This window comes from Streptomyces sp. LN549, assembly GCF_043203805.1.
Taxonomy (GTDB): Bacteria; Actinomycetota; Actinomycetes; order Streptomycetales; family Streptomycetaceae; genus Streptomyces.
Map to the genome: position 1 here is coordinate 8,987,553 of NZ_JAZHRI010000002.1, position 56,397 is coordinate 9,043,949.

A 56,397-nucleotide genomic window follows, 5' to 3' on the forward strand; every position below is an offset into this window, starting at 1 on the left:
TGAAGACAGCGCCGGCAGTCCAGCCAGGCAGTCCCAGCACACTCACGGCGTAGACCGGTATCGCGATGTTGAGCGCGAACAAGGAGATCGCGAAGCACAGTTGATGCGCGACCAGTGACAGGTACCGCCGATCCCGGAGCACGCGCCCCCAGCCTCCAGCAGCGTCCTGGCCCGCCTCGGGACGGATATTCGGCACGGCCCGCATCAGAACGAAGGCGATGACATAGGACAAGGCGTTGACGACCACGATCGCGGTGTAGACGCCGTGCGTACCGAAACTGACGGCGACGGCGCAGAGGAGGCCGCCGAGTGCGTAGCCGAGGTTGCGTACCGACCCCAGAAGACCGAACCAGCGCTCGCGTTGGCCGGGCGCGGCCAACGCCGTCACGGTCACGCCGTAGCAGCTGAAGAACACCGCCCGCCCTGCACTGTTCAACCAGGCGCAGACGGCGATCTGCCAAGTCTGGCCGGCGACGAGATACCCGGCGAAGCCGAGCGCCTGGACCAGGTTTGCCGCCTGCAATACCGGCTTGGCGCCGTACCGGTCCACCAGTCCTCCGACCAGAGGACCCGCCGGGAGCGCCAGCAGCCCGGCCGTCGTCAGTGCCGCGCCCACCTGCACCAGCGTCAGCGACGTCGTGGCCAGAAAATACAGCATCGAAACGGGGACGAAAACACCAGTGCCGATCGATTCGATGACGATCGCTGCAACGAAACGGCCGTGCCGAGCTATCGAGGGACGGACCGCGTAATCGGGAATAGTCACAACCCGGGACGGTATAGATTCTATACCAGTATCTACAACGCTACCGGGAGTCGTGCATGAGTAACGCCTACAACGTCATGGCCGCGACCTGCCCCAGTCGCACCGTTCTGCACCGGATCGGGGCGCGCTGGACGGTGTTCATCGTCAACGCGCTGGACAACAGGCCGAAGCGATTCACCGAGCTCAAGGCGCACATCCGGGGGATCACACCGAAGGCGCTCACCGAGACGCTTCGCGCGATGGAGTACGACGGTCTGATCTCTCGCACGGAGATTCCCGCAAATCCCCCGCATGTCGAGTACGCCCTCACCGACCTCGGGCGGTCACTGCTGACACCCCTACGTGCCGTCCGGGAATGGGCCGAGAGTCACGTCCCCGAAATTGAGCGCGCCCGCGCACAAGCCGATGCGCAACGGTAACCCCGTTCGCCGATGGGGGCGGTTGGCCGTACCTTACGGATCACGTCGAGTTGACGGCCTTCGCAAGCCTGCGGTAGCAGATCAGGGGGGCAACGAGGCGGGAACGGGCCTGGTGGGGGTCGGCCGCGTGCCTTCCGCTCGCGGACCGGGTGTTGCTGGTGGCCGTCTGCTACCGGACGAACCTCACGATGCGGCAGCTCGCGCCATTGTTCGGCTGCTCGCCGGCCACCGTGTGCCGGGTTATCCACCGGCTGCGGCCGCTCCTGGCGATCGAGCCGGCCACCCGCCCCATTGACGCCGTGGAACGGCTCAAGGGCACAGGACCCGGCTCCACCTGTCCAGTCACAGCCTTCTGCAACACGCTTCAGCTTGTTACTAAACCTCCGGCCCGGTCTTGCTGGCGGAGTGGGTGTGATCACTCCGGTCCGGTTCGGTCGCGTTCGATCAGGGTGGCTGGTCGTTTGGCAGTTTTGCCCACGTCGCAGCGGGTGGCCTTCGTTCGGTTCGGGATGCCGGGCGGCCGTCCCGGTCCTGGCCTGGAGGGTTTGGGTGCACGGGCCGGACTTGCCAAGTGGGGTCGGATGTTCCGAAACCCGCGGCGGACCCGGGCCGGGGCCAGCGGCCGGCCGGGGCGGCTGGTCTTCTCCCATGGGCGGCGCTGGTCGGTGGTGTGCGGGGCAGCGAGGCGGAGCTGGGTGTGGGCTGCGACCACGAGCCAGGTCCACCGGTCCGCGGCTTCGGGTGAGCGCAGGCGCGGGCGGCCCCAGCCCAGGGTCTGTTTCAGGAAGCGAAAAGTATGTTCAAGATCAAATCGGCGAAGGTAGCTGGACCAGGCGAAGTCGACGTCCTCGGCGGTGGCACCTGTCTGCGATGACCACAGCCACACCGGCGGCGCTTGCCGGTCGCCGGGCAGGTGGTCGACCTTCAGCCTGATCAGGGTGCCCTCGATCAGCGGGAGTTCGCCGTCGTCGCCGATCCAGGCGGAGCGGTGGGTCAGGAACGGGTGGATCCGGTCCCAGGCCCGGGCTTCGGCCTTGCCGTAGCGGGCGGTGTCGTTGCTGGTGGTCAGCGCGGGTTCGGGCCAGGTGTCGGGGTCGGCCAGTTTGAACCGGGCCCCGTGCTTGGGTGGCCGGCCTCCGGCCGGATACGCCGCGGCGTACTGGGCCCAGGTCTGCGCCGGGCCGCGCAGGACGCGGTCCGACCGCAGCCGCCCGACGACCTCGACCGGCAGGTCCGCCAGGACGTGCGCCAGGCGCATCGGGTCGTAGCCCGCGTCCATCACGACCATGATGTCCGCGTCACCGTCCTTCCACTGGCCCGCGGCGACCAGGCGCTCGACCACCTGCCGCAGCTGGGCGGCGGTCACCAGCGCCGCGTCATCCGCAGGTCCGAGCCGGACAGCGTCGAGGATCTGCGTCCAGGAGGTGCGGTCCGCGGTCAGGGCTGCGACGAACGAGTACGGCCAGCCCGGCATCACGTGGTCAGACGCCCGGCCCGCCCTGCCGTGCACTAGACAGAACAACCGCCCCGGCGAACACGCGGCATCCGAGCGCAGCCACGGCGAGACATCCACCGTCAGCACGATCCGCCCGCCGAACCTCGGCAACGGCAGCGAGACCAGCAGGTCACGGAGCCGCTCGACGTCCAGGCGGCCCTGGTTCAACGCCGCATACAGAGAGCCGTGCCCGCGCCGGTGCTCAGCGGTCAACGACAACTCCACCGGCGTCCGCGCGGGCGCATCCGAGCACAGCAGCGCGTCGGTGAGCTCGAAGAACGCGTCCGCCCGGCGCGACAGACACCCGTACAAGCCCGTCCGGAAGCGTGACAGTTCCGCGAACACCTCACGTCCGCCCACCGGCTGCATCACACTGACCACCGCGGCCTTCCTCGTGAACTTCCCGAACTCATCGCTGACTTCAGGATCACGAGAAGGCCGCACCCATACCCGGCGATCACCCGAACGAGTGCCCATGGGCAAAGATGACCGATTCATGGAAGGCGTTGACGGGTTCCATTCGGGGCGTGACAGGATCACAACTCGCGGGAACCTGAACCAATCCGGATCGGCAGGCTGAATCTGCGGTCGGAACCTAGCTGAGGAGTAGCGGGCCGGTGCGTGTGGTCGTCTTCGAAGCGCCAGGGGGTGGGCGAGATGCCACGGTCAGTTTGCTGGCGCAGGCGCTGGCAGTGCCGCAGACCTCACTCGGCGATTTCATGCGCGCCAACATCTCGCAGGGCACTGACCTGGGGATCCGGGTCTCCGAGCTCACGAAATCCGGCAACAACCTGGTCGACGAAAACCTCATCACCGAGGTCGTCCGCGACGGCCTTGAGCGGCTGACCCACACAGGCTTCCTCCTCCTTGGACACCCCGGCACCCTCTCTCGGGCGCTCGCCCTCGACGACCTGCTCCGTGAGTTCGACGCTCCTCTCGACGGCGTGGTGAACCTGCGTCTGCCCGATTCGGGCGTGGAACGTCGCATCCACCGCCTTGCGGCTTGGCGCCGCTGCCGAAACGACCGCGCCCACCGCTTCATCCCGGATATACACCGCCTCAGCGTCGAAGGCCTCTGCCACTGCGGAGGGAAGCTCTACCAGCACGAAGACGAGACCGAGACCCGGTACCGCAACATGTACCTGTCCTACGAAGCAATGCTGGAACCCATCACCCAGCACTACGCCGAGCAGGGCCTCCTCGTCACAGTCGACGCTGCCGGCACGTTTGACGAGATATCCGGACGCGCACTCGCCGCGCTCCAGAACCGCAGCCGCTGATTTTGCTCCTCACCGATCACCAGGCCGTCCAAGGGCCCCCTCAGCATCAGCAGCATCCCTCAACTCCTGGTGCTGCTGACCTTCGGAGCGAGGCGCGGCCACGGCCGCCCGGCACTCTCCGCGGCAGCAGGTCGAAGTAGGTCAAGGACAGTGCGGACAGTTCTTGGACTGCACCTGTCGAACATATGTACAAGTTGGCGGGCGAGATGATCACCGCGATGTTAAGGAACAAGTTCAGGGCCTGTTGCGAAAGTGCTGGTCACAGCCACTCGTCTCCGGAATCGCAGCGAATCCCGCGTCTGCGCAGGTAGGCGCGGTTCCTCCGGGATCCGTAAGCCTTGTCGGCGCGGACCTTGTCCGGGTGCTTGGGCGGGCGTCCCAGGCCGAGTCGGAGCACCCGGATGTTCTCCAGGGCCGGTTCGAACTGCGGTGAGTCCCCACGCTGACCGGCAGTGATCACGATGGACATGGGCCTCTGGCCCTGCTCGACCGCGCGGTGGAGCTTGGTGGTCAGGCCGCCGCGCGAGCGTCCGAGTTCATGGTCGGCCGTGTCGGTGTCGATGCCGCCAGGCGGTTCCTTTGGAGATCCCCTTTTCTTGCCGCTCCGGCGGCATGCTGGTGGGCACGTCAGACAGTGGAGTCAACGCTCACATCCCAGGTGATCAGGCCTTTTGCGTCCGTCTGGGCCTTCGGTTCGGTGAAGATGTGCTTCCGGTTGCCGTCCCGCTGCCAGCGCCTGAACAGGTCGTAGACTCGGTCCCACGGTCCGTACCATTCGGGCACATCGAGCCACGGCGTCCCGGCCCGGGTTCGCCACCGTATCCCGTTGACCAGCTGCCGCTGCGTCCATATCGGCGGTCGCCCAGGCTTCACCCCTCTGGCAAGAGTGCCTCCAGCCGGTCCCACTGTTCGTCCGTCAGGTCTCCGCGTGCCACGGTCCGAAATCATTTCGCACGATCCATATACGCGACGGGCTCGACGTACATCACAGATCGATGGCCAAGTGTGTGAGAGAGGGTCAGGATTTCCGCCCATGGAACTCATCTCGCTGACGACACAGCGTCTGCACTTATGCCCCCATGATCCCAGCGACGAGGACGCGGTCTTCGCCGTGTGCCAAGACGCCGACATACAGCGGTGGACGGAATTTCCCGAACCGTATGAACGTCAGCACGCGGCTTTCTACCTAATACTCCAGTTGCACTTCTCCATATGACCTGGTCACGGGGCCCTTTTGGAGTCTAGTCGGCTGACGCTGCATCAGGTCGGTGGTGGTTCGTGACTCACCCGATCGGGGCGCGTTGTACCGGTTGTGGATATGGAGAGCGATACCGAAGTCGGTTCGTGGGATGCCGAGTTGGAGTCATTGCTGCTGCGGGTGGGCGAGCGGTTCGGCAGGGTCGAGCCGCGGCGGCGGATGCGGGACTACGTGCGCGGCCTGCTGGGCCCAGTGGGCCGGAAGAACAGCTGGCAGATAGCCGAGCACGCAGGCAATGACACCCCGTATGGGCTGCAGCGACTGCTGTCGTGGTGCCAGTGGGACCCGGACGAGATCCGCGACGATCTGCGGGACTACGTGGCCGACCAGCTCGGGCAGCCGGACGGTGTTCTGATCGTGGACGACACCGGCTTCCTCAAGAAGGGCACCGTCTCCGCCGGGGTGCAAAGGCAGTATTCCGGCACCGCTGGCCGCACGGAGAACTGCCAGATCGGAGTGTTCGCCGCTTATGCCTCCGCCAGGGGCCGGATCCTGGTGGACCGCGAGCTTTACCTACCCAAGTCCTGGACGGAGGATTCCGACCGGTGTCGCACCGCCCGGATTCCGGAGAGCAAGTCCTTCGCGACCAAGCCAGAACTTGCCCGTGCCATGGTCTGGCGGGCCCTGGACTCTGCACTGCCGATCGCCTGGGTAACCGCCGATGCGGCCTACGGGCAGGAGTGGCACTTCCGGCGGATGCTGGAGGAGGCCGGCGTGGGCTACGTCCTGGCGGTGCCCAAGTCGCAGCAGGTCAAGTCTCCAGCGGGAAGCTGGCGCATCGACCATGTCCTGACCGGTGCCCCGGCCGAGGCGTGGGAGCGGATCTCCTGCGGTGACGGTGCGAAGGGGCCGCGGGTCTACGACTGGGCCGCGGTCAGGCTGCCCACCATCGAGGGTTCGGATCCCGCCCACTACCGCTGGGTGCTGGCCCGCCGCAGCTTGGCACGTCCCGAGGAGATCGCGTATTACCTGGCCTTCGCGCCGGCGGACGCTACCGTCTCCGAACTGGTTCGGGTGGCTGGCGCCCGGTGGGCCATCGAGGAGTGCTTCCAGGCCGCGAAGAACGAGTGCGGTCTGGACCAGTACGAAGTCCGCCGCTACGTCGGCTGGTACCGCCACATCACCCTGGCCATGCTCGCGCACGCCTTCCTGGCGGCAATGACAGCCCAGGCCCTCGAAAAGGGGGCCGCAGAAACGGTTCGAGCAGCCTCGTTCCCCTCACCGTGGCAGAAGTCCGGCGGCTCCTGGACCTTGCCCATCCCCCCTCAGCCCGGCACCGGTCACCCGCGCAGCGGCTCTACTGGTCCCGCTGGCGCCGACGCCACCAGGCCATCGCCCGCCGCTGCCACTACCAGCGCCGCACGCGCCCCGATCGGGTGAGTCACGAACCACCACCGACCTGATGCAGCGTCAGCCGACTAGACTCCAAAAGGGCCCCGTGACCAGGTCATATGGAGAAGTGCAACTGGAGCTAATACTCCAGCCGTAGATCGTGATCTCGATGGTGAGGGGCGTCGAGGCCAGCGTGGATCGTCTCGCCCGAGATCGCCCACGCCGTCACGGGCGTCGGCTCCTTCTTCGTCTACCCGAGTTCGCCGAGACGGAGGGCGTCCCGTATCTCGCTGAGCTTCGCAGTCGTTGCCGGGGTACGCTCGTGCGCTTGTGCAGCGAGTCGGAGGGCGTCGTCAATCTCGCTGAGCTTCAGGGAGGAAAGGACGGCCTCCCGCTCTATCAGGTCGTCCCGGGACACAGTGGTCAGCCACGTGCACGGGGTGAAGCCTGGACGCGGGAACGCGAGCCGCAGCACGCCTTCGAACGGCAGTCCTTCACCGGCGCCCACCATCACTTCGATGCCCAGACCGCTGATGTCGACGCCCGCCGGAGCAACGACCTGCATCACCCGGATCCCGGAGGTGTCCTCTCCAGACAGCAGTACGACCAACCTCCGCTCGTCGAACTGAACCCACCAGACTTCGCCACGTTGCACAAGTCCTCCAAGTACAGGACGGCAGGCAGACGCTGCGCGACCCTGACGCGCTGTGGAGACGGGCGCGGCCACCGTTGATCATAGGCGTGTGAAGGCAAACGATCATGCGGTGGCCGCAGGTCACAGCGTAGACCCTGCCCGCTGGCAGGAAAGGTTCGAGGGCCTGATGAACCGGTTAGCGGGACGTTTCACGCGGGTGGAATCCCGGCGCCGGGACCGGAAGTTGGTACTCGGCCTGCTGTCCGACCTGCCGCGCAAGAACTACTGGACCATCGCTGAGCGGGCCGGGGACAGAACCCCGGACGGCATGCAGCATCTGCTCGGGCGGGCCAAGTGGGACGCCGACCAGGTCCGCGACGACGTGCGCGCCTACGTGGTCGAGCATTTGCACGACGACGAGGCAGTCCTGGTTGTCGACGAGACCGGCGACGTGAAGAAGAGCACCGACACTGTCGGTGCTCAGCGGCAGTACACCAGCACCGCGGGCAGGATCGAGAACGCCCAGGTCGCCGTCTATCTGGTCTACGTCGGCCGCCGCGGGCACGCCGCGGCGGTCCGGGAACTGTACGTTCCGCGTTCCTGGACCTCCGACCCCGACCGCTGCCGGCCTTGGCGACAAGACGGAGTTCGCGACCAAGCCGGAGCTGGCCGCTCGCATGGTCACCCGATTCCTCGACGCCGGCCACCAGGCCGCCTGGGTCGCGGGAGACGAGGTCTACGGCGGCAACCCGAGGCTGCGCGCCGCGCTGGAGGAACGTGGCACCGGCTACGTCCTCGCGGTGGCCTGCTCGAACGTTTCCACCCACAATGCCTCAGCCCGCAGCACCCCACCCACACAGGAGAAATACCCACCCCACAGCGTTCCGCAACAGGCTTTCGGCGGTCGCTGAACTGCATCCGGTTCGGAGCCGGAGCCGGATGACCAGGGCTGCCGCTATCGCGGTGCCGAGGAAGACATGGCCGCGTTGTCATAGCGAGTTGTCACCGCCTGGGACTGCTTGCGGGTGCGTTCGGAAACGCACCGGACGCCGGAAGTCGAAAGGCGACTGCGCAAAGAGGTTGTCCGGCTGGAAGTTCTCAAGGACTCCCGGGCTGCCGAGGCCGAGTCCCGGCGGTGAGCGGAGCAGATGGCCCTCGCGGTAGCCGTCCTCATCCTCCGGCAACCCGACGGCCAGGACCAGCCTGCCCCCAGGCCTGTCATCCGCTCCGCCCGTCCGGCGATTAACGGAGAGAGCAGGCCATTACGCGGCGACACCGAGCTCCTTGCGGGTCCGGTGGACGAACTCGCGCACGGCCGGTTCGCGCCGCCACGGGGCAAGGGCGGCGTTGAACTCGCGGACGTAGTCCTTCGCCCGGCCCGACTGGACGCGAGCGAGGATGTCGACGCTGCGGTTGCCGAGCTCGAGGCCGTGGTCGAGGTCGCGGGCCTGGAGGTGGGCGGTTCCGACGATGGCGAGCCGCATGCCGACAGAGCGGGTGAACACCCCGGTCGGCATGGCGGCGGCTTGCTGGTTCCAGGTCAGGGCCATCTTGGGATTCTTCAGGTCGCGGAAGATCTCGGCGGCGTCCGCGGAGAGTCGGGCGTGGTGATAGAAGTCGATCCACGCGGGCTCGTCGCCGCTGTCGTCCCTCGCCTGCCCAAGCAGGTCCTCGGAGGCTTTCAGGGCCTTCGAGGCGGCCCGGGGGGCGCTTTCCCGAGCATGGGCTCGGGCCTCGATGAGCTTGGTGAACGCCAGCACCCGGGGGACGGCCCGGTCCTTGGCCCGCTCGAAGGCCCCTTGGGCCATGTCCACGGCCTCGGATGCGAAGCCCCGCATGAGCGTCTGCATCGCCATCGTGGTCAGGACGTAGCAGCCCAGCTGTACATCCCCGCCGGCGCGGGCGAGGCGGAGGGCCTGGATGAAGTGCCGCTGGGCGGCATCGTGCTGGCCGACATCGAAGGCCGTCCACCCGGCGAGTCGGGACAACTCGGCGGTCACGCTGAAGAGTTCACGGCCGAGCTCGTCCGAGAAGGAGCCCTGCAGCAGCGGGCCCGCGCGGTAGTCGAGGCAGTCGGTGACGGAGTTGGCCTTCCAGTTTCCACCGCCGTATTTCGAGTCCCACCGCCTCGCGTCGTCGGCGGCTTCGCGCAGTTCGTCGAGGTCGGCCCGGCCGACCTGCCCGCTGCCCTTGTGGCCGGCGGTCTCGTCGGCGGGGGTGACGAGCCATCGGGTGACGGGGGCGGTGAAGGCGGAGGCGGTGAAGCCGGATCCGGCCAGAAAGTCACGGCGGTTCACGGAGCTCCAGAACGAAGTGGCGACGCGGATGGCGTCGGCGGGGTCTCGCGGGAAATCCAACCCCACCGAGGCGTCGATTGTCTCCGCCTCGCACATTCCGATCTCGTTCAGATTGACGGGCCGGCCGAGCCGTTCGCCGATGGCCTGCGCCAACAGCTTCGGGACCGGCCATTTCGGCGTCATACCCCGCTTGCACCAGTTCGCCACGGACGTGTGTGAATAGTCCCTCTCCATCCCGGCGGCATGGGCGAGCTGGTTGACGCGCAGAGCCAGAGACTTGTGGCTCGCGCCGCTGGCTTCGATGAGCCGGGACAGGTCCGCGTTGGGCGGACGAGTCCGGCGGGTGGTCGATGCCACGACCTTCTCCCTTTGCCTGCGAGGGACCATGCGCGACTCGCACAAGCAGTTGAGTACGTATGCCTGTACTTGGTGGAGCACGAGATCCGTACTCGACTGGGGACGAAGAGTCTTACATGTTCCGTGTGTTGGGTCACTGACGATATTCCTCCCCGGCGGGCCGCGAGCCGCGAGCCGCGTTTGCGAGTTGTGAGCCCCCCTGCGAGCCCTCCCCCCGATCTTCCTGGGCGGCTGTGATGAGAGCCCAGGCCGCCGCCGGGACCGGAACGGGTCTCCTTCCGGCGGCGGCTGCCACCAAGGCACCACCACACTCGGGGGTGAACCAGATTTGTGCGGAATCGCAGGACTGGCCGGAGCCGACGCTGCCGGCACGAGCGCACGGTCGGCGCCATGGGCGCCTCGCAGGCCCACCGCGGCCCGGACGGCACCCACCACGCCGCCAGAACGGACGGCCGGGCGGTGCCGGCCATGAACATGCTGCTGATCGTCGACCCGCAGGCCATGCCCGGCCCCTACCTCGACTGCGAGACTGGCGTGCTGCTGGCCTTCGACGGCGAGATCTGCAACTACCGCCAGCAGGACGCCGCCTGGGGCATCCCGCTGGGCCCGAGGGACACGGACGCGCACTTCGTGCTGCGGGCCTGGGCCAAGCTCGGCCCGTCCTGTCTCGACGGGCTGGACGGCATGTTCGCCCTGTCCGTCTATGACCCGCAGGCCGAGAAGTTGTTCTTGGCCGGCGACCGGCTCGGGGAGAAGCCGCTCCACTGGCGCCTGGACGGCGGCCGGCTCGCGTTCGCCTCCGAGGCCACCACTCTGACCGGCTACGGCCCGGCGCCGCTGGCGCTGCGGCCCGAGGTGCTGTCGATCGAGACGCCGGTCGGCGTCGACACCCCGTGCCAGGGAATCCAGCTGCTGGCCCCCGCGCCCCTGCTGACCTTCGACATCGCCACCGGGTCCCTCGATCAGAAGGCGTGGTGGTCGCTGACCGGCCGGCAGCCTGTCGAGGGCACCTACTCCGCCGACCGCACCCGCATGCAGGCCCTCATGACGGCCGGCTGGTTTTGCGACCAGAGCGTGAGGGCTCCCGCATGACGATCTCTCACCTCACCACGGTGTCCGGATGTACCAGGACACCACTGCCGAGAGCCCGGCCACCGCCCGCGGAGCGGTCGCAATCATCGCCGACTGCCGCGGCGAGCTCCTCCTCTCCCTGCGCGACAACCTGCCCGGCGTGATCGCCTGGCCGGATCACTGGAGCGTTCTGGGAGGCGGCTGCGACCCCGGCGAGGACCCGGCCACCGCGATTGTCCGAGAGCTCGACGAAGAAGCCGGCCTCGCCGTCGACGACCTCACCGAGCTGTTCGAGATCCGCGACGAGCGCGGCTCCGGCCGGCTGATCACGTTCTTTGCCGCCTCCTGGGACGGCGACGAGACCACGCTGCCCCTCGCCGAGGGCGTCAAGCTCCAGTTCTTCGCCCCCGAACGCCTCAGCATCCTCATGATCCCGCCGTTCATCCGAGACGGGATCAACCGCTACCTGGCCACCCGGCCCGCCTGAGCACCCCGTCCTTTCCGGGCGGGGTAGAGGTGGGGCCGTCGGCGGCCCCACCTCGCGAAGGAACCCCGCTCATGAAGCTCACCGTCGTCGGCTGCGGCTACCTCGGCGCCACTCACGCGGCCTGCATGGCCGAACTCGGCCACGAGGTCCTCGGCATGGACTGCGACATGGACAAGGTCGCGATCCTCAACTCCGGCAAGGCCCCCTTCCACGAACGCGACCTCGACGAGATGGTCGCCCGCCACACCGCGACGGGACGCCTGAAGTTCACCGCCTCCTACGCGGAGGCCGCTGCCTTCGCCGACCTGCACTTCATCGGTGTCGGCACCCCGCAGCAGCCCGGCGAGCACGCCTACGACCTCACCCACCTGTTCACCGCCGTCCGCCAGCTCGCACCACGAATCAAGGGTCCGGCCGTCGTCGCGGTGAAGTCGACCGTTCCGGTCGGCACCGCACCCCGCCTCCGCGACCTCGTCCACGAGTTCGCACCCGCCGGCGACCGTGTTGAGGTCGCCTGGAACCCGGAGTTCCTGCGCGAGTCGTTCGCCATCGAGGACACCCTCCGCCCCGACCGGCTCGTCCTCGGCTTCGAGACCGAGGACTCCTGGGCCGAAGCCGTTCTGCGGCAGTGCTTCGACAAGATCATCGAATTGGGGACGCCGACGATCGTCACCGACTGGGCCACCGCCGAGCTCGCCAAGGCGTCCGCGAACGCTTTCCTCGCCACGAAAATCTCCTTCATCAACGCGATCGCCGAGGTCTGCGAAGCCTCCGGCGCCGACGTCGGCCAGCTCGCCGACATCCTCGGCCACGACGCACGCATCGGCCGCCGCGGCATGCGACCCGGCCTCGGCTTCGGCGGCGGCTGCCTGCCCAAGGACATCCGCGGCTTCATGGCCCGCGCCGGTGAGCTCGGCGTCGACCAAGCCCTGACGATCCTTCGCGAGGTCGACGCGATCAACAACCGGCGCCGCGAGCGCATGGTCGACCTCGCCCGCGAACAGCTCGACGGCAACCTCCTGGGCAAGCAGATCACCGTCTGGGGCGCCGCCTTCAAGCCCAACACCGACGACATCCGCGACTCACCCGCCCTCGCCGTCACGCAAAAGCTCCACGAACTCGGCGCCGAGGTCACCGTCACCGATCCCCAGGCCCTGGACAACGCCCGCAAGGCACACCCCGACCTCGACTACGTCGACGATCCCATCGCCGCGGTCCAGGACGCCGACCTGCTACTGCACCTCACCGAGTGGCCGCAGTTCTCCCACATCGACCCGCACCGCCTCGCCGCCCGCACCGCTACCCGGCGGGTCATCGACGGCCGCGGCACCCTGAACGCTGACACCTGGCGCGACGCCGGATGGACCGTCCGCGTTCTCGGACGCCCCTGAGCCGCGGTTTCGTCGCCCGGCCCGTGACGCCTCCGAATTCGGCGTACGCGGCCGGGGCCACGCCAGATCCGCCAACAGGGTCCTGGCGATCATGGAAGCGATGGCACACTGATGCGCCCAACTTGCCCACCGCGCCCGGAGATCACCTGATGAACGCCACCTCCGCCGCCGACGCCCAGGGAGCCGAAGAAGCCGAGGTACGTACCGGCGGCTGCCTGTGCGGCCGCATCCGCTTCACCACCCGAGGCCCGGCCGTCTTTCCCCACACCTGTGTGTGCCGCCACTGTCAAAAGCTCGGCGGCACACCAGTGATGTGGTGGGTGGGATTCGAGACGGTCACCTGGACCGGCGAGGGCGGCGAGCCGACCTGGTACGAGACCTTCGAAGGTGAGACGAAACGCGGCTTCTGCCCGACCTGCGGCAGCCGCCTCGCGGCGATCGACAGCGATATCCCAGAGATTGGCATCAACGTCACCGCCCTTGACGACACCAGCGGCCCAGACCTCGTGCCGATCCACGCGTCCTTCCGCGACAACGCCGTGCACTGGCTGACCTCGGTGCCGGAGACCGAGCACAGCACGGCCGGTTGACCGCCCGTCCACTGGTCGGCAGCGTCACCTGCTCCGTCGATGGCCCCGGCCGACAACCCGTTCTTGCCCGCGAGCAGGCGCGAACTCCCGGGCCGGGGCCCGCCGCGGTCATGCTCAGCGAGGACGACGGAGGACTCTGCGAGCGCCGCGCGGCAGTCCAAGACCGACTTGCCTGTGCCGGAGTCGCCGATGAGGCAGAGCGGCTGGCTCTTCTTGATCCATTCGCAGCTGGCGAGGGTATGGACGGTGGCCGCGTCGATGCTCGGGTTGGCGTCGAAGTCGAAGGCCCGCAAGGACTTCTCCCGCGGGGAGCCGACCGCCCTGATCCGCCGCTCCGAGCGGCGGCGGGACCGGTCGTCGCGTTCGGTCATCAGCAGTTCGGTGAGGAAGCCTCGGTAGCGTGGCCTTTGAGCACAGCGGATCGTGAGGGTCACATGGCTGGTGTGCGGGGCGTGAGTGCGTGTGCCGGGCGGCCGGATGACTTCGCTGAGGGTCGTCGGTCAATTGCAATCCGACCGAGGGGTCAGGTGGCGGGTGGGGTTGCCGGGTGGCGCGTCTGTTGGATCAGGACGGTCGTGGCGCGTTCCAGGAGTTCGCACAGTGAGGCGTGTTCGGAGGGCGTGAATGCGTCCGTGAGCGCGCGTTCAAGGATGATGACCTCCTGGTAGGCGCGGTCCAACAGTGCCTGGCCCTCATCGGTGAGGGTGGCGATCTGCACCTTGGCGTGCACCGGGGACTTCTCGCGGCGGATGAGTTCCTTGGTGTCCATATTGGTCAGCACGCTGCTCATCGTCTGCTGTGTCACCCCGCAGGAGCGGGCCAGTTGGGCGCCGGACATGCCGCCTTCACGCCCGAGGACCAAGAGCACGGTGTACTGCGTCATGGTCAGCCCGTAGGCGCGCAGCACTGCCTCGTGGTGCGCCATCAGCGCCTGCTCCGACCGCCTGATCCGCGTGCAGAGGTCATCCTCGGTCGGGGCTTCCATCGCACACTCCCATTCCATTGACAGGTTCATGGATTGACTAAGGAACCTTACATAGCTACCGTTCTCGACTGTAAGGATACTGAGTCAACGCAGGGGGTTGTAATCATGAAGGGCGTTGTTTTCGACTCCGCCGACCACTACCGGGTCGCCGAACTGGATGAGCCCGCCCCTGGCCCCGGCCAAGTGGCGATCCGCGTTGCCCACGCCGGGATCCAGTGGGGCGACACCATGGTCCGGGACGGCCATTTCCCGCTACCGCACCCCTTCGTCCCCGGCTTCGAGGCGTCCGGGCACATCGTCGCGGCAGGCGAGGGCGTCGACGCAAGCCGCGTCGGCCAGCCCGTCACTGCGCTGACCACGGCAGGCGCCTACGCCGAGGTGGTCCTGGCACCCTCCGTGCTCGCATTCAGCATCGGCGACATGTCGCTGCGGACGGCTGCAGGTCTCGGATGGGGCGCACCGACCGCCTACGACCTGATCAACACGGCCGCGCAGGTGCGGCCCGGGGAGAGCGTACTGATCCACGCGGCCGCCGGCTCGGTCGGCACACTCGCCGTTCAGTTCGCCAGGGTGGCAGGGGCAGGCCGGATCGTTGGCGTGGTCGGCAACGGCGACAGGGCCGACTACGCCGCCCGGTTCGGCTATGACCAGCTCCTGCTGCGCGAGGATTACCCGACCGAACTCCGCGACGAGAAGTTCGACGTGATTCTCGATCCGGTCGGCGGCTCGACCCGCCACGCCGGCCTCGAGCAACTTGCAGCGCACGGCCGACTGGTGGCATACGGCAACCTCAGCACACACGAACCGGTCCTGGCCGACGCCAACGACCTGCTCATGCACGGCAAATCGCTCGTGACCTACAACAGCAACCTGCTCAGCCGGACCCATCCCGAGCGGCTGGCTGTCAGCGCCCGCCGGGCACTGAGCCTCGTCGCAGACGGCCAGGTGCGCGTGGACATCACCGCAGAGTACGGCCTGGCCGACCTGGCCATCGCAGTGCAGCACCTCGCCGAGGGCGCAACCTACGGCAAGAGCATCCTCCGCATCGCCTGACATGCTGCGGAGATGCGGACCAGCGAGGTCCCCTCACCCAATAGGCCCCGCCTGCGCGGGCAGCCACTCGTCAGTGAGCGGTGGGGGAATGCTGAAGACCTTGCCGCTCCACCACAACTGGCTTCAGAGCCGGCGCTGCATATAGCAGGTGCTGCGTCGCGCGCATGTGGAGCATGCGGCGTGGATTGGGGCGGAAGGGGCTACGCGGACGTGTGAATCCATCACTCGTTCGAACTGCTGCGGCTGAACTCGTGGTGTCGTAGGGGCTGACGGTCCTCGATCCCTGCCGTACCACCCTGTGTATGCGGATTCAAAGGGTGACGGTCTGACTGCCGAACGTCAGGAGTTTCGGTCACAGTTGAGGCTCGAAGCAGCCGAGCGGTTCAAGCGGGGTGACTCGAGCACGGTGATCGCGAAGGACCTGCGTGTCAGTGTGTCAGTGTGTCGGTGCAAGGTGGTGCCGTGTCTGGGGCTGGGGCGGTTCGCTGGCCTTGAACTCGAGTGGCCCCGCGTCGTTGCCACGGCTGAGCGACGAGCAGTTCGCGCGGTTGGAGCGTGGGCTTGCCAAGGGAGCCGGGACCGGCTGACCATCTACTACCTGCCGCCCTACCTACGTACCCGACCTGAATCCGAGCAATGCTCATGACCTGTGGATCGGCCTCGGGTTGGACGCGAAGGGCGTACCTTCCCGAGTGATCGACTTCTGGTCATCGAGTAGGCCGACGTTGCACCGTCGGTCGGGAAGGCACGCCCGTGCTGAGCGTAGTGAATGCCGATGGAACGACCGAGACCGGCTCCCTGATCGACGACATCGTCCGCGAGGGCGCGAGGCGGATGCTGGCCGCCGCCCTGGAGGCTGAAGTCAACTCCTACATAGCCGAGTTGACCGACCAGCGAGACGATATCGGGCGCCGCCTGGTGGTCCGCAACGGCTACCACCAGCCCAGGAAGGTCACCACCGCGGCCGGGGTGATCGAGGTGAAGGCTCCACGCATCAACGACAAGCGCATCAACGAGGCAACCGGCGAGCGCAAACGGTTCTCCTCTGCAATCCTGCCGCCGTGGTGCCGCAAGTCCCCGAAGATCAGCGAGGTGCTGCCGCTCCTCTACCTCCACGGCCTGTCCAGCGGGGACTTCGTGCCCGCGCTGGAGCAGTTCCTTGGCTCCTCGGCTGGCCTGTCCCCGGCCACCGTCACCCGGCTGACCACCCAGTGGCAGGCCGACCATCAGGCGTTCAGCGAGCGCGACCTGTCGGCCACGGACTACGTCTACGTCTGGGCCGACGGTATCCACCTGCGCATCCGGCTAGAGGAGGCGAAGGCCGCGGTCCTGGTCGTCATGGGCGTGCGCGCGGACGGAACCAAGGAGCTGATCGCGATGACCGACGGCTACCGCGAATCCGCGGAGTCCTGGGCGGGCCTGCTGCGGGACTGTCAGCGGCGCGGCATGCGCGCTCCCGTCGCCGTCGGCGACGGCGCCCTCGGCTTCTGGAACGCGCTGAACGAAGTCTTCCCCGAAACCCGCCACCAAAGGTGCTGGGTTCACAAAACGGCCAACTGCCTCGACAGCCTCCCGAAGTCAGCTCATCCCGCGGCGAAGAAGGCCATCCAGGACATCTACAACGCCGAGGACCGCGAGCACGCGGCCGCCGCGGTCAAGACGTTCGCCAAGCAGTACAGCGCGAAGTTCCCCAAGGCCGTCAAGAAGATCGTCGATGACGAGGACGAACTGTTGGCGTTCTACGACTTCCCCGCCGAGCACTGGATCCACCTGCGGACAACCAACCCCATCGAGTCGACCTTCGCGACCGTCCGTCTGCGGACCAAGGTCACCAAGGGTGCCGGGTCCCGGGCCGCCGCCCTGGCGATGGTCTTCAAGCTCGTCGAGGCCGCCCAGGCCCGCTGGCGAGCCGTGAATGCACCCCACCTCGTTGCCCTCGTCCGCGCCGGGGCCCGTTTCGAACGCGGCCTGCTCGTTGAACGGCCGCAGACGACCGCGGCGTGAATAGGGTGGCGGGCCTGCCTCGAAGTTCGAGATCATCCGGTCATGTTGGATGGCACGGCAGGACAGGACCTTCCGGTCGGCTTCGGGTTCCGGCCGTATCGCGGCGACGAAGACCACGGTGCCATGGCCGCGGTGCGGCGGGGGTGTGCTGAACGGGACCGGGTCGATGCCCATTCGGTTGTGGAAGGGCTCCCGACAGCGGCCGAGATCGCGGAAGCTTCTGCCAAGTTGGAGGAGCCGTCCAAGAACCAGATCCTGGTGGTGTGCGACGGGAGCGTCGTCGGCTACTCGACGATCCGGTGGTGGCAGGAGCGGGACGATACGTGGCTATACCTGCACCGCGGCTACCTCTTGCCCGAGCATCGCGGCCAGGGCATCGGGTCAGCCATGCTGAGCTGGGCCGAAGAGCGGATCCGCCAGCTCGTCAAACAGCATGGAACGGCGCGGACGGCAGTGATCGGCGCGAACGCCACGACCTCCGAGCAGGATGCCACGGCACTTCTGCGTGCAGCCGGCTACCGACGTGTCTTCAGTCTGGTCGAGCTGGAGCTGGGCGATCTGCAGCAGATGCCCGAGCCGGGCGACGAACTGCCGGCCGGGATACGGACGGGGCCGATCGGGACAAGCCACTACGGTGCAGCCTGGAGGACGGTCGTCGATTCGTACGCGGACAGCGGCTTCACTCAGAGATGGCCGTTCCAGGACTTCGTCGACACCGCCGACCCGGCATGCTGGAGGGCTGCCTGGAACGGGCAGGACATGGTCGGCGTCGCCCTCTGCTCCATCCGCCGTCACGACCACACCGTGGGCGAGGTAGAAGAGCTGAGTATTCGGACGGACCAGCGACGCCTCGGAATCGGCCGGGCCCTGCTGCTGGACGGGCTGCAAAGCCTTCGCGAACAGGGTGCAACGACCGCCCGGCTGTTCACGGGCACGGCAAATCCACATCGGTCCTACGACCTCTACGAGAGCGTGGGGTTCCGGCGGCAGAACGAATACGTCCGCTACCGCAAGCCGTTTGCTTGATCGACCGGCCATCGGGCTGTCCGGTCATCCACAGGATTTGACAATAGCTCCCTGAATCCCGTCGAAGACATCTGATCTCTCCTGCGACGCGGCTGGCTCTCCGATGTCGGCTTCAGCACCCCCGAACACGTCGACCAACGCATACGACGGCGGCTTCGGCACATTCAGTACCGCAGTCACCTCATAGGCGGCTGTCTCACCGAGACCGGCCTGACCGTCCGACCTGCCTGATCAACAGCACGACATCCCGAGTTCAACCTCAGACCGCGTTTGAGAACTGCCGTGTCCTGCGGCTGGAGTGGTCGGTGGGAGCCACGTGAATGGTTCTGGGGGTGGGTATCCGTCGGACCTGACGGACGAGCAATGGGCGCTGGTGGAGCCGTTGCTCCCGCCTCCGCGAGTGGGGCCGAAGGGCGGGCGGCGAGAGAAGCACCCGCGGCGGCGGTCGTGGACGCGATCTTCTACGTGGTGCGGACTGGGTGTGCCTGGCGACAGTTACCGAAGGACTTTGCGCCTTGGCCAACTGAGCTTGTTCCGCTTTGACGGACATTCGAGATCTGGGGTTCTGCCCCGGGAGGATGTCCATCATGGAGAGCATGGGGAAGAAGAAGCCTCGCCGCCCTCGTCGTTCGTTCACGCCGGTGTTCAAGGCTGAGATCGTAGGTCTGTGCCGACGAGGTGACCGCTCGGTCGGGCAGGTCGCCAGAGACTTCGAACTGACCGAGACCGCGGTGCGGGACTGGGTGAAGCAGGCCGAGGTCGACGCGGGCGAGCGCAACGGGCTGACCAGCAGTGAGCGCGAGGAACTGGCCGCGTTGCGGCGGGAGAACCGCCGACTGCGTGAGGATGTCGACGTCCTCAAGCGGGCCACAGCTTTCTTCGCGAAGGAGACCCGGTGACCGTGCACCCGTTCATCGAGGCGGAGAAGCGCGCAGGTCACAGCGTCAAACGGGCGTGTGAGCTGATGAAGGTCTCCCGGACCGCCTTCTATACCCGTCGCTCCAGCCTGCCCGGTCCTCGTGCTGTGCGGGATGCCGAGCTGACCGAGCAGATCACCGAGGTTCATGCGAAATCACGCGGAACCTACGGGGCCCCACGCGTGCATGCCGTGCTCAAGCGCGAGGGTGCCGGGTGCGGCCGGCGTCGTGTCGCAGGACTGATGCGGGCCGCCGGGCTGCAAGGCCGGCACCGCAGGCGACGGCATGTGACCACGGTCGCCGATCCCGGGGCTGCTTTCCGTCCTGACCTCATCGTCCGGGACTTCCACCCCGACCGCACGGGGCTCGATGCCCGCTGGTGCGGTGACATCACGTATGTCCCGACCGGGGAGGGCTGGCTCTGTCTGGCCACGGTCATCGACATCGCCTCCCGGCGCGTGGTCGGCTGGGCAACCGCCGATCACCTTCGGACCGAGCTGGTGGCCGAGGCGCTGACAGTCGCCTGCCGGCAGCGTCGCCCGACCCATCCCGTGATCTTCCATTCGGATCGCGGGTGCCAGTACACCAGTCAGCAATTCGCCTTCCTGGCAGTCGAGTTCGGGGTCCGGCTTTCGGTCGGCCGCACCGGTCAGTGCTGGGACAACGCGCTCGCCGAGTCGTTCTTCTCGACCATCAAACGCGAACTGCTCGGCACCTCCGCCTGGCCCAGCCGGGCCGCCGCCCGCACCGCGATCTTCGATTTCGTCGAGGGCTGGTACAACTTGCACCGACTGCACAGCAGCCTCGGCTACCTCAGCCCCGCCGAGTACGAGACCGCACTCGCAGCCTGACCACCACACCAATGGTGTCCGTCAAAGCGGAACAAGCTCACATTCGTACCTGGTCGGGCTGTAGGACACGCAGCCCCGCACGACGGGCGCTGCAACTCTCCGTGCCGCAGCTGCTGTTCCACCTGAACGACCCATGGCCGCCCGTCCGTGGCCCATAGGTGATCGTCCGGAACGGACCCGGCGATGCGTATGGTTGGACCATGGACGTGTTCGACGAGCTGTTGCGGGGCGTACGAGGCAAGGGCGCGGTGTTCGGCCGTTCGGTGCTGTATCCGCCGTGGTCCCTGCGGTTCACGGACGGGGCGTATCTGACCCTGTGCGTGCCGCTGAGGGGGGCCGGGTGGATCGTCCCGGAGGGCGGTGCGCCGCAACGGGTGAGGCTCGGCGAGGTCGCGATCGTACGAGGTCCGGCACCGTTCGTCTTCACCGACGAACCGGCCTTGGGGACGACCACGGGGACGACCACGGGGCCGCCCTCAGGGACGGAGGCGACGGCGGGCGCTCCGGTTCGGGAGGTGCGCTGTGCCGACCGGTCGGCCGCCGACGACGAACTCACCGGCCCCACCGTGCTGCTGGCCGCCACCTACGACGTACGGGCGGAAGTTCCGCAACGGTTGCTCCGGGTGCTTCCCCCGGCACTCGTCGTGCCGGACGGCCACGACTGCACGGCGATGCGCGAATATCTGGAGGCCCAGATCAGCGGGGTGCGGCCGGGCCGGCAGATCGTGCTCGACCGGCTGCTGGACTGGTTGCTCGTGTGCACGCTGCGGGACTGGTTCGACCGTCCGGAAGCGGACCCGCCCAAGTGGTACCGCGCACTGGGCGACGAGGTGGCGGGCCCCGCTCTGCGCGTGATGCACGAGGACCCGGCCCACCCGTGGACGACGGCCGAACTGGCGACCCGGGCCGGGGTGTCGCGGACGACCCTGGCGAAGCGCTTTACGGAACTCGTCGGGGAGGGGCCGGTGGCGTATCTGACCGAGTGGCGCATGACCCTCGCGGCCGACCTGCTGACCCGCCCCGAGCTGACAGTGGCGGCCGTGGCCCGCCGGGTGGGGTACGCGGACGCCTTCGGCTTCAGCGCGGCGTTCAAGCGGCTCCGGGGCGAGAGCCCGAGCGCCTACCGCCGGGAGGCGGGGTCCTTCCCCCTCCCGGAGCGGGAAGCCCCGGCGGGCTGAACCACGGGGCCGCACCCCTGAGGGCTGTCCCGCGGTTCGGTCCCGGTGGTGCTCTCCTTCGTCTCGCTCGGTGCGCAATTGTCGGGTCAGGTCACATCGGCCACTCCGGCCATACCGGAGATGTCGACCGTGAGGCGGCCGTCCGTGACGGTGAAGTTGCCGTTGTCGTGGAAGAGCCCGATGCCCGGGGACCGGCTCTGCGGCGCACCTCCACCACTGCCGAGCGGCAGGTTCTGCTCGGTGGGCGCCTGGATCCACAGCTGGTCGGACTGCTGCTCGGCGGAAGCACCGGAGCCACGAGTCCAGCGGTCAGCAGTCCGGCGGCCACGGCTACGCGGGTTCCGAGGCGCGCGGTGCGCCGGGCGGATACAGGTCTCAGGAATTCCCCCAGGGATGGGCCGACGATGGCGAGCGGCGGGCGTAACTCCGGCCTGCCAGTTGGACGTTCAAGATCGCTCGGGCGTTGTACGGCGAAGAGGTCCGCCCGGCCCGTCCGTGGACGACTGCGGGGCCAGCGGCGCGGGCTGGGGTACCACCGGCCACGTTCGCCAAGCGGTTCACCGCGCCGGCCGGGGATGCCCGGTGGCGTGTCCGACCGAGTGGCGTATGACCCTCGCCGCCGGCCGGCTCACCCGCCCGGGCTGACGGCGGCGACCCCGGCCCCGCGCCTCCCCGCGCGCTCACGCCCGCCAGGCGCCCCCCGCTGCCGCGTCCCGTACGAACTCCGCGAAATCGCGCGGTTCCCGGCCGAGCGCGCGCCGCACCCCGTCGACGACCGGGGCCTCCTGGCTGGTCCGGACCGGCTTCAGCGCGTCGGTCCAGAGCGCGGCCTCGGCGTCCGGGACCCCCTGGGCGAGGAGCCCGGCCCGGAACTCCGCCTCGTCGATGGAGACATAGCGGGCCCTCTGTCCGGTGGCCACGGCGATCTCGGCGAGCACGTCGTCGATCCCGAGCGCCCGGGGGCCGGACAGCTCGTACACCTGGCCCTCGTGGCCGTCCTCGGTGAGCGCGGCGGCGGCCACCGCGGCGATGTCGTCAGCGTCTACGAAGGCGGCCGTGCCGTCCCCGGTGGGCAGCGCGAGTTCGCCGCCGGTCACGCCGTCGAGGAAGACGCCCTCGCTGAAGTTCTGGGCGAACCAGCCGGGCCGCAAAATCGTCCACGCGACTCCCGAGGCCCGCACCGCGGCCTCCCCCTGCGCGTGCGGCCCCTCACCGTCGTACGAGGCCCCGAAGTACCCCGGGACATTCGCGCCTCGGGCCGACAGCAGCACCAGCCGCCGCACCCCACTCGCCACCGCCTGCTCCACCAGGGCGGGGGTCGGCGAGGGCGAGGTGTCGTACGGGACGATGTAGGCGGCCGCGACCCCGTCGAGGGCCGCCGCCCAGGTTCCGGGGTCCGCCCAGTCGAACGGGATCTCCGCGGACCGGGAGGCGACGCGGGGCTTCACGCCCCGCTCACGGAGCTGCGCCACCACCCTGCGGCCGGTCTTGCCCGTGCCGCCGATCACGAGAACAGTTTCGTTTGTCATGACCGAAGCCTGTCCCGGCGGACGCCGCGTGGCCATGTCCCGGAATCCGGGATGGATGTCCGCGCGTCCGGGCATCTGAACGGCAGGGCGTCCCGGTCATCCCTGCAGTAGGAGCCCGCTGCATCCCCTGCCGCGAGAGCCCCCTGCCGACCGGGCTCCGGGGCGACCGTGCGCACCCGTTACGTCCCACCCATTCGGCAGCCCGGCCTCATCGAGCCACGACATCAGGTCATCGGGCAGGTCACGCAGCCAGGGCGGCCCAGCTGAAGGACGGTCGACGTCGCGGCTGGTGTAGTGCACCGTCCAGCCAGATCTCTTCGTCACCGGCGCAACGTACGCGGTCAGTGACCAGTCGTGCACAAATGCCGACTAGCTCGACGCGGTCCACGACCCCGTTGTCCAGCCTCACCAGCACGTCGAACGTGGTGGAGTCGATCTCCATCAGCTCGCCCGGGCGGCAGACGGTGACCTGGTCGAAGACTCCTTCGGGCCGGTTGGCCAGTGAACGGCGGCTGCGGGCCGAACCGGTCGTATGGAGCCCGGCCTCCAGCCGGTTGAACAGGCGGTAGAAGGTTGCCCGCGAGGGCATCTCGACGGTCGGTTCCTCCAGTTTCCTCACCGCTTGGCCGACGCGTTCGACGTAGTAGCTGACGGTGCGGGTTCGAGCCATCGGCGGCTTCGTCCATGAGCCGTCGCAGGACTTCCACGACCTGCGGGTCAGCTGGGCCAAGGGCCGGGCGGCGCGGGACCTGGCGGCCGTCGACCAGGCCCATGACTCCGCGCTTTTGGTAGCGGCGGCGCCAGCGGATGGTGTGCGGGCTGACCGGATGCCCCGTCTCGCACGACAGCGGCGGCTTTGGCGGCCTCACGCTCGGCAAGGTTCCTGGTCACCGGGTCGTATTCAGGCCGCGGCGTCGCCCCCGCCGAGGCGTCCGGTGGCAGACCGGTGAGTACTTCGCTCATGTGCCGGTGCCCACACAGAGCCCGTTCTGCTTCGCGGGCCGGCAGCCCGTCCAGCAGGCCCGGAGGGAGCCGACGGGCTCCGCGAGAGCCGATTACCTCGAAGCCCGGGAAGGTCATCAGCGTCGGTAGATGCATCGCGCTGGACTGACCGTGTTCGTCAGCCAGCCGCACCAGGGACGCAGAAGAGGCCGACCACGGTGTGCACCTTGTCGTCGAGCCTCACCTGGTCACCGAGCCTGACCACCAGCGGCTGCCTCACCGGGCCGTCGCCGCCCGGCGGACCATGCTTCGCGGCCCCAACGGGCCCGAATCCAGGTCGACGGCCAGGATCCGGCGCCAGAGCAGGTGAAGGACCACCGGCAGCATTGCCATGCGGTCACCGACCCGCTCGGCCCCGGCCAGCAGGGGCCCCCGGCTCGGCAAAGGCCGCCGTCAGCTCCGAGGCAACGAGTTCCCGGTGGTTGCGCGGTTGCCGGTAGCCCGCCAGCCACTTGCCGTTCGCCAACAGCACCGGATACGCCTCCGCGTCGTCTGGCTCGATCCGATCGTCCGGACGGACGTCCACCACCAGGCCACCGCCGTCATCGAGCCGGACAAAGAAGTCCGGGACGTGATGCGGGCAGAGGGGGGCGACTCAGCCAGCGCGCCGGTCGGCGACCTCGACGGACAGGTGTCGCCAAGACGTGGCGCACCGTAGAAGCTCACCCCTCGTCAGCGCGCTCGCCCCATGCACAGGCTCGGCCGGGCGGAAATGGACGATCGTCCCAGTCGTGCCGTCGTCAGTGATCGGTGCCAGATCAGTCACGGGAACGCCGTATGCGTACCGCTGAGTCCATGCTCCGCTTCGCCGGCGGTTGGTATGGACGAGCCACTCGCTGAGCGCCGCGACAACGGACATGCCCCGGCGTGGACTGTCATCGGGAAGCAACTGTGCGTCGGGGTGGTCGAAGAACCGGAGGTCCTTCGACGCCATGATCGGTTTCTTCACGACCTGGCCATGCTCGTCTAGGCGGGTGTCAGTGCCCCGCCCGTCATCAGCTACGGACACTGAACCATCGGGGTGGAGCGTGACAGTACAGCGTCCGCCGTCGTTGGACTCCGCCTCGTCGGCCGCATAGGCGACGACTTCCAGGATGAGGTGCCGAACACCGCCAGGAGCAAATGCCGCCCGATACTGACGGATACTCGCGAGATGGTTGAAGTCCACCTCGCCCGCCCAGTCGTGCGTCGTGTTGCGCCAGGAGGCCCTTGATGTGTCCATCGGCCAAGTATGCCAACCAGCTCCTGGGCGAGTTCCGCGGTCGGACATCGCTCTCATGAGCAAACTCAGCGGCAACACAACCTGAGACATACCCATACGACAGAAAGCATCGCATGAGACCGATGGCGTAGCCCGCGGTGGTATCGACAACGTCACCGAGACCAGCCGGGAACCAAGCAAGGCCACGTGAGACAGCGCGAACATAGCGCGAGACGGGACACGACCGGAAGATACCTGGGGCTGATCGAAGATGCGATTCGGATGCGTTCGCGATGCGGTCAGTGTGACCGTTCGCCGAGTGGCCTTCTCCGGGCTCGCCAGGCCCTCATGACACACCGCCGCGAGCAGTAAGTGGCGTTCGACTACCGGTCCATCCATGTGGCCTTGGGGTCCGCCGGGTTGAGTCGTGCGAGATGGTCGCGTCATGACTGCGATCGTCTTGATGGCGGATCCAAAGGTCGCCGCGATACCAGTCGCGGAATGCGGTGAACGTCTCGTGGACGTCCGCTGCGGCGGCTCGTTGCTGGTCGACGCGCAAGCAGGATCCGGCAGATGCCTTCGCCTACCTGCGGGATCGTATGCTGGACCGGCTACTCAAAGCCGAGGCGATGCTTCCGCGGGACCTGCGGCTGCTGTTCGTCGAGGGGTACCGGCCGCCTAGGGAGATACGGATGGCATCGCTCGATCCGGTTGCCGCGACGCGTTTGCTGCAGCACTGGGGGCCGACGCAGCCGGGGACCGATCTGCCCGCGTACCGGTGCGTGCCGGTCAGCGGTCAGGCGCCGCCACCGACGGAGCGGCTGTGGGATGTGCCGCCGTCGCCAGCGGAGGTCGCCCAATACGGCGGATTTCCGGAGACGTCCACGGAGGACGGACCGTCGGGGCACCGGTATCCCGTGGCCGTCGAGACGGTGAACCATGCGATCGTCGTGCCAGAGCGGGTGGGTCGCTCATGGACGAGTGCGCGTCCGGCGGAAGAGGTCGCCGAGGAGATCGAGCGGCTGCTGACCGATGCGCTCACCCCGGGCCTGGATGCGGGGGCGCTGGACGGACAGGCCCGGGAGCTGATCACCGTATTGGCAGCGGAACTGGCCGGTGGCCACAGGGACCTGGTCTGCGTCGGTGTCGCTGCGGAGCCCGGCGGCGCACCACTCGACGATGAACTGCATCTGCTCGTCCGATCCCACCTCGGGGACACGCTGCGACTGTCCATAGCCGCTGCGCCTTCTGCCGCATCTCTCGGCGGGTCGCACGCGGGCGCGGACCAGCGGGCGGAGCTGGCCGTCCGCGCCGAGTGCGCGGCGGAGTTGCTCGGCGAGTTCGTGTGGCTGAGCAACAACGAGCGCATGCAGGTCGAGGTGCAGATCGCGCCGCACGGCCTCGGGCTCGAACCAGCCGACCCCGACAACGCGGTCCGCGCGTGGTGGCGAAAATCCGACCATTGGGCACGACTGGTGGACGACGAATGGTGGGAAGAGGACGAGCAGCTCCGTCGGCTGGACGAAGAAACCCTCGCCGAGTTCCTGGCCGCCTTCGAGGAACACAACGTCTCGATGGCCAGAAGCGGCGCATGGGCCATGAGGGAGATCGACGACTATGACATCGACGACGACCCCCAGCCCCGCTTCCCGGGTGATCGGCTCGTGGCCATCCTCGGCCGGGACGTGCTCGACACAACTGCGGCGCAGGTGGCGGGCGCCCCCGGCGACGGCCAGCCGGCGGCCTACGGGATCGGCCTGCCATTCGAGATATCGGACGAGGGCTACGGCTTCCACGGCTGCCTGTTGCTCGTCGGGCCCGAACGTACGGGCATCATCAACATCAACGCGATGGCCTGACGGCCTGCCGCGCGGGCAGCGCCCGGAGTACCGCCTCTACACCGCCCAGTGGGTGCTGCCCGACCTCGTACCCGCCCTGAGCGCCTGAACGGAGAATTACCCCAGGTTCCGGGGGAGTTTTTCGTTCAGGAACTCGGTATTCGGAACTACTCGTCTAGGAGATCACCCTCAACCGGGAGCGGATGTGGAGAGAGGCGTGCTGAGACAGCGGCGTTCCCGCCCGGCGCCGCACCCTGGCGGCGGAAGCCCTGGACGCCCTCACGGCTGGACCGTGATTGGTGTGGGCAGCATCGACAGGCTCGACCCCGCAGCCTCGACATGGGGCTGCGGGTGCTACTCGGGAGGGGAACGCATGGAAACGGTACGGCGGCTTGGAGCGCTTGTCGGCTTGTGGGTCATCGGGGTGCTGATGGTGGTGGTGATTCCGTACGTGTGGTCGCACGAGCCGGGGGTCAGGCGAGTGCTGTGGGTGGTGCTCGCGGTTGGGGTGTTGGCCCTTGCGGCGTTGCTGACGCGCTTGGAGGTGCTGCTGCGCTCGCGGAAGGCGGTGCCAGTAGCCGGCGGGGTGGGTGCCGCCGCGGCGCACGTGTACCTGTCGACGGGGTGCCTGCACGGTGAGCACGCGTACTGCCAGTCGATGACCGGTCAGCAGGGAGAGAAGCGTCCGGGCCGATGCAAGTTCTGCGACGCCCGGTGCACGTGCGCCTGCCACACCGAGGGGGAGGCCCTGTGACTGGGCAGAACTCGGCAGCCGCGAAGGCTGCTGCCCTGCGTGCGAGTGCCAGGAAGGCGTGTGGCGGCGTCTCCTGTCTGCTGCGGGTTCGTACGCCCGGGATGCGGCGGGCGGACAGTGCGGCGGACAGGTGGGCGCACGGCGCGGCGGGGGAGGACGTCACTGCCGGGCTGCTGGCCCCGCTCGCGGCCCGCGGGTGGGCGATACGACACGACGTCCGATTGCGGGGCCGCCAGTTCAGTATTGGTAACCACGGCTAACGGAACTTGCTGAATGACTCGCGGGGACGCCGTCAGCGGCCTCTGAGGAAGTCCTCGTCGGGCTCCCAGTCCTCCTCATCGATCTCCTGAGTCTCAGGTTCGAAGCCAAGGAAGACTCGGAGGTTCGTCTCCAACATCATTTCCTTCCCGAGGTCTCCCAGTTCCTGCAGCTCTTCGCCTTGGACCTGTAGGTCGCAGGCAAGGCACCAGAAGGTGCCGGGGGTGAATCGGGCTAGCTCTTTCTCCTCGTTGACCAAGGTGGTTCCGTGCAACCACGCCCTCGTATGACAGGCGGGGCAGGGTTTCTCGACGCAGTCCCTCGCCCAAGCGGGGCGGCGGGTCGCGGCGGCCAGGACCGTGATGCGCTCCTGAGTGCCAAGGTGTCCGAAGCGGTGCTCGAACGTGGTTCGGGCTTGAGCGAGCTGCTGCTGCAACTGAAGGCTCGTGTCCCGGATCCGCTCTCGGATCAGTTCGTCATGAAGGTCTTGATAGCGGCCCCAGTAGGAGCCGGGAGAGATCTTCAGCTCGACCAGAACCGGGTCCAGCAAGCGAAGGCAAGTGGTGAACACGGTGCGGACGTCCGCGACCTCGTGGAGGCCGCTGTGCGCAACGCCGTTCCGTGCGTTGGCGAGGGGGAGCAAGTCCTGCTGGCTGATCGGGATCTTGGTCCGGAGGACCCGGTAGGTGCGGGAATGGGCCTCCACTAGCCCAATCGTCTTGACTTTGGTGATCGGGGCAGAGGCATGTTGACCCTGTCCAGCGGCGTGGAGAAGAGAGTCGAAGTCCTTCCCCGTGACCACTAGGCTCGGGTGCAGGGAGACGAGGAATGCCGTGTGAATACGCGGCAAGAGCTGCTGCCATCATCTTTGCGAAGAGACCTGAAGTCGTTCAGCATCCATGCGTTGGACCCTAGGACCCCTGGCGCCGACGGGGCACCGGGTTTCCCGATCAAGGGTGTGGAGATCATTTCCGAGGATGAGGTCGATCGTGCGGTCCCGCGGCGTATCGAGCCCAGTTGCCGCCGGACTGGGTCCAGGCGGTGGCCGTCTCGGGACGGATATGACCGGCCGGGCCCGGGGCCAGCACGGCTGGTCGTCCGCCGCTCCGATCTCATGGGCAAAGCCGCACGGGTGTCTTGGTTGCCCCGCGAGGTTTCTCCCGGGCCCGCGGAGTCGGCATGTGGAGATAGAGGGACAGATCTGCTCCGCCAGTCTTCACGGCGCCACGCTCTGTCGGAACGTGCGGCAGGATACGCAGAGAAGGAACCCACACATGAGGAGTCCGTTCCTGCCCACTGCGGTCAATCCTCGTTTCACCGTCCTGTTGCTCGTGACGGCTGCCGTGGTGACGGCGGTTCAGTGGGAGGCGTGGGCGAGTGCCCTGCAGCCGGCGGCCGCTGTCTACGCCGCCGTCGTCGCCGGTCAGAACCGGGGAAGTGACCATGACTCGTACGAACCCGTCGACCACTGTGCTCGCGCTGATCTCCGAGATTGAGAAGCATGGCGCCAGGGCCAGTGGGACGAGCGATGGCGCCAGGCGTGGCTGCCCCCGACAAACGAATGGACAGCCGTCAACTCACGCGAGCTGAAGCCCGAAGTCGTACGGAGGTCCGTCTACTTGGCGGCCCTGTCCCGCCCTGGGCAGAGCCTCAAGGCGAACGCGGCAGCTGCCCGCTTCCCGATTTCGGACGAGCTCTGGCAGCGGCTCGCGCGGGCCGGGTTCGTTCCCGAGTAAGTGCTGGAGGAGCGCGTCGCGTGACAGGGGCCGGTGACTCTGCGCGCCGGACTCCTCGTCTCGCGGTGGCGTAGAACCGTCAGCGCATCGTGAGCGTCGTCGCGAGCCGGAGCGCCCCCAGGAGTTCGGCCCGGGTGCCGAGGCCGGCAGGAAGGATGTCGAGGCCGGCGGCGATGGCGGGCTGAGCGTACCGGCTGACCGCCGTGGTGATGCCTTGAACGAGCGCACCGGTCGAGGCACCGAGTTCGCCGCCCACGATCAGCGCTTCGGGATTGAGAAGGTTGCAGAAGGCGGCAAGGATACCGCCGAGCGTCCGGCCGGCATCGTCCAGGATGCGGTCGGTGACGGGGTCGTTCACCTGGAGCGGGAAGCGCAGACCGGTCTCCACACCGGGGTGGGTGTGAGCGATCTGTGCCGCAAGGGCGGACACGGACACCACGGTCTCCAGACAGCCACGGTTGCCGCAGCGGCACAACTCGGTGTGCCCCCGCAACGGGGTGTGCCCGATCTCGCCCGCGAAGCCCTGTGATCCCCGGTACGGCTTCCCGTCGATGACGAGCCCCGCCCCGATGCCGTGCGACACCTTGACATAGAGGAAGTCGGCGTAGCGGCGGCCGGCGCCGAGGTGAAGTTCGCCGTATGCGCCGAGAAGGGCATCGTTCTCGGCGTGAACGGGAACACCGAGGCGCTGTTCGAGCTCTTTTCGTGGGTCGAGCCCCACCCAGCTCGAGAGGATCGTCGGGGAGCGCACGAGTTCCGAACCCGTGTCGAGCGGTCCTGGGACGCCCGCCACGACCGCGGCAAGGTTGTCGATCCCGGCTGACACACGCAGTCCGTCGAGCAGCCTCGCGGCATGGTCCATGGCCTCGGTGGCCTGCAGATCGACATCGAGGTCCACCCGTTCCTCGGCGATTGGGCTGCCGAGGGAGTCGCCGAGCGCGACGTTCACGTGGTTGTGGCCGAAGTCGATCGCAGCCACGGGGGCGTCGCGGGGCACGACGCGGAGAATCGCCGCGGGTCGGCCGCTTCCGGAGCCGGGGCCGCCGCCCTCGGCCTGCGTCTCGGTGACGCGTTCATCGGCGAGCAGACGGGAGACGGCGTGATTGACGGTGCTCCGGGACAGTCCGCTGAGTTCGACGATCCGAGCACGAGTCGCGCGGTCGGCGGACTGGATGTGCCGGAAGACGTCCTCGCGTGTCCGATCCCGGGGCGAAGAGCCTGCTGGCTTCGGGGACATGGACAGATCCTAAGGGCTTCACGGCTGTTCACGGCCGGTGCGCGGCGATGTCCGTTCGCCGTCGCCCCGCTGGATACCCGACCGTCCCCGGCCCGAAGCGAGCAGGCCGGAGACGGTCGGGACGGGTGACGGCGCAGGCGACGCCGTCACCCGGAGGGTCAGTGACCCGAGAGGTGCTTGCCGTGGTCTCCGTTGTGACCGGAGTCGGGGTGCTCACCGGATACCTTCGACACCTTGCCCAGGGTGGCGGTGACCGCAGGCTCCAGGTTCTTGAACTGGGAGGTGTACGGGCCGACCTTGATGCCCTTCACCCCGTTCAGACCTGCGAGCTCCTCGAACGACGAGCTCTGCGACGCGGTGGTGAGAACGCGGATCGCGCTGCGCTGCAGGTCGCCCAGTCGCAGCGGGTAGCCCTGGGCGGGGTAGTCGCCCTTCAGCGCGACGGTGTAGGCGACCACCGGGCTGCTGTCGTCGCCTGCCGTGGCGTGCTGGACTCCGGTGATGCCGATCGCGGCCTTCTGCGCCGCGTTCAGCGCCGTGCTGCTCGGGTCCAGCAGAGCGGCCACCGCGCGGTACGCGTCGTCGACGGAGGCGAACTTGGCGTTCGGCGTGAACACCTGGTTGTTGATCGCGTCCGTGACGGTCTCACCCGACCGCGGCACCTGGGAGAGGTCCGTGTTCCCGTCGACGGTCGTGGTCACGGTGGTGCCACCGTCGGCCGAGGGGGTGAGGCCGCCGAACTGCCAGTTGTAGCTGACCCGCCCGTTGGAGCGGGTCGTCCTGTTGTAGGCGGGCAGGCCCGAGACGTCGATGGCCGGCGCGACCTGCTTGATGGCGTTGATGACCTCGGCCGGGTTGCCGCCGGGCTCGATGAGGTCGTTGCCGGCGTACATCGAGGTCAGTGCGCCGTGGCTACCGCCCCAGTCCGACATGACCGTGCCCTTGTAGCCCCACTCGCCACGCAACAGGTCGGTGAGCAGGTCGTAGTTGCTGGCGGTCCAGGTGCCGTTGAGCTTGTTGTACGAACTCATGACGGACATCGGCTGCGCGGCCTTGACCGCGATCTCGAAGCCCTTGAGCTCGAGCTCGCGCAGGGCCCGCTCGCCGACCACCGAGTTGCTGGTGGTCCGGTTGGTCTCCTGCGCGTTGGCGGCGAAGTGCTTGATCGTCACGCCGACCCCCGGGATGCTCTGGACACCCTCGGTGGTGGCCGCGGCGGTCAGTCCGGATATCAGCGGGTCCTCGGAGTAGTACTCGAAGTTGCGGCCGTTGAGCGGGTCGCGGTGGATGTTCATGCCCGGGGCGAGCCAGAGCTGGACTCCGTACTCCTGCATCTCCTCACCGACGGCCTCACCGACCTGCGAGACCAGGCCACGGTCCCAGCTCTGGGCGAGCAGGGTACCGATGGGCCAGGCGGTTCCCCACTGGTAGGTGGGCTCGGTCGTGCCGATCTGCTGCGTGAGGCGCAGTCCCGCGGGTCCGTCGGCCAGCGTCATGCCGGGCACGCCGAGCTTCTCGTAGTTCGGCGTGGTGTAGCCGGCTGCGCCCTTGGCGGTGAGCGTGGTACCCGCGGCGCTGGAACCTTCGACGATGTCGGCGAGCTGGGAAACGTTCAGACCGGCGACGAACTGCTCCATGGACGCCTTGCCCTTGGCGACGTCGTACAGAGTGGTCGACGTGTTCGTCGACACGTGCTTGACCTTCTCGCCGGTCTTCGGGCGGTAGGCAGCGCCGGTGGATTCCCAGTTCTTCTGCTTCGGGTCGAGGTACACCGTGGTCGACGAGATCTTGTCGCCGTCGAGCGCGTAGTACGGGGAGGACGAGTCGACCGAGGTGTCCTGCTGGTACGGCGACGCCTTCCTCTCCGTACGGAAGGAGCGGGGGTCGAGACGGATCCGGCTGGCCCGGGCGATCTCGGTCCGCTCGCCCGGGTAGGTGTAGAAGTCCTTCGGGGAGCTGGTGAGCTCCGTGTCGGGAACCTGGTCGTTGAGCTCGGTGTGGTCCTGCTCGGTGACGACGGTGGCCGAAAGGTTCAGCCGGGCTGCGACGTGGGTGTTCCGGGACGAGTTGCCGACCCGAACGACATAGTCGCCCGCGTCCATCACGTAGGCCGCGCGGGACTCGTCGTAGGCGGCGAGCGAAGCGGTGTCGAAGCTGATGGTCACCGTCTGGGACTGGCCCGGGGCAAGGTTGTCGGTCTTCGCGTATCCGGTGAGCTGCTGGTACGCCTTGTCGAGCCCGTTCTGCGGGGCCGACACGTAGACCTGGACGACCTCCTTGCCACTGTGGCTGTGGCCGGTGTTGGTCACCTTCGCCGTCACCTTCACGGTGCGGGAGTCAGCCCTGACCTGCTGCGCCTTGATATCGAAGGAGGTGTACGACTGGCCGTAGCCGAAGGGGTAGTTGACCACACCGGCCGGGTCTGCGGGGTCGATCTTCCTGTAGAGCGAGTCGAAGTAGCGGTAGCCGACGTAGATGCCCTCGGTGTACTGCTCCAGCAGGGGGTCGCCGTCGTTGCTCGCGAACGTCGGGGAGGCCGGGTAGTGCGAGTAGGCGGACGCCCAGGTGTCGGTGAGCTTGCCCGAGGGGGTGACGGTGCCGTTCAGCACCTCGACGAGTGCGCTGCCGCTCTCCTGGCCGGCCTGGCTCATCAGCAGCAGCGCGTCGAGCGCCCGGCCACCGGCGGCGTCCTTGACCTCGTCGTTGATCTGCGGGAAGAACGACGTGTCCACCACGCCGCCTGTGTTCAGAACCACGACGACACGCTCGTACGTCTGGCCGAGCAGCTTCAGGTTGGCGCGCTCGGTCGAGGTGAGCTCGTAGTCGCCCGGACCGGACGAGCGGTCCGCGCCTTCACCGGAGTTCCTGGCCAGGACGAAGACCGCGGTGTCGGTGGGGGCTGTCGGTGCGACGCCAGCGGCGGTCAGCGGCTGCTCGACGGAGGCGTAGTCGACGCTCGGGCCGAACATGCTGCCGGTGCCGCTCGGGTATTTGGTGTCGTATGCCTGCGTCATCGCGGACCAGTAGGCATCACTCGTCGTGACCTTGTATCCGGCGTCCGTGAGCCCCTGACGGGCGGAGATCGTGTACCGGTTGTTGACGTTCCCCGAGCCCGTGCCGCCCTTGACTGTCTTGTAGGCACCGACACCGAAGAGCGCCACGTTCCCCTTGCGGGATATCGGAAGCGCGTGATCGTGGTTCTCCAGAAGGACCATGCCCTGAGTGGCGGCTTCACGCGAGAGGGCAGCGTTCTTCAGCTCCAGTGCGGCCGGGTTGGGGTCGGAGGTGGCCGCGGTCGCCGCGGGGACTCCGGTGAACACGACCGCCGCGACGACTGCGGTGGCGGCGGCGATCGCGATGGTCCGGCCGCGGCGGGCACCTCTGGGCAATCTTGTGGGGTACATGTCAGTAAGTCCTCTCGCAACCGCATTGTCCAGATTGGAAGTTCATGCCGAACGGACACACCTCCCCCTCGGATACCTACCGGAGGGGAGCCCGCTCGGTGCGAACGAGGCTGACCCTAAGAGCGCTGTTTTCTTTGGTCAATGGTTAAAACGCCAGGTAAACGGCAAGGTTTTAAGCCAATCATTGGTGTATTGATTGCCCACCCCTCCACGCACTCCGATGCGGCAAGGGCGGCTGCGCATCTGCTATAAGTACAGGTCACAAGGGGTTGCTGAGGTAGTTGGCACCCGGAACCGGTTCCGGGGATCCCTGAGCCTGCCGATACACCGAAAGGCAGCCCATTACCCTGGCCTCGTTCACAGGTTGGCGTCAGTCACCCTCCGCGCAGCAGGCGGTGGTTGAGGCGCCGCGGGTCCCGATCCCGCAGCTGTTCCCCGGCGCCGCGTCGATCCTCGCGGCGAGACCGGATACGCGGACAGTCATGGGCGGACGTGCCATCCGCTGCCGGCCGACCGGGGAATCGGGATGAACGCGTTGCCGCAGACGACCGGGACGAACCGCGTACGGGCCTTCTGCCTGCGTTGTCTACCGGCGGCCCGACGCCGGTCGTCCGACGGCACTCACCCCATCGCGCCCAGGCCGCCGAGGCGGCGCGATGGGGTCCGGCCAATGAGGCAATCCACGTAGTGCTGGGCTGCGAGCACCGCCGCGCCGGAAGGAATGGCCGTTTCCGTGAGCCGGCCCGGGCGGATTTCGAGACCTTGAAAGGTCATGGGAGACGTCCGTCGTTCGACAGTGTCGCGAAGCCCCTCGACGACGGGCGCAGCGGCCGGCCCCAGAGCACTGTCCACTACCAGCAAGTCCGGGTTGAGCATGGTGATGAAACCAATGAGCGGTTCGGCCATGCTGCGGCCGACATCGGCCAGCCAACGGCGTACGGCGACATCCCCCTCCGCAGCCAGCTCGATGACCTCGCCGAGAGACATGTCGCGACCGAGGGCCGAGGCGATGTCGTCGGCGAGACTGGGCCCGTTTCGGCGCGCCGTTGTATAGCAGCCACGGTTGCCGCACACACACAGGTCGCCATCCTCGCGGACGCTGACATGGGCCAGTTCCCCGGCAACGCCCCCCGCACCCCGGTACAGCCGTCCGTCGATGACGATGCCGGCACCGAATCCGGGAACCACGCTGAGGTATACCGCGGTATGGGCGCCTCGAGCGGCACCGTGGCCCGACTCTCCGAGTGCGGCAAGATTGATGTCGTTCTCGATCGCTACGGGTATGCCCAGCGCTTCGGTCAGTGCGGCCGACGGATCGGTGAGCAGCCAGCCGGGCCGCCGGGCCCTCACCCGCGCAAAGGGCGACTCACCCGCCGAGTACATGGGGACCTGTGGGGCTCCAACACCTCTGCGGAACGGCATGGCGACGGAGACGACCATCGCACTGACCTCGGTTGCGTCGCCTGCCACCGTGTCCGCCGCCGCCGCGAGGCCGGCGGCCACGGCGTCGAAGGGCTGGGCCTGGTCGAATTCGATATCGGCACGGTTCAGCACACGGCCGTCGAAGCCCATGAGACTCACGAACTGGCTCCGGCGGCCGAGTTCGACAGCAGCGACGGTCTTCCTGGTCAGGTCGATCCGCACGGTCGGTGAGGGCCGGCCGGCACGGCGGGTGACTGCGGAACCATCGGTTTCGGTGAGCAACCCGCGAGCGATGAGGGACGCGACCGCAGTGGTGACGGTGGTACGCGGCAGGCCGGTGAGTTCGGCCAGCTCTCGGCGGTTTGCGCCGTCGAGGTCGCGCACCGCGGCAACGATGTGCCGTTCACGGGGCTGTAGCAAGTCGGGCTCGGAGCGGGTGTCCATCGTACGAAGCGTAGCGGGAGTGATCGGCGGCGACATCGATCCACCGGCCGGCCAGGCCGTAGGTGGCGTCCTCGCCGACCTCCGCCTCGATGAATCGCTTCATCTCCCCTCGGCATTCCTTCGGCATCCTGCCGTGGAAACGGCTGTACCGGGTCGGTCGGCGGAAAGCCGAGGTGGACTGACGCGCCACCATCAGGCCGCGGGCGGTGCGCCCCGAGACACACGTGACGGCGTCACTCTTTCGCGGCGCCCCAGCGGTCATCGACTCAGAACTTGAGCTGATCGATGTTGGCCTTGTCGAAGACGGTCGGCTTGCCGAGCAGGACGACGCCGTCCTCCTGATGGTGAAGGATCCCAGGTCGCCCGCCTTGGCCGAGCGGGGGCGTGCTTGTCGTTTGTCGCCCGGTGGCGGCATCGGCTTCGAGGCGTGGCATCACCGGGCAGGTACCAGCCTGGCACGGGGCTCTGACGACGCTGGTGTGGTCAGTCCTGCGAGGTGGTGTGGTGTGCGTTCAGCGTTGGGCAGGTGCCGGTGTGGGGGACTCCGAGAGGACCAGGGCGATGAGTTGTTCTGTGATGGGTTCGAGTGAGATGTCGTAGGTGCGGGCGATCTGCTGCATGCGGGCGATGGCTTTGCGTACGCCTGCGGTGTTGCCGATGGCCCACTCGATGTTCATCCAGTCCCGGTACAGCACCTCGGCGGTCTCCTCGATGTCCAGCCCGCGCAGGGCGGCGTGCCGGGCAGCGTCCATGTCCGGCGTGTCGCCTTCCGAATGCCAGGCCGCCAGGGTGTGGGCGATGTCGGTGATCCGGGAGAGCATTTCCTGCTGGACGGAGTCGGCCCAGGGATAGTCCTGGCCGTCGAAGGGCTTGCCTCTGACCAGGCCGAGCGCGTGTTCAAGGTCCGGGATTCCGCGCGCGGGGCCGGCGGACAGGCCGCGGGTGGCGAGTTCCTGGAAGGCGTCCCAGTCGGAGCGGACCCCGGCGTGCAGGGTGTATCCGTGCTTGGGCCGCGGCAGGTAGGGCTCCCCGTCCGGGGTGTTTCCGAACCGGGAGCGGAGCTCGGAGAGCCGGGACTGCAACGTGTGGGTCGACCACGGGGAGACCGGATCCATTGCCGTGCACAGAGCCTCGGCGCTGCGGCCGGGGCGCAGGTGGATGAGGGCAGCGAGGGCTGCGGCCTTGGGGCCGTGTCCGGAAACTGCTGATGCCGCTGACCCTGAGCGGCCCGAGCACCGAGATCTCCGGAGCGCCCGAGACCGGCCTGGTCCCCGCGTCCGGTCCGGCCACATCCTCCGGACGGGCGCCAGGTGCTGATGCGCCGTCCTGCGTCTGCTCGGCGGCATCCGGGGCACCCTCGTTTTCGTCGGTGGCGGGGCCGTCGGTGTCCGTCGGTGTCCGGTCCGCGGCCGGGCCTTCGCTTCTCTGCGGCGGTGCGGATGCCAGAAGCGCCGGGAACGGGTTGCCCGGGTCCGCGCTGCCGTCGGCGGGGGACGAACACGGCCGGGGGCCGCGGGGCGGTGGCCGCCTGGTCGTGGTCCTCAGCCAGCTTCCATGCCCCGGTTGCGGGCGTGGCCGGCTCATCGGCCACTTCCAGTGCGTTGATGAACTGCCGGTACTGCTCCTCCTCCAGCCGCTGCAGCTGAATGGGTGCGCTGCTCAGCTGGGGGACCTCGATCGGTGACTGGGCTGTGGTGGGGATGAGCTCGGCGTCGGGGAACGCCTGGCGTGAGGCGTCGGTGGCGGTGGCTTTGTCAGCGAGAGTTACGGCTCTGGTCCACTTCTTGTGGGGGCTCACGGACAGTGATGTCAGTGGTGTGTGGGATGGCCGGACTCTGCCGTTGATCCGCTGGGAGGCCCTCGTGACGTCCTCGTACCCGTCCCTGACTCGTGCCTTGGCCGAGGCTTTGGTCGATGTCCTGTGGTTCATCGACGGTAGCGAGGACGAGCAGATGGATCAGGACGACGCGGTCAAGGTCATGGAGGGTGTGGGCCACGTGGTCAGCACGCTGCCGAGTGATCAGCGGCAGGAGCTGATCGAGCTGGTCGGGGAGATGGCAGCCGCCGAGAACAACCCCGCTCGCCGCGAGTTCCTGGAAGCGTTCCCGGAGGGCTTCGGGCTGATCGACGATGTGTCCTGAGTAGCCTTTTCAGGAGTAGAGCAGGACGCGCTTGCGGAGGAGTTCGAAGCCGGCGCGGCCGAACATCTGGCGCTTCAGCATCTTGATCCGGTTGACATGGCCCTCGACGACTCCAGAGTTCCACGGTTGCGAGAGTCCGGCGGTGACGGCGTCGAGGTCGCGCTCCAGGTGCCGGGCGAATCGCTGCAGGCTCGGCAGGTCGGTGGGGGTCGCGGCTTCGATCCATGCTGGCAGCTGGTGGCCCTGCAACTGGGTGAGCATGTGGGCGAAGGAGCGGACGTGTCCGGCGAGTGCGTCCAGTTCGGGGCAGTTGGCCAGTACGTCCTTGAGCTGGATCCGGTCTCTCTCGGTCAATGCTTCGGGGCGGGTGAGGATCCAGCGGGTGACGGCTCGGGCGGATGGCGGGCGGGGACCGACTGGCTGGGGTTTGCCGCGTAGGTTCCGGCTGACGTAGGCGCGAACGTTGCCGTAGCCGTCCGGGTAGCCCTGTTCCTTGATCTCCTCCCATAGCTTCCAGGCGTTGGTGCAGCCCTCTTGCCACCGCTCGTCGAGGTAGGGCTTGAAGGCGTCGAGCTTGGTGGGGCGGCTTTGCCACTGGCCGGTGAACAACTGTTCCGGCTCCGCAGCATGGGCAAAGCGGAGGACGGTGCTGAAGCCCGTGCCGAGTTGCCGGGCGATGGATCGTTTGCTGTGGCCGGCGGCGAGAAGCGCGTGGACCGCGTGGCGTGCTTGGCGCGAGTCCTCTCAGCGAACCGGTGCCCAGTCGGCCACGGCGACGAGGCGGGCGGTTCCGATGTCTGCTGAAGCTCGTCGAGCGGCGCCGGTGCCGGCCGCAGACAGGCGCGGTGCCGGAAGACGCACTTCTCGGCGGCTTCGCCGAGGTTGTGCCAGAGGTGCCACCTGTCAGCGACCTGAAGAGCCTGCGGGGCGCCGCGGGTGGCTCCTTCGGCGTAGAAGCGGGCGCGGTCCCGGCAGATGATCTCGATTCCCGGCCTCTCGGACAGCCAGGCTGCGAGGGTGTCCGCCTCCCGGTTCGGCAAGAGGTCCACGGGACGGCGGGTCTCAACGTCGACGAGCACGGTTCCGTAGATCCGGCCTTTGCGTTGGGCGTATTCGTCGACTCCCACCACGCGGGGCGTGGAGACGGGCGGATCCGGCAGCGAGGTGATCAGCCTCAGCAGGGTGTTCCGGCTGACTCGCACCCCGAAGGCATCCTCCCTGCGGCCGGGTCGCACGGGCAGGAGGCGCGGATCCGGGTCAGCGGCACCTGGGACGGCCGTAAGGTCGACACCGGCGGAAGTCTGCTGGCGCAGGGCGGCGAGATCAGCGTCGCGGTGCCAGGCATCGGTGAACACTCCTACGTGTGGCGAGTGTCCCTGCCGCAGAACGCCGGCTTCACCGCTGCCCGTTCCACGCCGTCGGGCGTGGACTTCGGGATCACCGGCCACCAGGTCGTGCTCGGTTCCTCGATGTACACGAGGTGACGGGCGGCGCGCTGATGACGCGGCGCGACCCGCGGCCGGGTACACGAAGAAGCGGAGCCCTCTCCGGGTGCCCGGCATAGGCACTGTTTCTCGGATCATGTTCTGAGCCAGATGTCGAGGGCCGCAAGTGTGATGGTCCCGAGGGCAGATGTCGGTGTCGCGTGGCTCGGCAGTCCGTTCGAGGACGGCGAACTCATCGGCGTAGCCGACTGCGCCGGACGAGCGGTGACACAGACCCCAGCAGTCCCTTTCGGGCAAGGTGCTTACCGGCAAGGAAGTGATCTACGGCCAGCCGGAAAACAATCTTCAGGGGGGCACGGCTCCTCGCTGGGCAGCCATCGTGCATGTGGAGGTCAGCGCCTTCGCGAAACCGGCATCCGCCCCAGCGAGGCCATGCCTTTCACTGTCCTGCTGTGCGGGATCCGTCTTCTAGTGAGGCGTCGAGCACGCATACATGGGCGGTGATCCCGGAGTCGGCCAGCGCTGCCGCGTGCTGGTGGAGGTCTATGCGGAGCTGTTCAGGTGTGTGGCGGGCTGACTTGGCTTGGCGGCTGTCGCCGTCGCTCCAGGCAGCCGCCGAAATAGACGGCGATGTACACGCCTGCCGACCCCAGTGGGCCCTTCAGGTAGCGCCAGCCGAGCTGGTCGCGGAGGGCGGTGACGACTTCGTTGTGCCAGCTGCACTTCACCTGGGTCTGATGCAGGGTTGGGTGACAAGTTCAGTCACGCAGCCTGGAGGGCCGGTGTGATCATGACGGTTTCGAATTCGACGGGGGTCAGTCGGCCGAGTGCGGCTTGTCGACGGCGCCGGTGGTAGGTCTTCTCGATCCAGGTCACGATGGCGATCCGCAGTTCCCGGCGGGTGGCCCACGTGCGGCGGTCGAGGACGTTCTTCTGTAGCAGGCTGAAGAAGGACTCCATGGCTGCGTTGTCGCCGGCCGCTCCGACCCGCCCTATCGAGCCGACGAGCTGGTGGTGGCCGAGTGCGCGGACGAATTTCCGGGACCGGAACTGCGACCCGCGATCGCTGTGCAGGACACACCCGGCGACACTGTCACGCCGGGCAACAGCGTTGTCCAGGGCGGCGACGGCCAGGCGGGACTTCATCCGCTCGTCGATGGAGTAGCCCACGATCCTCTTGCTGAAGACGTCCTTGACCGCGCAGAGATACAGCTTCCCTTCCGCTGTGGGATGTTCGGTGATGTCGGTGAGCCAGAGCCTGTTCGGGCCATCAGCGGTGAAGTCGCGGCGGACGAGGTCGTCGTGCACCGGCGGACCGGCCTTCTTGACCCTGCCGCGCTTTTTGCCGAACACACTCCACCAGCGGTTGTCCCGGCAGATCCGCCACGCGGTCCGGTCCGCCATGCCGGCTCCCGTGACTCGTGCTTCGTCGGCCAGGAAGCGGTAACCGAACTCCGGGTCCTTGCGGTGGGCGTCGAACAACGCGTTTGCGCGATACGCCTCCGCGGTTCCTCGCGACCCGCACGACATCCTCGCGGGACTCTTCCGGATAAGACCTCGCGGAATGCGGAGGGCGTACCTTCCCGAGTGATCGATTGATGGTCATCGAGTAGACCCGCGTTGCACCGCGGGTCGGGAAGGCACGCCCGTGCTCAGCGTAGTCAACGACGAGGGAACCACCGAGACCGGATCCCTGATGGACGACATTGTCCGTGAGGGTGCCCGGCGGATGCTCGCCGCGGCCCTGGAGGCCGAAGTCAACCAGTACATAGCCGAATTGGCCGGTGAGCGGGACGGGGCCGGTCGCGCTGGCTCTCCGGCGGCATCGTCTCCACCGTCCTTTCCGACCTCGGCTCCGGCAACCGCCCTCTCACTTACGAAGCCCTGGACGAACTCCCCAAAGGCAAGGTCGTCGAGCACATCCGCAGCGTCCTCGTCGCCAGCGGCGCCCTGCCCACTCGGGACGAGCAGATGGTCCGTCTCGAAAGACACGTCAAAGACCTCGTCACCTCCCATGCGACGGCCGAGGGACGCGAAATCCTGCATCGGTACGCGACTTGGCACCTCCTACGACGGCTTCGCCGTCGCAGCCGCGGCAAGGAAACCACGTACTACCAGCTCCAGGTCGCACGGCAACACCTGCGGGCGGGCGTCTACCTCCTGAACTGGCTCAACGGCCTGAAATTGACCCTTGCCACCTGCCGACAGGCCGACCTCGAACGTTGGACGACCAGCGACGACGCCCGTCTTCGCCAGGAGGCAGGCCACTTCGTGCGCTGGGCCCTGACCCAGAAGATCGCCCGCGATCTCACCTTTCCGGCCGAGCGATGGAACGGCCCCTCCCAGCCGATGGACGATGAGGCCCGCTGGGCCTCCGCCCGACGTCTGCTGCACGACGACACGCTCAAGCCCGAAGACCGCCTCGCCGGCCTGCTGTTGCTCCTCTATGCCCAGTGGCCCGCTGCGATCTCCCGGCTCACCGGCGACCACATCGAGAAGACAGACACAGGCGTCTGTAGCCGTCTCGGCGCCGTCCCCGTCGAGCTTCCCGCACCCGTCGCTGAACTGGCCCTGTACCAGGTCGAGGTTCGCCGCAGCCATGCCGTCCTCGGCGGGACAGACTCACCCTGGCTCTTCCCCGGGGGCCAGCCAGGTCGCCCGATCAGTGCCTGGGCCATGGGCGAACGACTCCGCGAACTCGGCCTCCGGCTCGCCCAGGCCCGCTCGACCGCACTGTTCCAGCTCGCCACCGAGTTGCCCGCCGCGGTCCTCGCCCGCACCCTCGGCATCGACGTCACCGTCGCCGTCAAGTGGCAGAGAGCCGCCGCCGGAGACTGGGCCGCCTACGCAGCCGAGGTCAGCCAGAGAGCAAGACCATGACCGAGGCGTTCCGAGGTTGCGATACTCCGAGCTCGTTCAGTTCGGAAACCACTCGAGAGGACTACCACCGAAGCGCCGCCAACTTCCGCACCACAACGTCGGTTGCTCTTACATACCGCTCGGGCTCACCAGACTTAGCCCGCCCCGACGGCCCTGCGCTCTCGCTATGCGCAACGAGCCTGAAGATCAGTGCCCGGACGAGCATCTGCTGCCAATCCGGATGATCGCTGCCACCCGTCAGCAGGTCGGACGGAAGATCGAACCACAACAGACCATCTGCGACCACGACGGCCTCGGCAAACACCGGAGGCCGCCAATACGGCGAAAAGTCGATCACAGCGGGCGCTTCGGCCGCAGCGAAGAGTACGTTGCCGGAGAGATCGCCGTGGATGAGCTGAGCTGTGTCCTGCTTCACCGGGCGCCTCAGCTCCAGCAGAGCCGAGAACGGCGCACCGAGGTCTTGGATCACGTCGATGTCCTGTTCGTTCCACGCAACCCGGTCGGCCACGGCCCAGGGGTGGGTATGCCGATCAAGGAAGTGGGGCCGGGGCATCTGCCGCAGGGCGGCATGGAAGGCCCGGCCGGCGTTGAGGACGTCGGTCCAGCGCCCCTGCGGGCCAGGCTTTCCGGTCAGGAACTCGCTGGCCGTCCAGCCGTCCACGATGGTCCGCCCGTCGGAGGCCCTGAGAGGCAACGGGACGCGAAAGCCACGGCCCGGTGCAAGCTTCTCGAACAGTGAAGCAGCCCACTCGGCCTCGTCCTCGGAGCCCTCAGCAGGCTTGAACACAAACCCACCTACGAGAACGCTCCGTCCTTGGCCGCCAACCAGCGGGACAGGAGTGCCCTTCACACCGAAGGCATCGAGGACGTCACGGGGCGGGACGGTGTTGCTCGGGAGCTCAGTCACGCCGGACATCCTGCCGACACCGGCTTGCCCAGTGCACCTTCTTTTCGCCCAGCACCGGCCCTCACACCGTCTCGCGCAACTTTTCCGGGTGCAGAGAGGACAGCCAGAGAGGAAGGTCATGACCGGGGCATTCCGAGGGTTCCAATACCCGACTGCACCATTACACGTCGAGGACGCGTGGATCCGTGCAGGCCAGCGGGCTGCGGCTCGATTCGGAGGAACACACCGGTGAAGTGGAACCTGCGGATGGTCGCCGCCCAGCGCGACGTTTGGAAGGCGTCCGAGCTGCAGCGGATGCTCGCGGAGGCCGGGTTGGTGATCTCGGCGGGCAAGATGTCCCACCTGTGGTCCGGGCGGCCGCTGACCGTCCGCCTGCACGACCTCGACATCATCTGAGAGGTGCTGGACTGCACGCCCGCCGAGCTCCTGGTCCCGGAGCAGTCCGCCGGCAGGCAAGAGACCACGGCCGTCGAGGAGGCACCGCGGCAGGTTGTCGGTGGCACCCCGGTCATGCATCAGCGTCGGCCGGGCCGTTCAGGGCCGCCGCTATGAGTACGCCCGCCCGGAGATCACGGCCCTGGGCGACCCGCAGCTGCCGCGACTGCATGGGCTGGGGCTGGTTCGATAGGCCCCCGCTGCAAGGCATGTTGGGGGTTCGTCGCGAAGGCGACCAGCCAGCACTGCGACGTCTGCCTGCGCGAGGTCGCCGCGATCGACGGGGTCTGTCGGCTCTGCCGTCGCCAGGCCGGCCTGATCGCTGGTCCGGACAACAAGACGCGTGTCGACCTGACGGTCGCCGCCCGCACCGGGCAGCAGTTGTTCATCATCGGCACCCTGAGGCCACGCGGCGGACTCCCACCGAGAGCGAACGATCAGCGGCCCGGGCCCGAGCCGCTGGGAGGACGGCTGCACGGCGTCCAGCCCCGGTGGTCAGAGCCCTCCCTGTTCGAGATGAACCGCGATCTGCGTGGCGTCAGCAGCCTGGCACCACTCCTGGCTCCGGAACTGGCCACGGCCTTGAGCACACGGGCGGCGCGGATCGCGGAACTTCGCGGCTGGCCTGCCCGCACCCTCGGATCGGTGCGGCGGGGCATTCGGATTCTTTGCACGGTTCACCGGTCGGGCGAGGTGATCCTGGCCTCGACAATCACCCAGCTCACCCACACCGCGGTGCCGGCCAATCACGTCCTGGAGGTGTTCGAGGACCTGGAGATCTTCCTCGACGACCGTCCGGACTCACTCGATGCCTGGTGCGAGACACACTTCGCCTCTCTTGCACCGGACATTCGGGCGGAGCTGGATATCTGGATCAATATCCTGCGGCACGGGACCTCTCGCCGCAGACCACGGGCCAGGTCCACGATCATCACCAACCTGGGGAGCATCCTGCCGTTCCTGACCGAGTACGCGGCGAGGTACACAACACTGCGTCAGGTCACCCGAGACGACGTCATCGAATGGCTCGCCTACCGTCCCCATCGCGCATACGACGCCAGTGCACTGCGTGGGCTGTTCCGAACGCTCAAGGCCGAGCGGCTGGTATTCACCAACCCGACGCGCGGCGTCCACGGCGGAAAGCTTCCCGTTTCGATCCCTTTGTCGCTCACCGCGGAGGAGGTGGCGTCCGTGGCTCAGGCCGTCCTGCAGGAACCGGCCCTTCGCGTGGTCGTGGCACTGTCCGCTATCCATGCTCTGCCTGCCCACCGAATCCGGTCGCTGCTGCTGGAAGAGGTTGACCTGCCGGGACGCCGTCTCGACCCGGAGGATCTGGACCGTCCTTTGGACGAGTACACCGCCGAGGCGATCACCGACTACCTCGCCTACCGGCACCGGCGCTGGCCGAACAGCACGAATCCGCACATGCTGATCAGCCGGAACACGGCAACAACCACTGCGGCGGTCGGCACGTTCTGGATGGACAAGCTGGTCAAGAACTACCGGTGAGCGTCGACCGGCTACGGCAGGACCGAATCCTCGAAGAGGCCCTCACCAACGGCGCCGACCCCCTTCACTGAGCTTGTTCCGCTTTGACGGACACCATTGGTGTGGTGGTCAGGCTGCGAGTGCGGTCTCGTACTCGGCGGGGCTGAGGTAGCCGAGGCTGCTGTGCAGTCGGTGCAAGTTGTACCAGCCCTCGATGAAATCGAAGATCGCGGTGCGGGCGGCGGCCCGGCTGGGCCAGGCGGAGGTGCCGAGCAGTTCGCGTTTGATGGTCGAGAAGAACGACTCGGCGAGCGCGTTGTCCCAGCACTGACCGGTGCGGCCGACCGAAAGCCGGACCCCGAACTCGACTGCCAGGAAGGCGAATTGCTGACTGGTGTACTGGCACCCGCGATCCGAATGGAAGATCACGGGATGGGTCGGGCGACGCTGCCGGCAGGCGACTGTCAGCGCCTCGGCAACCAGCTCGGTCCGAAGGTGATCGGCGGTTGCCCAGCCGACCACGCGCCGGGAGGCGATGTCGATGACCGTGGCCAGACAGAGCCAGCCCTCCCCGGTCGGGACATACGTGATGTCACCGCACCAGCGGGCATCGAGCCCCGTGCGGTCGGGCCGGAAGTCCCGGACGATGAGGTCAGGACGGAGAGCAGCCCCGGGATCGGGGACCGTGGTCACGTGCCGTCGTCAGCGGCGCCGGCCTTGCAGCCCGGCGGCCCGCATCAGTCGTGCGACAGCACGCCGGCCGCACCCGGCACCCTCGCGCTTGAGCACGGCATGCACGCGTGGGGCCCGTAGGTTCCGCGTGATTTCGCATGAACCTCGGTGATCTGCTCGGTCAGCTCGGCATCCCGCACAGCACGAGGACCGGGCAGGCCGGAGCGACGGGTATAGAAGGCGGTCCGGGAGACCTTCATCAGCTCACACGCCCGTTTGACGCTGTGACCTGCGCGCTTCTCCGCCTCGATGAACGGGTGCACCGTCACCGGGTCTCCTTCGCGAAGAAACCTGTGGCCCGCTTGAGGACGTCGACATCCTCACGCAGTCGGCGGTTCTCCCGCCGCAACGCGGCCAGTTCCTCGCGCTCACTGCTGGTCAGCCCGTTGCGCTCGCTCGCGTCGACCTCGGCCTGCTTCACCCAGTCCCGCACCGATGTCTCGGTCAGTTCGAAGTCTCTGGAGACCTGCCCGACCGAGCGGTCACCTCATCGGCACAGACCTACGATCTCGGCCTTGAACACCGGCGTGAACGAACGACGAGGGCGGCGAGGCTTCTTCTTCCCCATGCTCTCCATGATGGACATCCTCCCGGGGCAGAACCCCAGATCTCGAATGTCCGTCAAAGCGGAACAAGCCCAAGCTGTGGGAGCTTCGGTCCTACGAGCAGGTCATCAAGCTCGAACAGGACCGGCTGATCTACCAGGCCCGCCTCGAGGCCCGCTTCGGCCGCAACTGGCGCCGCAAGGCCCCCGTCGAGTCCCTGATGCCGCTCCGCCTCGCCAAGTACGGCGTCCCGCTCGCCGACACCGGCCCCGCCGGACTCGCCGCAGCCGGCATCGAACCCGCCCTGCTGCCCCCGGCCCCCGCCCCCGCCGTCGCCGTGGAAACGGCCCCGCAGCCCGAACTCGCGGGAGCCCGTCCGCACGTTCTGGCGGTGGGGGAAACGAATGAAGCTGTTGCACCGCTCGTGGAGCCGGTGCGATCAGAACCCAGTCAAGACGCCGAGCGCACTGACGAGGGGGAGCAGCCCGCGCTTCCTGACATCGACTACAACGAAGCAGTCCTTGGCTATCACAACCAGTTCGGGAAGCTGCCGAACGCCAGGCAGTTCGGGCTGTTCCTGGCGCATTACGGAGTCGTCGACCCTGTCACGGGCGGCGTGCTTCCGGAGGGGCAGCTGCGGCCCGTGCTGCAGGACTTCAAGATGACGCAGTACCAGTCGAATGAGGCCCAAGCAGGCGAAGGTCTAGGTCTAGGCGTTGCCGATCGGGGAGCGTCCGTTCCGGCAGACGAGACTGAGGCCCTCGGCGGAGAGCCTGACGCGGCCGTAGTCAGTGCGGCGGGCAAGGACGGCCATTCCGTCGCCTCTCTTCCTTCTCCGGAACCGACGGCGGCATCTCAGCCGGAAGACGATCCGGCTCTGGAGCCAGCGGTGATGGGCCAGTCCGGCCGTGGTGGGGGAGCACCGCAGCAGACTGCGCTCGATGTTCCAGCACCAAAGGCGCCTGACGCACCCGCTGGCGAACCAGGTACCTGGGAGGCCACCGTCAACAGCACGGGAGCTGCTGCTTCGCTGGAGCCCGCGCAGCAAAGCGTCGAGCCCGAACTGGACCCGGTTGAGCAGCAGATCGTGACCGTGGTCAGGTGGCTGGTCGAGGCGGAGGAGTCCGGTGGCCGGCTCACCGGTGCTGAGGTCGCCCGTCGGCTGGGTCTGTCCCCGAAGACGGGGCAGCGGCGTGTGAACGCCGCGGCCGAGCGCCTCGAAGGGCAACGGCGGCAGCAGGGCCGCGCACATCTTCGGTCGGTCAACCGCTGACCGCACCACCGCTCGCGCGTGGCCGGTGACTGTTCTTGGTCATCGGCCACATCCATGTCCCCGGACTGCCAGGGCGGCTGATCGCCGCGTGACCGGTTTTGTGGCCGATGGCCGGTCTCCGGCCTGACCGATGCCAGCAAATCGGTCACCCTCTGCGGGAGCGGTCACCCTCTCAGCGCACGATCTGTGTGGTCGATCAGAGCGAGCGCGCCCCTCTCTTTGGCCGTCATGCTCCTTCGCAGTCTTGACCTGGATAGCCGGGACTGGCACTCCGTGTTTGACGGAGCCCTCGTTGACTCCGCAGAGACCAGTCGGGTCGCGACCGCTGCTGTGGCCGGTGACCGACGAACACGGTGACCGATCCGGCGTCCGTGACCGGTGACCGATCCGACCTGCACCGGTCACCGGTCATGACCGGTCCTGCGTTTTGGGCATGCCCAATGACCGGCCGCTCTGACCTCGCGCCAACAGGCCCATCAGGACAGGAGAGCGGCCGCACTCACCAGGCCGTGGTGAGTTCTCGTGGTGAGTTCCGCGCGAGCTCACCCGTGGCAAGTGCCGTGGTGAGTTCTCGTGGTGAGTGGTCAATCCGCCTTTCGGCAGGTCGACAGTGGCCACATTATGGGCAGCTGAGGCGAGCCTGGATGTCGCGGCAGAGGCGCTGTACCTCCGCGTCGTTGTCGACGCTCCGGAATCGTCCCGCGCGTTGGGGCAGTGCGAGCTCGGCCTGGATGCGGGGGAGGGCTGGTGCCGCGGCCGGGCCCATCCGGTCGAGGCAGGCCAGGACGTGGTTGCCTGTCGCGTCGTTCTTCTCCCAGGCGGCCAGCAGCGTCTGCACGACGACACCGGCTTCGGCCTCGCCTCCGATGTCCCAGAGCGCGGCTGCGGCGTGGACGCGGGTCCACTCGTAACCGGCGCCCAGCAGTTCGCGCAGTCGTGGCAGAGCGGTCTGGGCGGGCGGGCCGATCCGGCCGAGGGCATCGGCAGCATCCCGGTTGCAGTGGCTGTCCAGCAGAGCTTCCAGCCTTGGCACAGACTCGGCGGCGTCCCGCCCGAGTTCCCACACGGCAGTCGCGGCCGCCGCGCGGAGATTCACATCCTCGGCATCGGTCAGCGGGCGGATGACCATCAGGGCCGGCGCGGCTCCGGGGCCGAAGGCTGCGAGGGCGTTCACGGCGGAGGTGGCAGTGGACCAGTACCCATACCGGGCCGCGGCGCTCACGGCATGGGTGAGTGCGGGTAGCCCCGCAGGATGACGCAGCTCAGCCAGGGCGGATATGAGGGCACCGGTGTTCGTTTCGGGCCACTGCTTTGAGAGATCGGCCTCGGCAAGGAGCCGGGCCAGTCTCGGCACGAGCTCCTCAGCGGCCGAGCTCAGGTGCCCGGCAACCTGGACGGCACGCCACGCGTCGCACCCCGTGTCCAGCGCGGTCAGCAGGCAGGGCAGGGCCCGTGCGTCACCGAGGCGCGCCAGCGCCATGACGGCTTCCTGATGCGCACGGCGCCGCAACGGATGGGAAGTCGCCCACACGTCGGATCCGTGTGCAGCGCGGTGGGCGTCGACGTAGGCGGCGAGGGCTTCACGGGCCGGTTCGGAGACAAAGGTCAGGGATCCGAGGGTTTCGGCGGCCGCGGCGGCGGTGTACGGGTCCTCAGGCAGCAGGCACTCTGTGAGGAGCATGACGAGGGCGGTGTGCTCGCCCCTCCAGGAGGTGATCAGTTCCTTGGCCATACGGATCGCGTCGTACCGGGTGGCGGGGTCCGGGCTGCGGAGCTGTTCGGTGAGCAGCGCGGTGCGCTCGGGCAGGCGTGCGTCGAGCACCCCGTGGAAGCGGCGAAGGAGATCCGTGGTGGGTGCGTGGACACGGTTGTGCCGCTCGAGGTCGGCGAACGCGGCAGCTATCTGCGGCGGCACATCCTGCCCGGTTGTGGTTGCCGGCTCGGCAGCGCAGGCACAGGCATCGGGCGCGGCCTCACAGTTCTTGCCTCGTGGTTCGGGCTGGGGTGCGGGCGTGAGCTGTCGGAGCAGGCTGATCGCTGTGGGGACGGTGTCGGCGTCGATGCTCGCGGGGGAGCACCGTGCCAGGTGGACGAGGGCGGCCAGGCGGATGTCGGGATCTACGGTGGCTTCGCCGGCCAGGGTGTCGAGCCACGCTGTGGCGGAAGAGCGGGCTGCCGGAAGCCGCAGCGCCAGGTCTGCCATCGTCCGGACAACCAGCAGCCGCTCGACAATCCCGCGTTCTGCGGACAGCCGGTCACGCAGGAGCGCGACGGCTTGCTCGGCGTCTTCGAGGAAGTGGCTGACGCCCTCGATCGCCGCCCGGCGTACGGAGGGGTCGGGGTCGTAGGAGTGGGAGATGAAGATGTCGGCTCGCTCGCGTATGAGGGCCAGGCTGTCTGCGCCTGCTGTGGACTCAGTGCCGTCTGGTGTGAAGTAGAGGCCGTCGCTCCGGTCGGCCGATTCGCGGCCGATGCTGAGCAGTAGCTGCACGATGGAGGCACGGTCGGGGGTCGCGGCGTCGTCGGCCATGGCGAAGAGGAACGGCAGGCTGGCCGCTGTACAGGGATACACGTCACCTTGGTGGTGGGCCGCGCCGTAGAAGTCGCCGAATGCCTTGTCCCGGACCTCTGGGTCGGGGGAGGTCATCGCCCGCAGCCACGCGGGAACTTCGACGGCCGGGCCATAGGCGTGGTTCATCGACGACCAGTCGATGCTGTCCAGTTCGTTGATCATGGGCGGCACTCTGCCGGAGGGCACTGACAACGACATCCGGCGCCCCGGTGAGCGGGGACCTGCTCCGTGCTTCTGCAGGGCCTTCCGTGGGAGAGCTGTTCTCGACGGGCGGTCAGGCTTGGTTGGTCGTACGGTCGGTAGGGGTGCCCTGACAGGACGGCATTCTCTGGGTTGGCCCCGCGGTCACTTCGCACGTGCGCGGGGTCAACTGCTGTCCGGACATCTCGGAGGCAGGTGGCGCACGAACTCAAGCATGGGCGACCGACCTGTTCAGAAGCCCGCACGCGGCTGTGGACCAGCTGCGGCCTTCTCGCGCGCCATCAGCTGCGTGTGTCCGTCGCACTGCGGGCTTCGTTCACCGAACCCATGAGGAAGTTCGACGCGTGAGCATCCCGGCCGTGTGCGTGCGTCAGTACGATATCCGGCTTGCCGCCCACGGATTCGGCGCGCTCCACGGTGTCGAGCATCGGGGTTGGTATCTGCTGGAGCAGTTCACAACTCCAGGTTCGGCGTCTCCGTGGCCGTCGAGGGCCGCATCGCTCCGTCGCGTCTCGCAGTTGGCGCCTTGCTCCCGCTGGAGCCGGACGCACAGCTGGATTAAGCGGCGGCCCGTCGGTAGTGAATGATCTTGAACAGCGGAGGACTCCGGAGGGGTGATCGCTGGGGCGTCGCGGGCGTCAGCCGGTAGGAAAGCTGTCCGCGCCGAGGACGTGCAACAGAGCCAGCTTGTCGTAGCTGTCGGTGCCGGGCGTCGCGGTGAAGATGAGCAGGGACTGTGACTGGTCGGGGTCCTGCAGGCTCTGGCAGAACAGGTCGATGCGCCCGACCTGGGGGTGAACGAACCGTTTGGTGTCGCTCCAGTGCAGGCCGACCTCCTGCCGGTCCCACAGTGACGCGAACTCTGTGCTTTGGCGCAGCAGGCTCGCCATGAGACGGGCGGCCTGCGACCGGGGCCCTTCCCTTGTGGTCGCTGCCCGCAGGAGGGCGACGTTCACACGGCTGTTGAGACCGTGGTCGTCAGGGAGGTACCGCTGGCGGGCGGCCGGATCGGTGAACCAGCGGTAGGGGGCGCTGCGGGCTTCCCCAGTGTAGTGGGTCTGTTCTCCGAGCAGGGCTACGGCGGGAGACGTCTGCAGCAGCGTCTCGCCGAGGGGACCCATGACCTGTGCCGGGGTGTCCTGCAGCCGGTCCAGGATGCGCATCAGTCCGGGGTTGACGTGCTCGCTGCGCAGCCGCCGGCGCGGTGTGCGGTGCCCGCACAGGAGAAAGAGGTGATCGCGTTCGTCCGGGTTGAGGCGCAGCCCGCGGGCGATGGCTGCCGCCATCTGCTGCGAGGGCTGCGGCCCGCTACCGCGTTCCAGGCGGGCAAAGTAGTCGGCCGACATGTCGCACAGTTCGGCTACTTCCTCCCGTCGCAGCCCGCGGGCGCGCCGACGCGATCCGCGGCGCAGTCCCACGTCTTCCGGTTGCAGCGCCTCCCGCCGGGCACGCAGGAAGGCGCCCAACGACGCGTGGTCCACCGTCTGCTCCATGGGCCTCCCTCCAGAGGTCAGGTGTAATCCGGACGCCGGTTGAGGCCGCCGTGCATCCACCATCGTCGCAGTCGCGAGCGACCTCAACCACTGACTGCGAGTCAGTGGTTGAGCGGGTCCTTCATCCGCGCCGCCGGGTGCCGTCCACTGGTCGTTGCGGAACGACGCAACGCGTTCCGCAACGACTGGGGTGCGCAGCGACCGGCACCGCAGCGACTGAGATGAGAGGGGCCCCTATGGCCAAGTGGACAGCTGCCGACCTGCCGGAAATGACCGGTAAGACGGTACTCATCACCGGAGCCGGCAGCGGCATCGGCCTGGTCACCGCCCGCGAGCTCGGGCGCGTCGGCGCCCGTGTCGTGCTGGGGGTGCGCAGCACGGAGAAAGGTCTCCGGGCGATCGCGGGGATGCCCGGCGACTTCGACGTCCGGCGCCTGGACGTCGCTGACCTGGGATCGGTACGGAGCTTTGCACAGGCGTGGACCGGCGACCTGGACTTCCTCATCAACAACGCGGGTGTCATGGACGTCCCGGCGGCGCGGACCGCGGACGGTTTCGACGTGCAGACCGCGACGAACTACACCGGCCCGTTCGTCCTGACCAACCTGCTCATGCCGCACCTGACCGACCGCGTCGTCAGCGTGACCAGCCAGCTGCACCGGCAGTCCAAGCTGAATGTGGACGACTTCGACTGGCGGTCGCGCAGGTACCACCCGATGAACGCCTACCGCGACTCCAAGCTCGCGGTCGTGCTGTTCTCCCTGGAACTGCAGCGGCGCCTGACAGCGTCGGGCAGCCCGGTCCGGTCGGTGCTCGCCCACCCCGGCATCGCCACGACATCGCTGGCCGCCCACTCGTCGGCGAACGTCATCAACCGCTTCACGTTCCTGCTCAACGACCCCCAACACGGAGCCCTGCCCACCCTGTACGCCGCGACGCAGAACGTGCCCGGCAACGCCTACGTCGGCCCGGACGGCTTCGGCAGCATCAAGGGCTACCCCACCGTACGCAAGCCGGGCAAAGCCGGCCTGGACGAGACAAAGGCCGGCGACCTGTGGCAGGCGACCCTCGCGCTGACGGGAACCGACCGATGATCTACCTGGAAGCGGCCGACCACGCCGGCATCTTCGTCCCGCACGCCTTCGCCGAGCAGACCGTCGACCTCGGTGAAATCCGCATGAACTACGCCGTGGCCGGCGACGTGTCCAACCCCCGCACTGCTCCTCATTCCCGCACAGACCGAATCGTGGTGGGGCTACGAGGACGCGATGCGGCTGCTCGCCGACCGCTACCAGGTCTACGCCGTCGACCTGCGCGGCCAGGGCCGTTCGACCTGGACACCCGGCCGCTACAGCCTCGACATCGTCGGCGGCGGCCTCGTCAGGTTCATCGACCGCGTCATCGCCCGCCCGGTCGTCGTCAGCGGGCTGTCCTCGGGCGGGACCATTGCCGCGTGGCTGTCCGCGTTCGCCGCCCCGGGGCAAGTGCTGGCCGCGGTCTACGAGGACGCCCGCTGTTCGCCTCCGAGGCCGACCCCGTCGTCGGGCAGTCCATCAGCCAAGGCATGGGGCCGATGTTCCGGCTCTGGCACAAGTGGCTGGGACCCCAGTGGTCGATCGGCGACTTCGCCGGAATGCAGGCAGCAATGGACCGCGAAATCCCTGGGTGGATGCTCGAAGCACTGCGACAGCTGGCCCCGGCCGATCCTGACGAAACCCCGGCCGACACCCCCGGGGGCCCTCCGCAGGATCTCCGGGAGTACGACCCGGAATGGGGGGACGCCTTCGCCTCCGAACGGGCCACGCTCACCTGCGACCACGAGACCATGCTTCGCCACGTCAAGGTGCCGGTCCTATTCACCCACCACTTCCACCACATCGATCCACAGACCGGAAATCTCATGGCGCGATCTCCGACCAACGGGTCGAGCGCGTCCGGCACCTCGTGGAGCGCCGGGAACTCCTTCACCTACCGCGCTATCCCGACCATGCCGCACTCTCTGCACGGCCACGACCCGGCCGGTTGCGTCACGACGGTCACCGACTGGCTGGCCGGTATCCCCTCCATCCGCTGACCCTCGCCGCCAACCACAGCCGGAGAGACCCATGAATCCCACAGGCAACACCATCCTCATCGCCGGAGCGACCTCCGGCATCGGCCTCGGCCTCGCGCTGCGGCTGCACACGGCAGGCAACCGGGTCATCGTCTCCGGGCGCCGCGAGGACAGGCTGGCACAGATCGTCGCGGAGAACCCCGGCGTCGAGTCCGTCGTGCTCGACACCACCGACCCGCTCGCCATCCAGGACGTCACCGCGCAACTGCTGCAGCGCTTTCCCGACCTCAACGTCTCGGTCGCGAATAGCGAAGCTCCTTCGAGTAGTTCGCGATGAGGTCGAGATCCCGCAACTGCCGCTGCAACTCGGAAGCCAGCGCTTCGTCCGAATCAGGGACGAGCTCGTCTTCCTCTTGTTCGGCGAGGTACTCCAGGTGTTGGTCAACGGCTTCCACCGCCCGGCGGCTGGTCCAGTTGGCGAAGTCGTAGCAGCCGAACAGATAGGCGTGCGCGGCATACAACGTCGCGGCTGCGGCCGACTCGTCCGCATCATCAGGCCCGTCCTGGCCGTCGTTGTGGCAGTACTCACTGAGCATGTACTCGGCGACACCGCGCTTCACCGCCGAGAAGGCCGTCGTGTCACCGAGGACGCCCTCCCATACAGAGTTCAACAGGGGGCGAAGGCCCACGGTGAACGGCGCCTGCTCGTCCTCGGGCAGGGCCTCGTGCCAGCTCATGAGCCGTTCCGCAACGCCGGCAGTGAACACGCCCCGTTCGCTGGCCGACGCCGCCTTCAGCCGCTCCTCCACCAGCACCGAAAGCTCCTGCCACCTGTCCATACGAGCCATCCCCGAGTCGTGAAACCAGCGTGCTCACGCCGGCAACCGCGATCATCGCATTCACCAGGGACAACGCATCAAGCACGGATCCTTGGCACGAACTGCGGGATACGGCTGACGCGGCTTCCCCGTCCACGGACCAGATCAACTGAGACGCCGAGCGAATCGGACCATCAGCTGAGACAGGGGCCAGATCGCTTGAGACGGGACAGTGGGCCTGCCCCTATGTGCTGGGACACGCCAGCCGGAACCTGGACGCGGGAGACAGAAGGTCTTCCTCGACACTCACGACGACCCCTGGTCCTCGAATTGCCGGCCCGACTCGTCCGCGACTGCCGTCACAGGCCCAGCAGTAGGTCCCGGACGACACTGGGCTGGGACAGGAACGGGTGGTGACCGGCGTTGAGTTCGACGACGCTGCTGGCCCGGCGGGCGAACTTGCGCTGCAGACGCGGCGGGGTGCCCCGGTCCTGGGCACAAACGACGTACGTCGAGGGCACCTGCTGCCATGCGGCCGCCCCGACCGGCTGCCCGGCCACCCGCACGCTCTGCCGGGCGAGGTGATCCGCCGCCCGCGCCTGGACCTCGGGGTCGCAGTCCTGCAGGAACGTGTCCACGAGCAGCTCGGGGCGAACTCCGAAGGTGCCGGCGTCGGGGTCGACGTCGAGGAACGGGGCGGGGCTGCCGTCCCCGAACTCCGACAGGCTCTGCCCGACGTCGGGCAGGTAGCTGGAGACCATCACCAGGTGGCGTACCGACCCGACGCCCGCGGCGGCTTCCGTGGTGACGATGCCGCCGTAGCTGTGGGCGACCACAACGGTCGGCTCGTCGCTGTCCAGCAGCGCCTGCCGTACTGCCGCGATGTCCTCGGAAAGTCCCGGCCCCTCGACACCTCCGGGCCGGCCCGCCTCGCCGCAGCTCGGCAATGCCGGGGCCACGCTCAACACCCCCCGTTCCTCAAGCAGTTCGGCGGTGCGGTGCCACCACCACGACCCGTTCTGTACGCACGCCCCGTGCACGAACACAACCCTCATCGCTACCTCCACGCCTGCCGTGACTGCCTTTCGATCAACGGTAGACGTAGTCGTTGTTACGCGAAAAGATGTCGGCATGGGCAGACGACCGCAGCCAGAAATCAAGGACGGGCTGCTCGACGCCTGCGCCGACTACGCCCTCG

48 protein-coding genes and 13 pseudogenes (2 of these 61 running past the window's edge) are annotated in these 56,397 nt (G+C 67.9%); 32 read left to right on the forward strand and 29 right to left on the reverse strand.

Annotated elements, in window-relative coordinates; genetic code table 11:
• On the reverse strand, positions 1-766 hold the 5' portion of the coding sequence (locus SH922_RS39740; RefSeq protein ID WP_393063351.1) for an MFS transporter. It extends 461 nt beyond the left edge of the window; 766 of the gene's 1,227 nt are visible here — the first part of the coding sequence; the start codon lies at positions 764-766; its stop codon lies beyond the left edge, outside the window.
• A 56-nt stretch (positions 767-822) separates the two neighbouring features.
• On the opposite strand from SH922_RS39740, the gene SH922_RS39745 reads away from it, so the two are divergent.
• Positions 823-1,185 (forward strand): winged helix-turn-helix transcriptional regulator, encoded by a 363-nt coding sequence (locus SH922_RS39745; protein WP_393063352.1) that lies wholly within the window; start codon positions 823-825, stop codon positions 1,183-1,185.
• Between the two features lie 95 nt (positions 1,186-1,280).
• Positions 1,281-1,505, forward strand: a pseudogene (locus tag SH922_RS39750) (transposase family protein); the annotation flags it as partial.
• A gap of 95 nt (positions 1,506-1,600) precedes the next feature.
• On the opposite strand, the gene SH922_RS39755 reads toward SH922_RS39750, so the two are convergent.
• Positions 1,601-3,049: an NF041680 family putative transposase gene (locus SH922_RS39755; protein ID WP_393063822.1), complete on the reverse strand. Its 1,449-nt coding sequence runs from the start codon at positions 3,047-3,049 to the stop codon at positions 1,601-1,603.
• Positions 3,050-3,297: 248 nt separating this feature from the next.
• On the opposite strand from SH922_RS39755, the gene SH922_RS39760 reads away from it, so the two are divergent.
• Positions 3,298-3,960 (forward strand): nucleoside monophosphate kinase, encoded by a 663-nt coding sequence (locus tag SH922_RS39760; RefSeq protein ID WP_393063353.1) that lies wholly within the window; start codon positions 3,298-3,300, stop codon positions 3,958-3,960.
• A gap of 259 nt (positions 3,961-4,219) precedes the next feature.
• Here SH922_RS39760 and SH922_RS39765 read toward each other — a convergent pair whose 3' ends face one another.
• Complete coding sequence (locus tag SH922_RS39765; RefSeq protein ID WP_393063823.1) at positions 4,220-4,591, reverse strand: transposase; 372 nt, start codon at positions 4,589-4,591, stop codon at positions 4,220-4,222.
• Positions 4,588-5,091 carry a transposase gene (locus SH922_RS39770; protein WP_393063354.1) on the reverse strand — a complete coding sequence of 168 codons (504 nt, stop codon included), beginning with the start codon at positions 5,089-5,091 and terminating at the stop codon, positions 4,588-4,590. The genes SH922_RS39765 and SH922_RS39770 overlap by 4 nt, the downstream gene beginning before the upstream one ends.
• Positions 5,092-5,278: 187 nt before the next feature.
• Between SH922_RS39770 and SH922_RS39775 the strand changes: the two are divergent.
• A pseudogene (locus SH922_RS39775) lies at positions 5,279-6,415 on the forward strand (IS701 family transposase); the annotation flags it as partial.
• A gap of 385 nt (positions 6,416-6,800) precedes the next feature.
• Here SH922_RS39775 and SH922_RS39780 read toward each other — a convergent pair.
• Positions 6,801-7,205, reverse strand: a complete 405-nt coding sequence (locus tag SH922_RS39780) for a type II toxin-antitoxin system PemK/MazF family toxin (RefSeq protein ID WP_393063355.1) — start codon at positions 7,203-7,205, stop codon at positions 6,801-6,803.
• Between the two features lie 166 nt (positions 7,206-7,371).
• On the opposite strand from SH922_RS39780, the pseudogene SH922_RS39785 reads away from it, so the two are divergent.
• Positions 7,372-8,056: pseudogene (locus tag SH922_RS39785) on the forward strand (IS701 family transposase); the annotation flags it as partial.
• A 390-nt stretch (positions 8,057-8,446) separates the two neighbouring features.
• Here the strand turns inward: SH922_RS39785 and SH922_RS39790 are convergent.
• Positions 8,447-9,838: a sporulation protein gene (locus SH922_RS39790; RefSeq protein ID WP_393063356.1), complete on the reverse strand. Its 1,392-nt coding sequence runs from the start codon at positions 9,836-9,838 to the stop codon at positions 8,447-8,449.
• Positions 9,839-10,228: 390 nt separating this feature from the next.
• On the opposite strand from SH922_RS39790, the gene SH922_RS39795 reads away from it, so the two are divergent.
• From SH922_RS39795 to SH922_RS39810, 4 genes are all read left to right on the forward strand, one after another.
• Complete coding sequence (locus SH922_RS39795; protein ID WP_393063357.1) at positions 10,229-10,930, forward strand: hypothetical protein; 702 nt, start codon at positions 10,229-10,231, stop codon at positions 10,928-10,930.
• Positions 10,931-10,958: 28 nt separating this feature from the next.
• Entirely contained in the window at positions 10,959-11,396 is a 438-nt protein-coding gene (locus SH922_RS39800; RefSeq protein ID WP_393063358.1) for an NUDIX domain-containing protein, read from the forward strand.
• Positions 11,397-11,467: 71 nt separating this feature from the next.
• Positions 11,468-12,787, forward strand: coding sequence for a UDP-glucose dehydrogenase family protein (locus SH922_RS39805; protein WP_393063359.1), 1,320 nt, complete (start codon positions 11,468-11,470; stop codon positions 12,785-12,787).
• Between the two features lie 311 nt (positions 12,788-13,098).
• Entirely contained in the window at positions 13,099-13,377 is a 279-nt protein-coding gene (locus SH922_RS39810) for a GFA family protein (RefSeq protein WP_393063824.1), read from the forward strand.
• Between the two features lie 158 nt (positions 13,378-13,535).
• Here the strand turns inward: SH922_RS39810 and SH922_RS39815 are convergent.
• Positions 13,536-13,811 (reverse strand): annotated as a pseudogene (locus SH922_RS39815) (ATP-binding protein); the annotation flags it as partial.
• Between the two features lie 89 nt (positions 13,812-13,900).
• Positions 13,901-14,362 (reverse strand): MarR family winged helix-turn-helix transcriptional regulator, encoded by a 462-nt coding sequence (locus SH922_RS39820; RefSeq protein WP_393063360.1) that lies wholly within the window; start codon positions 14,360-14,362, stop codon positions 13,901-13,903.
• Positions 14,363-14,467: 105 nt separating this feature from the next.
• On the opposite strand from SH922_RS39820, the gene SH922_RS39825 reads away from it, so the two are divergent.
• The 8 genes and pseudogenes from SH922_RS39825 (at position 14,468) to SH922_RS39860 (ending at position 21,391) form a co-directional block, all read left to right on the forward strand.
• Positions 14,468-15,415: a zinc-binding alcohol dehydrogenase family protein gene (locus tag SH922_RS39825; RefSeq protein WP_393063361.1), complete on the forward strand. Its 948-nt coding sequence runs from the start codon at positions 14,468-14,470 to the stop codon at positions 15,413-15,415.
• 753 nt (positions 15,416-16,168) lie between these two features.
• Positions 16,169-17,419, forward strand: coding sequence for an IS256 family transposase (locus SH922_RS39830; RefSeq protein ID WP_393063362.1), 1,251 nt, complete (start codon positions 16,169-16,171; stop codon positions 17,417-17,419).
• A gap of 42 nt (positions 17,420-17,461) precedes the next feature.
• Positions 17,462-18,445 (forward strand): GNAT family N-acetyltransferase, encoded by a 984-nt coding sequence (locus tag SH922_RS39835; protein WP_393063363.1) that lies wholly within the window; start codon positions 17,462-17,464, stop codon positions 18,443-18,445.
• A gap of 51 nt (positions 18,446-18,496) precedes the next feature.
• Positions 18,497-18,676, forward strand: a pseudogene (locus tag SH922_RS39840) (IS630 family transposase); the annotation flags it as partial.
• A gap of 46 nt (positions 18,677-18,722) precedes the next feature.
• Positions 18,723-18,970: pseudogene (locus SH922_RS39845) on the forward strand (transposase); the annotation flags it as partial.
• A gap of 62 nt (positions 18,971-19,032) precedes the next feature.
• The gene (locus SH922_RS39850; RefSeq protein ID WP_393063364.1) at positions 19,033-19,344 is read left to right on the forward strand and encodes a transposase; all 312 of its coding nucleotides are present in this window, start codon (positions 19,033-19,035) and stop codon (positions 19,342-19,344) included.
• Positions 19,341-20,213, forward strand: coding sequence for an IS3 family transposase (locus tag SH922_RS39855; RefSeq protein ID WP_393063365.1), 873 nt, complete (start codon positions 19,341-19,343; stop codon positions 20,211-20,213). The genes SH922_RS39850 and SH922_RS39855 overlap by 4 nt, the downstream gene beginning before the upstream one ends.
• 200 nt (positions 20,214-20,413) lie before the next feature.
• Positions 20,414-21,391, forward strand: a complete 978-nt coding sequence (locus SH922_RS39860) for an AraC family transcriptional regulator (RefSeq protein WP_393063366.1) — start codon at positions 20,414-20,416, stop codon at positions 21,389-21,391.
• Positions 21,392-22,071: 680 nt separating this feature from the next.
• On the opposite strand, the gene SH922_RS39865 is transcribed toward SH922_RS39860, so the two are convergent.
• The 3 genes from SH922_RS39865 to SH922_RS39875 all read right to left on the reverse strand — a co-directional run bounded on the left by SH922_RS39865 (position 22,072) and on the right by SH922_RS39875 (position 25,144).
• Positions 22,072-22,920 (reverse strand): NAD(P)H-binding protein, encoded by an 849-nt coding sequence (locus tag SH922_RS39865; RefSeq protein ID WP_393063367.1) that lies wholly within the window; start codon positions 22,918-22,920, stop codon positions 22,072-22,074.
• A 241-nt stretch (positions 22,921-23,161) separates the two neighbouring features.
• The gene (locus SH922_RS39870) at positions 23,162-23,590 is read right to left on the reverse strand and encodes a hypothetical protein (RefSeq protein ID WP_393063368.1); all 429 of its coding nucleotides are present in this window, start codon (positions 23,588-23,590) and stop codon (positions 23,162-23,164) included.
• 927 nt (positions 23,591-24,517) lie between these two features.
• On the reverse strand, positions 24,518-25,144 hold the full coding sequence (locus tag SH922_RS39875; protein WP_393063369.1) for an ATP-binding protein: 627 nt from the start codon (positions 25,142-25,144) through the stop codon (positions 24,518-24,520).
• Between the two features lie 424 nt (positions 25,145-25,568).
• On the opposite strand from SH922_RS39875, the pseudogene SH922_RS39880 reads away from it, so the two are divergent.
• Both SH922_RS39880 and SH922_RS39885 read left to right on the forward strand, forming a co-directional pair.
• Positions 25,569-25,803 (forward strand): annotated as a pseudogene (locus SH922_RS39880) (dipeptidase); the annotation flags it as partial.
• A gap of 1,531 nt (positions 25,804-27,334) precedes the next feature.
• Entirely contained in the window at positions 27,335-27,715 is a 381-nt protein-coding gene (locus SH922_RS39885) for a hypothetical protein (RefSeq protein ID WP_393063370.1), read from the forward strand.
• Positions 27,716-28,007: 292 nt separating this feature from the next.
• Here the strand turns inward: SH922_RS39885 and SH922_RS39890 are convergent, their stop codons facing one another.
• Positions 28,008-28,823: a hypothetical protein gene (locus SH922_RS39890; RefSeq protein WP_393063371.1), complete on the reverse strand. Its 816-nt coding sequence runs from the start codon at positions 28,821-28,823 to the stop codon at positions 28,008-28,010.
• A 424-nt stretch (positions 28,824-29,247) separates the two neighbouring features.
• Here SH922_RS39890 and SH922_RS39895 point away from each other — a divergent pair, with 424 nt between their 5' ends.
• Positions 29,248-29,469: a hypothetical protein gene (locus tag SH922_RS39895; RefSeq protein WP_393063372.1), complete on the forward strand. Its 222-nt coding sequence runs from the start codon at positions 29,248-29,250 to the stop codon at positions 29,467-29,469.
• Between the two features lie 319 nt (positions 29,470-29,788).
• Here the strand turns inward: SH922_RS39895 and SH922_RS39900 are convergent, their stop codons facing one another.
• The 5 genes from SH922_RS39900 to SH922_RS39920 form a co-directional block, all read right to left on the reverse strand.
• Positions 29,789-30,946 (reverse strand): ROK family transcriptional regulator, encoded by a 1,158-nt coding sequence (locus tag SH922_RS39900; protein WP_393063373.1) that lies wholly within the window; start codon positions 30,944-30,946, stop codon positions 29,789-29,791.
• A 158-nt stretch (positions 30,947-31,104) separates the two neighbouring features.
• Entirely contained in the window at positions 31,105-34,350 is a 3,246-nt protein-coding gene (locus SH922_RS39905; RefSeq protein WP_393063374.1) for a glycoside hydrolase family 3 C-terminal domain-containing protein, read from the reverse strand.
• 621 nt (positions 34,351-34,971) lie between these two features.
• The gene (locus SH922_RS39910) at positions 34,972-36,216 is read right to left on the reverse strand and encodes an ROK family transcriptional regulator (RefSeq protein ID WP_393063375.1); all 1,245 of its coding nucleotides are present in this window, start codon (positions 36,214-36,216) and stop codon (positions 34,972-34,974) included.
• A 266-nt stretch (positions 36,217-36,482) separates the two neighbouring features.
• Positions 36,483-36,650, reverse strand: coding sequence for a hypothetical protein (locus SH922_RS39915; RefSeq protein WP_393063376.1), 168 nt, complete (start codon positions 36,648-36,650; stop codon positions 36,483-36,485).
• A 78-nt stretch (positions 36,651-36,728) separates the two neighbouring features.
• Positions 36,729-37,331: a hypothetical protein gene (locus SH922_RS39920; protein ID WP_393063377.1), complete on the reverse strand. Its 603-nt coding sequence runs from the start codon at positions 37,329-37,331 to the stop codon at positions 36,729-36,731.
• A gap of 780 nt (positions 37,332-38,111) precedes the next feature.
• Here SH922_RS39920 and SH922_RS39925 point away from each other — a divergent pair.
• Positions 38,112-38,357: a hypothetical protein gene (locus SH922_RS39925; protein ID WP_393063378.1), complete on the forward strand. Its 246-nt coding sequence runs from the start codon at positions 38,112-38,114 to the stop codon at positions 38,355-38,357.
• A gap of 9 nt (positions 38,358-38,366) precedes the next feature.
• Here the strand turns inward: SH922_RS39925 and SH922_RS39930 are convergent, their stop codons facing one another.
• Both SH922_RS39930 and SH922_RS39935 read right to left on the reverse strand, forming a co-directional pair.
• The gene (locus tag SH922_RS39930) at positions 38,367-38,966 is read right to left on the reverse strand and encodes a transposase (protein WP_393063379.1); all 600 of its coding nucleotides are present in this window, start codon (positions 38,964-38,966) and stop codon (positions 38,367-38,369) included.
• Positions 38,967-39,259: 293 nt separating this feature from the next.
• Positions 39,260-39,559 (reverse strand): annotated as a pseudogene (locus SH922_RS39935) (transposase); the annotation flags it as partial.
• Here SH922_RS39935 and SH922_RS39940 point away from each other — a divergent pair.
• Positions 39,461-39,841: a hypothetical protein gene (locus tag SH922_RS39940; protein ID WP_393063380.1), complete on the forward strand. Its 381-nt coding sequence runs from the start codon at positions 39,461-39,463 to the stop codon at positions 39,839-39,841. The pseudogene SH922_RS39935 and the gene SH922_RS39940 sit on opposite strands and share 99 nt — an antisense overlap.
• 723 nt (positions 39,842-40,564) lie before the next feature.
• Here the strand turns inward: SH922_RS39940 and SH922_RS39945 are convergent.
• A pseudogene (locus SH922_RS39945) lies at positions 40,565-41,347 on the reverse strand (IS3 family transposase); the annotation flags it as partial.
• Positions 41,348-41,450: 103 nt separating this feature from the next.
• Between SH922_RS39945 and SH922_RS39950 the strand changes: the two are divergent.
• A pseudogene (locus SH922_RS39950) lies at positions 41,451-41,609 on the forward strand (IS256 family transposase); the annotation flags it as partial.
• Between the two features lie 164 nt (positions 41,610-41,773).
• Positions 41,774-42,682 (forward strand): hypothetical protein, encoded by a 909-nt coding sequence (locus tag SH922_RS39955; protein WP_393063847.1) that lies wholly within the window; start codon positions 41,774-41,776, stop codon positions 42,680-42,682.
• A 61-nt stretch (positions 42,683-42,743) separates the two neighbouring features.
• On the opposite strand, the gene SH922_RS39960 is transcribed toward SH922_RS39955, so the two are convergent.
• Positions 42,744-43,589, reverse strand: coding sequence for an aminoglycoside phosphotransferase (locus SH922_RS39960; protein ID WP_393063381.1), 846 nt, complete (start codon positions 43,587-43,589; stop codon positions 42,744-42,746).
• Positions 43,590-43,817: 228 nt separating this feature from the next.
• On the opposite strand from SH922_RS39960, the gene SH922_RS39965 reads away from it, so the two are divergent.
• Both SH922_RS39965 and SH922_RS39970 read left to right on the forward strand, forming a co-directional pair.
• Positions 43,818-43,985 carry a hypothetical protein gene (locus SH922_RS39965; protein ID WP_393063382.1) on the forward strand — a complete coding sequence of 56 codons (168 nt, stop codon included), beginning with the start codon at positions 43,818-43,820 and terminating at the stop codon, positions 43,983-43,985.
• 555 nt (positions 43,986-44,540) lie between these two features.
• Positions 44,541-45,533 (forward strand): hypothetical protein, encoded by a 993-nt coding sequence (locus tag SH922_RS39970; RefSeq protein WP_393063383.1) that lies wholly within the window; start codon positions 44,541-44,543, stop codon positions 45,531-45,533.
• Between the two features lie 108 nt (positions 45,534-45,641).
• Here the strand turns inward: SH922_RS39970 and SH922_RS39975 are convergent, their stop codons facing one another.
• The 3 genes and pseudogenes from SH922_RS39975 to SH922_RS39985 form a co-directional block, all read right to left on the reverse strand.
• A complete protein-coding gene (locus SH922_RS39975) occupies positions 45,642-46,205 on the reverse strand; it encodes an IS3 family transposase (protein WP_393063384.1) in 564 nt (187 codons plus the stop codon).
• A gap of 9 nt (positions 46,206-46,214) precedes the next feature.
• Positions 46,215-46,310 (reverse strand): IS3 family transposase, encoded by a 96-nt coding sequence (locus SH922_RS39980; RefSeq protein WP_393063385.1) that lies wholly within the window; start codon positions 46,308-46,310, stop codon positions 46,215-46,217.
• A 199-nt stretch (positions 46,311-46,509) separates the two neighbouring features.
• Positions 46,510-46,716, reverse strand: a pseudogene (locus tag SH922_RS39985) (IS3 family transposase); the annotation flags it as partial.
• Between the two features lie 167 nt (positions 46,717-46,883).
• On the opposite strand from SH922_RS39985, the pseudogene SH922_RS39990 reads away from it, so the two are divergent.
• Positions 46,884-47,121: pseudogene (locus SH922_RS39990) on the forward strand (hypothetical protein); the annotation flags it as partial.
• 1,560 nt (positions 47,122-48,681) lie between these two features.
• Here the strand turns inward: SH922_RS39990 and SH922_RS39995 are convergent.
• The 3 genes from SH922_RS39995 to SH922_RS40005 form a co-directional block, all read right to left on the reverse strand.
• Positions 48,682-50,796 carry a HEAT repeat domain-containing protein gene (locus tag SH922_RS39995; protein WP_393063386.1) on the reverse strand — a complete coding sequence of 705 codons (2,115 nt, stop codon included), beginning with the start codon at positions 50,794-50,796 and terminating at the stop codon, positions 48,682-48,684.
• A 320-nt stretch (positions 50,797-51,116) separates the two neighbouring features.
• The gene (locus SH922_RS40000) at positions 51,117-51,263 is read right to left on the reverse strand and encodes a hypothetical protein (protein WP_393063387.1); all 147 of its coding nucleotides are present in this window, start codon (positions 51,261-51,263) and stop codon (positions 51,117-51,119) included.
• A 210-nt stretch (positions 51,264-51,473) separates the two neighbouring features.
• On the reverse strand, positions 51,474-52,328 hold the full coding sequence (locus tag SH922_RS40005; protein ID WP_393063388.1) for a helix-turn-helix transcriptional regulator: 855 nt from the start codon (positions 52,326-52,328) through the stop codon (positions 51,474-51,476).
• A gap of 236 nt (positions 52,329-52,564) precedes the next feature.
• On the opposite strand from SH922_RS40005, the gene SH922_RS40010 reads away from it, so the two are divergent.
• The 4 genes and pseudogenes from SH922_RS40010 (at position 52,565) to SH922_RS40025 (ending at position 54,718) form a co-directional block, all read left to right on the forward strand.
• Positions 52,565-53,422, forward strand: a complete 858-nt coding sequence (locus SH922_RS40010; RefSeq protein WP_393063389.1) for an SDR family NAD(P)-dependent oxidoreductase — start codon at positions 52,565-52,567, stop codon at positions 53,420-53,422.
• Between the two features lie 174 nt (positions 53,423-53,596).
• Positions 53,597-53,890, forward strand: a pseudogene (locus SH922_RS40015) (alpha/beta fold hydrolase); the annotation flags it as partial.
• Complete coding sequence (locus SH922_RS40020; RefSeq protein WP_393063848.1) at positions 53,782-54,402, forward strand: hypothetical protein; 621 nt, start codon at positions 53,782-53,784, stop codon at positions 54,400-54,402. The pseudogene SH922_RS40015 and the gene SH922_RS40020, both read left to right, overlap by 109 nt.
• Before the next feature lie 31 nt (positions 54,403-54,433).
• Positions 54,434-54,718, forward strand: a complete 285-nt coding sequence (locus SH922_RS40025; protein WP_393063825.1) for an SDR family NAD(P)-dependent oxidoreductase — start codon at positions 54,434-54,436, stop codon at positions 54,716-54,718.
• On the opposite strand, the gene SH922_RS40030 is transcribed toward SH922_RS40025, so the two are convergent.
• Positions 54,669-55,220, reverse strand: a complete 552-nt coding sequence (locus SH922_RS40030) for a hypothetical protein (protein WP_393063390.1) — start codon at positions 55,218-55,220, stop codon at positions 54,669-54,671. The genes SH922_RS40025 and SH922_RS40030 overlap by 50 nt on opposite strands.
• 338 nt (positions 55,221-55,558) lie before the next feature.
• Positions 55,559-56,254: an alpha/beta fold hydrolase gene (locus SH922_RS40035; protein WP_393063391.1), complete on the reverse strand. Its 696-nt coding sequence runs from the start codon at positions 56,252-56,254 to the stop codon at positions 55,559-55,561.
• Positions 56,255-56,330: 76 nt separating this feature from the next.
• Between SH922_RS40035 and SH922_RS40040 the strand changes: the two genes are divergently transcribed.
• A protein-coding gene (locus SH922_RS40040; protein WP_393063392.1) for a TetR/AcrR family transcriptional regulator crosses the window boundary here: on the forward strand, positions 56,331-56,397 show its start. The gene runs 566 nt beyond the window's last position; the window shows 67 of its 633 coding nt (coding positions 1-67); the start codon lies at positions 56,331-56,333; the stop codon falls past the right edge of the window.

What these genes read in the sequence shown, in the direction of transcription:
- SH922_RS39970 (WP_393063383.1), top strand. Translation starts at nt 44,541, where the DNA reads ATGAACCGCGATCTGCGTGGCGTCAGCAGCCTGGCACCACTCCTGGCT.
- SH922_RS39805 (WP_393063359.1), top strand. Translation starts at nt 11,468, where the DNA reads ATGAAGCTCACCGTCGTCGGCTGCGGCTACCTCGGCGCCACTCACGCG.
- SH922_RS39825 (WP_393063361.1), top strand. Translation starts at nt 14,468, where the DNA reads ATGAAGGGCGTTGTTTTCGACTCCGCCGACCACTACCGGGTCGCCGAA.
- SH922_RS39820 (WP_393063360.1), bottom strand. Translation starts at nt 14,362, where the DNA reads ATGGAAGCCCCGACCGAGGATGACCTCTGCACGCGGATCAGGCGGTCG.
- SH922_RS39900 (WP_393063373.1), bottom strand. Translation starts at nt 30,946, where the DNA reads ATGTCCCCGAAGCCAGCAGGCTCTTCGCCCCGGGATCGGACACGCGAG.
- SH922_RS39770 (WP_393063354.1), bottom strand. Translation starts at nt 5,091, where the DNA reads ATGTCGGCGTCTTGGCACACGGCGAAGACCGCGTCCTCGTCGCTGGGA.
- SH922_RS39850 (WP_393063364.1), top strand. Translation starts at nt 19,033, where the DNA reads ATGGAGAGCATGGGGAAGAAGAAGCCTCGCCGCCCTCGTCGTTCGTTC.
- SH922_RS39755 (WP_393063822.1), bottom strand. Translation starts at nt 3,049, where the DNA reads ATGCAGCCGGTGGGCGGACGTGAGGTGTTCGCGGAACTGTCACGCTTC.
- SH922_RS39795 (WP_393063357.1), top strand. Translation starts at nt 10,229, where the DNA reads ATGGGCGCCTCGCAGGCCCACCGCGGCCCGGACGGCACCCACCACGCC.
- SH922_RS39835 (WP_393063363.1), top strand. Translation starts at nt 17,462, where the DNA reads ATGTTGGATGGCACGGCAGGACAGGACCTTCCGGTCGGCTTCGGGTTC.
- SH922_RS40025 (WP_393063825.1), top strand. Translation starts at nt 54,434, where the DNA reads ATGAATCCCACAGGCAACACCATCCTCATCGCCGGAGCGACCTCCGGC.
- SH922_RS40005 (WP_393063388.1), bottom strand. Translation starts at nt 52,328, where the DNA reads ATGGAGCAGACGGTGGACCACGCGTCGTTGGGCGCCTTCCTGCGTGCC.
- SH922_RS39995 (WP_393063386.1), bottom strand. Translation starts at nt 50,796, where the DNA reads ATGATCAACGAACTGGACAGCATCGACTGGTCGTCGATGAACCACGCC.
- SH922_RS39905 (WP_393063374.1), bottom strand. Translation starts at nt 34,350, where the DNA reads ATGTACCCCACAAGATTGCCCAGAGGTGCCCGCCGCGGCCGGACCATC.
- SH922_RS39865 (WP_393063367.1), bottom strand. Translation starts at nt 22,920, where the DNA reads ATGACAAACGAAACTGTTCTCGTGATCGGCGGCACGGGCAAGACCGGC.
- SH922_RS39875 (WP_393063369.1), bottom strand. Translation starts at nt 25,144, where the DNA reads ATGGACACATCAAGGGCCTCCTGGCGCAACACGACGCACGACTGGGCG.
- SH922_RS39915 (WP_393063376.1), bottom strand. Translation starts at nt 36,650, where the DNA reads ATGCCACGCCTCGAAGCCGATGCCGCCACCGGGCGACAAACGACAAGC.
- SH922_RS39885 (WP_393063370.1), top strand. Translation starts at nt 27,335, where the DNA reads ATGGAAACGGTACGGCGGCTTGGAGCGCTTGTCGGCTTGTGGGTCATC.
- SH922_RS39910 (WP_393063375.1), bottom strand. Translation starts at nt 36,216, where the DNA reads ATGGACACCCGCTCCGAGCCCGACTTGCTACAGCCCCGTGAACGGCAC.
- SH922_RS39895 (WP_393063372.1), top strand. Translation starts at nt 29,248, where the DNA reads ATGAGGAGTCCGTTCCTGCCCACTGCGGTCAATCCTCGTTTCACCGTC.
- SH922_RS39870 (WP_393063368.1), bottom strand. Translation starts at nt 23,590, where the DNA reads ATGGCTCGAACCCGCACCGTCAGCTACTACGTCGAACGCGTCGGCCAA.
- SH922_RS39920 (WP_393063377.1), bottom strand. Translation starts at nt 37,331, where the DNA reads ATGGATCCGGTCTCCCCGTGGTCGACCCACACGTTGCAGTCCCGGCTC.
- SH922_RS40000 (WP_393063387.1), bottom strand. Translation starts at nt 51,263, where the DNA reads ATGCTCGACACCGTGGAGCGCGCCGAATCCGTGGGCGGCAAGCCGGAT.
- SH922_RS40035 (WP_393063391.1), bottom strand. Translation starts at nt 56,254, where the DNA reads ATGAGGGTTGTGTTCGTGCACGGGGCGTGCGTACAGAACGGGTCGTGG.
- SH922_RS39810 (WP_393063824.1), top strand. Translation starts at nt 13,099, where the DNA reads ATGTGGTGGGTGGGATTCGAGACGGTCACCTGGACCGGCGAGGGCGGC.
- SH922_RS39800 (WP_393063358.1), top strand. Translation starts at nt 10,959, where the DNA reads ATGTACCAGGACACCACTGCCGAGAGCCCGGCCACCGCCCGCGGAGCG.
- SH922_RS40010 (WP_393063389.1), top strand. Translation starts at nt 52,565, where the DNA reads ATGGCCAAGTGGACAGCTGCCGACCTGCCGGAAATGACCGGTAAGACG.
- SH922_RS40030 (WP_393063390.1), bottom strand. Translation starts at nt 55,220, where the DNA reads ATGGACAGGTGGCAGGAGCTTTCGGTGCTGGTGGAGGAGCGGCTGAAG.
- SH922_RS39955 (WP_393063847.1), top strand. Translation starts at nt 41,774, where the DNA reads ATGGTCCGTCTCGAAAGACACGTCAAAGACCTCGTCACCTCCCATGCG.
- SH922_RS39745 (WP_393063352.1), top strand. Translation starts at nt 823, where the DNA reads ATGAGTAACGCCTACAACGTCATGGCCGCGACCTGCCCCAGTCGCACC.
- SH922_RS39860 (WP_393063366.1), top strand. Translation starts at nt 20,414, where the DNA reads ATGGACGTGTTCGACGAGCTGTTGCGGGGCGTACGAGGCAAGGGCGCG.